The 48,027-nt window shown below is 46.0% G+C and carries 39 protein-coding genes, 4 tRNA genes and 1 pseudogene; 9 read left to right on the top strand and 35 right to left on the bottom strand.

Annotation, left to right across the window (positions count from 1 at the left end):
* Positions 1-177: 177 nt before the first annotated feature.
* The 13 genes from A3GK_RS0104565 to A3GK_RS0104505 form a co-directional block, all read right to left on the bottom strand.
* Positions 178-945: a sulfide-dependent adenosine diphosphate thiazole synthase gene (locus tag A3GK_RS0104565; protein WP_018028297.1), complete on the bottom strand. Its 768-nt coding sequence runs from the start codon at positions 943-945 to the stop codon at positions 178-180.
* Positions 946-954: 9 nt separating this feature from the next.
* Positions 955-2,526 (bottom strand): phosphomethylpyrimidine synthase ThiC, encoded by a 1,572-nt coding sequence (gene thiC / locus A3GK_RS0104560; protein WP_018028296.1) that lies wholly within the window; start codon positions 2,524-2,526, stop codon positions 955-957.
* Entirely contained in the window at positions 2,523-3,149 is a 627-nt protein-coding gene (locus A3GK_RS0104555; RefSeq protein ID WP_018028295.1) for a thiamine phosphate synthase, read from the bottom strand. The genes thiC and A3GK_RS0104555 overlap by 4 nt, the downstream gene beginning before the upstream one ends.
* A complete protein-coding gene (gene thiD, locus A3GK_RS0104550) occupies positions 3,146-3,964 on the bottom strand; it encodes a bifunctional hydroxymethylpyrimidine kinase/phosphomethylpyrimidine kinase (protein ID WP_018028294.1) in 819 nt (272 codons plus the stop codon). Before thiD ends, A3GK_RS0104555 begins: the two co-directional genes overlap by 4 nt.
* A 237-nt stretch (positions 3,965-4,201) precedes the next feature.
* Complete coding sequence (locus A3GK_RS0104545) at positions 4,202-7,591, bottom strand: glycoside hydrolase family 2 TIM barrel-domain containing protein (protein ID WP_018028293.1); 3,390 nt, start codon at positions 7,589-7,591, stop codon at positions 4,202-4,204.
* A 244-nt stretch (positions 7,592-7,835) separates the two neighbouring features.
* Positions 7,836-9,035: a glycine C-acetyltransferase gene (gene kbl / locus A3GK_RS0104540; RefSeq protein WP_018028292.1), complete on the bottom strand. Its 1,200-nt coding sequence runs from the start codon at positions 9,033-9,035 to the stop codon at positions 7,836-7,838.
* Between the two features lie 264 nt (positions 9,036-9,299).
* Positions 9,300-10,199, bottom strand: a complete 900-nt coding sequence (locus A3GK_RS0104535) for a DUF4249 family protein (RefSeq protein WP_018028291.1) — start codon at positions 10,197-10,199, stop codon at positions 9,300-9,302.
* 2 nt (positions 10,200-10,201) lie between these two features.
* Positions 10,202-12,412 carry a TonB-dependent receptor gene (locus A3GK_RS0104530; protein WP_018028290.1) on the bottom strand — a complete coding sequence of 737 codons (2,211 nt, stop codon included), beginning with the start codon at positions 12,410-12,412 and terminating at the stop codon, positions 10,202-10,204.
* A gap of 11 nt (positions 12,413-12,423) precedes the next feature.
* The gene (locus tag A3GK_RS0104525; RefSeq protein ID WP_018028289.1) at positions 12,424-13,554 is read right to left on the bottom strand and encodes a porin family protein; all 1,131 of its coding nucleotides are present in this window, start codon (positions 13,552-13,554) and stop codon (positions 12,424-12,426) included.
* A complete protein-coding gene (locus A3GK_RS0104520) occupies positions 13,503-14,105 on the bottom strand; it encodes an RNA polymerase sigma factor (protein ID WP_018028288.1) in 603 nt (200 codons plus the stop codon). The genes A3GK_RS0104525 and A3GK_RS0104520 overlap by 52 nt, the downstream gene beginning before the upstream one ends.
* A gap of 180 nt (positions 14,106-14,285) precedes the next feature.
* Positions 14,286-14,870: a hypothetical protein gene (locus A3GK_RS0104515; protein WP_018028287.1), complete on the bottom strand. Its 585-nt coding sequence runs from the start codon at positions 14,868-14,870 to the stop codon at positions 14,286-14,288.
* Between the two features lie 3 nt (positions 14,871-14,873).
* Complete coding sequence (locus A3GK_RS0104510) at positions 14,874-16,268, bottom strand: C10 family peptidase (protein WP_162138135.1); 1,395 nt, start codon at positions 16,266-16,268, stop codon at positions 14,874-14,876.
* A gap of 350 nt (positions 16,269-16,618) precedes the next feature.
* Complete coding sequence (locus tag A3GK_RS0104505; protein ID WP_018028285.1) at positions 16,619-18,061, bottom strand: ATP-dependent DNA helicase; 1,443 nt, start codon at positions 18,059-18,061, stop codon at positions 16,619-16,621.
* Between the two features lie 151 nt (positions 18,062-18,212).
* Between A3GK_RS0104505 and A3GK_RS0104500 the strand changes: the two genes are divergently transcribed.
* Positions 18,213-18,920 (top strand): hypothetical protein, encoded by a 708-nt coding sequence (locus A3GK_RS0104500; protein WP_018028284.1) that lies wholly within the window; start codon positions 18,213-18,215, stop codon positions 18,918-18,920.
* Between the two features lie 18 nt (positions 18,921-18,938).
* Here the strand turns inward: A3GK_RS0104500 and A3GK_RS11510 are convergent, their stop codons facing one another.
* Positions 18,939-19,118 carry a hypothetical protein gene (locus A3GK_RS11510; protein ID WP_162138133.1) on the bottom strand — a complete coding sequence of 60 codons (180 nt, stop codon included), beginning with the start codon at positions 19,116-19,118 and terminating at the stop codon, positions 18,939-18,941.
* Between the two features lie 59 nt (positions 19,119-19,177).
* On the opposite strand from A3GK_RS11510, the gene A3GK_RS10445 reads away from it, so the two are divergent.
* The 6 genes from A3GK_RS10445 (at position 19,178) to A3GK_RS0104470 (ending at position 25,241) form a co-directional block, all read left to right on the top strand.
* Positions 19,178-20,020 (top strand): DUF3822 family protein, encoded by an 843-nt coding sequence (locus A3GK_RS10445; RefSeq protein ID WP_162138134.1) that lies wholly within the window; start codon positions 19,178-19,180, stop codon positions 20,018-20,020.
* Entirely contained in the window at positions 20,008-20,562 is a 555-nt protein-coding gene (rsmD, locus tag A3GK_RS0104490) for a 16S rRNA (guanine(966)-N(2))-methyltransferase RsmD (RefSeq protein ID WP_018028282.1), read from the top strand. Before A3GK_RS10445 ends, rsmD begins: the two co-directional genes overlap by 13 nt.
* Positions 20,563-20,575: 13 nt before the next feature.
* Entirely contained in the window at positions 20,576-20,824 is a 249-nt protein-coding gene (locus A3GK_RS0104485; protein WP_018028281.1) for a GlsB/YeaQ/YmgE family stress response membrane protein, read from the top strand.
* Positions 20,825-20,906: 82 nt separating this feature from the next.
* Positions 20,907-22,136, top strand: a complete 1,230-nt coding sequence (cobA, locus tag A3GK_RS10440; protein ID WP_018028280.1) for a uroporphyrinogen-III C-methyltransferase — start codon at positions 20,907-20,909, stop codon at positions 22,134-22,136.
* Positions 22,137-22,914: 778 nt separating this feature from the next.
* A complete protein-coding gene (locus A3GK_RS0104475; RefSeq protein WP_018028279.1) occupies positions 22,915-23,289 on the top strand; it encodes a BlaI/MecI/CopY family transcriptional regulator in 375 nt (124 codons plus the stop codon).
* Positions 23,290-23,294: 5 nt separating this feature from the next.
* Positions 23,295-25,241: a M56 family metallopeptidase gene (locus A3GK_RS0104470; protein ID WP_018028278.1), complete on the top strand. Its 1,947-nt coding sequence runs from the start codon at positions 23,295-23,297 to the stop codon at positions 25,239-25,241.
* A gap of 56 nt (positions 25,242-25,297) precedes the next feature.
* Here the strand turns inward: A3GK_RS0104470 and A3GK_RS0104465 are convergent, their stop codons facing one another.
* From A3GK_RS0104465 to A3GK_RS0104410, 12 genes are all read right to left on the bottom strand, one after another.
* On the bottom strand, positions 25,298-27,904 hold the full coding sequence (locus A3GK_RS0104465) for a hypothetical protein (protein WP_018028277.1): 2,607 nt from the start codon (positions 27,902-27,904) through the stop codon (positions 25,298-25,300).
* A gap of 24 nt (positions 27,905-27,928) precedes the next feature.
* On the bottom strand, positions 27,929-28,744 hold the full coding sequence (locus A3GK_RS0104460) for a GLPGLI family protein (RefSeq protein ID WP_026161720.1): 816 nt from the start codon (positions 28,742-28,744) through the stop codon (positions 27,929-27,931).
* 285 nt (positions 28,745-29,029) lie between these two features.
* Positions 29,030-29,845, bottom strand: a complete 816-nt coding sequence (locus A3GK_RS0104455; protein WP_018028275.1) for a GLPGLI family protein — start codon at positions 29,843-29,845, stop codon at positions 29,030-29,032.
* A 351-nt stretch (positions 29,846-30,196) separates the two neighbouring features.
* Positions 30,197-31,477 (bottom strand): phosphopyruvate hydratase, encoded by a 1,281-nt coding sequence (eno, locus tag A3GK_RS0104450; protein ID WP_018028274.1) that lies wholly within the window; start codon positions 31,475-31,477, stop codon positions 30,197-30,199.
* A 413-nt stretch (positions 31,478-31,890) separates the two neighbouring features.
* Positions 31,891-31,962: transfer RNA gene (locus tag A3GK_RS0104445), tRNA-Met, on the bottom strand.
* 332 nt (positions 31,963-32,294) lie between these two features.
* Positions 32,295-32,380: transfer RNA gene (locus A3GK_RS0104440), tRNA-Leu, on the bottom strand.
* Between the two features lie 26 nt (positions 32,381-32,406).
* Positions 32,407-32,490, bottom strand: a tRNA-Leu gene (locus A3GK_RS0104435).
* A 71-nt stretch (positions 32,491-32,561) separates the two neighbouring features.
* Positions 32,562-32,876, bottom strand: coding sequence for a hypothetical protein (locus A3GK_RS0104430; protein ID WP_018028273.1), 315 nt, complete (start codon positions 32,874-32,876; stop codon positions 32,562-32,564).
* A gap of 370 nt (positions 32,877-33,246) precedes the next feature.
* A complete protein-coding gene (locus tag A3GK_RS0104425) occupies positions 33,247-34,182 on the bottom strand; it encodes a restriction endonuclease (protein WP_018028272.1) in 936 nt (311 codons plus the stop codon).
* Positions 34,183-34,274: 92 nt separating this feature from the next.
* Positions 34,275-35,387, bottom strand: coding sequence for a TIGR04133 family radical SAM/SPASM protein (locus A3GK_RS0104420; protein WP_018028271.1), 1,113 nt, complete (start codon positions 35,385-35,387; stop codon positions 34,275-34,277).
* Complete coding sequence (locus tag A3GK_RS0104415; protein WP_018028270.1) at positions 35,387-35,644, bottom strand: hypothetical protein; 258 nt, start codon at positions 35,642-35,644, stop codon at positions 35,387-35,389. The genes A3GK_RS0104420 and A3GK_RS0104415 overlap by 1 nt, the downstream gene beginning before the upstream one ends.
* On the bottom strand, positions 35,644-36,087 hold the full coding sequence (locus tag A3GK_RS0104410) for a radical SAM-associated putative lipoprotein (protein ID WP_018028269.1): 444 nt from the start codon (positions 36,085-36,087) through the stop codon (positions 35,644-35,646). Before A3GK_RS0104410 ends, A3GK_RS0104415 begins: the two co-directional genes overlap by 1 nt.
* Before the next feature lie 118 nt (positions 36,088-36,205).
* Between A3GK_RS0104410 and A3GK_RS0104405 the strand changes: the two genes are divergently transcribed.
* Positions 36,206-37,285 (top strand): DUF4253 domain-containing protein, encoded by a 1,080-nt coding sequence (locus A3GK_RS0104405; protein WP_026161718.1) that lies wholly within the window; start codon positions 36,206-36,208, stop codon positions 37,283-37,285.
* A 97-nt stretch (positions 37,286-37,382) separates the two neighbouring features.
* Positions 37,383-37,456: transfer RNA gene (locus A3GK_RS0104400), tRNA-Asp, on the top strand.
* Positions 37,457-38,030: 574 nt separating this feature from the next.
* Here A3GK_RS0104400 and A3GK_RS0104395 read toward each other — a convergent pair.
* The 9 genes and pseudogenes from A3GK_RS0104395 to A3GK_RS11860 form a co-directional block, all read right to left on the bottom strand.
* Positions 38,031-38,237 carry a winged helix-turn-helix domain-containing protein gene (locus A3GK_RS0104395; protein ID WP_018028268.1) on the bottom strand — a complete coding sequence of 69 codons (207 nt, stop codon included), beginning with the start codon at positions 38,235-38,237 and terminating at the stop codon, positions 38,031-38,033.
* 88 nt (positions 38,238-38,325) lie between these two features.
* Positions 38,326-39,672, bottom strand: a complete 1,347-nt coding sequence (gene murD, locus A3GK_RS0104390; RefSeq protein ID WP_018028267.1) for a UDP-N-acetylmuramoyl-L-alanine--D-glutamate ligase — start codon at positions 39,670-39,672, stop codon at positions 38,326-38,328.
* Between the two features lie 12 nt (positions 39,673-39,684).
* Positions 39,685-40,947, bottom strand: coding sequence for a phospho-N-acetylmuramoyl-pentapeptide-transferase (gene mraY / locus A3GK_RS0104385; RefSeq protein ID WP_018028266.1), 1,263 nt, complete (start codon positions 40,945-40,947; stop codon positions 39,685-39,687).
* Positions 40,947-42,422, bottom strand: coding sequence for a UDP-N-acetylmuramoyl-L-alanyl-D-glutamate--2,6-diaminopimelate ligase (locus A3GK_RS0104380; RefSeq protein WP_018028265.1), 1,476 nt, complete (start codon positions 42,420-42,422; stop codon positions 40,947-40,949). The genes mraY and A3GK_RS0104380 overlap by 1 nt, the downstream gene beginning before the upstream one ends.
* 3 nt (positions 42,423-42,425) lie before the next feature.
* Positions 42,426-44,609 (bottom strand): penicillin-binding protein, encoded by a 2,184-nt coding sequence (locus A3GK_RS0104375; RefSeq protein ID WP_018028264.1) that lies wholly within the window; start codon positions 44,607-44,609, stop codon positions 42,426-42,428.
* A complete protein-coding gene (locus tag A3GK_RS11425) occupies positions 44,609-44,980 on the bottom strand; it encodes an FtsL-like putative cell division protein (RefSeq protein WP_155799431.1) in 372 nt (123 codons plus the stop codon). The genes A3GK_RS0104375 and A3GK_RS11425 overlap by 1 nt, the downstream gene beginning before the upstream one ends.
* 276 nt (positions 44,981-45,256) lie before the next feature.
* Complete coding sequence (locus tag A3GK_RS0104365) at positions 45,257-46,186, bottom strand: hypothetical protein (protein WP_155799430.1); 930 nt, start codon at positions 46,184-46,186, stop codon at positions 45,257-45,259.
* Positions 46,173-47,858 carry a RagB/SusD family nutrient uptake outer membrane protein gene (locus A3GK_RS0104360; RefSeq protein WP_018028261.1) on the bottom strand — a complete coding sequence of 562 codons (1,686 nt, stop codon included), beginning with the start codon at positions 47,856-47,858 and terminating at the stop codon, positions 46,173-46,175. The genes A3GK_RS0104365 and A3GK_RS0104360 overlap by 14 nt, the downstream gene beginning before the upstream one ends.
* Before the next feature lie 19 nt (positions 47,859-47,877).
* Positions 47,878-48,027: pseudogene (locus A3GK_RS11860) on the bottom strand (IS256 family transposase); the annotation flags it as partial.

Here is a 48,027-nt window from a genome sequence, read left to right as displayed (position 1 = left end):
CGTTGCTTTCGGGATTCGGGCTCGGTCACGTACGTGAGTACGCTCCCAGCACCCTCACCCTCAGCGCCTTGCATCTCATCCTTCGTGCAAAGTCTCAGCACATTTGAATCAAATGTGCGAGAATGGCACTTCGTGCAACATTCTCAAATGGCTAGCACACCTCATAGAATAGAGTGATTACTTCAATTGGTCAATGATTAGATTGGCTACTTTCTTACCGCTCATCAGCATACCTCCAAAGATAGGGCCCATACGTGGGGTACCATAAACAGCAGAAGAGGCCATACCGCAGACATAGAGGCCTGGGTAGATCTCTTTAGTCCCTTCGACTACCATCTTCTCGCCAGTTATCACGTCAAGTGATTGCTCACCTACCACACCACCAGTGCTAGTATTGAGAGTAGCTCCATTCTTCTTAGCCACTACCCGACAGATCTCGCTATCATGGCCAGTGCCATCGATCACATACTTGGCCATAATATTGAGGGGGTCTACGTGCATCCCTTCACGAAGTACGGGGGTCCAATTAACCACAACGCCACTGATCCTATTCTCCTTATACACCACATCCTCCACACTGTAGCAATTGAATATGCGTGCACCGGCATGTACTGCATTGTACAGAAGTGCCGCAGTGCTCTCTACAGAGTCCATGGTATAGAGTTTATCTTGGTATGGCTCATAATTGATGCCCATCTCCTTAATGATCTCAAGGGCTTCCTCTTGGATCACAATTTCATTGAACATCATTGCCCCACCCCACATACCACCACCGGGGGAGAGCTTGCGGTCGAATTGTGCTACCTTAAGCCCGGCCTTTGCCAGATAGTAAGCAGCGACAATGCCAGATGGACCTCCGCCAACAATGGCAACATCAAGGTCCAAACAATCATTTAACTTCTCGAAATAACGGGTGATAATCCCTTGAGATACTAGTTTCTCCATTTTTGTTTGTTATTTATTTTGGTTACACGCTTCATCAAGTGTTTGACTGATCCTCATAGCACAGAAATTTGGGCCGCACATAGTGCAGAAGTTCTTGTCCGTAGGATTGCTCTTTCTATAATACTCCTCGGCACGCTCTGGGTCTAGCGAAAGGTTGAATTGATCCTTCCATCTAAACTCATAGCGAGCAAGGCTCAGTGCATTATCACGTATGGGAGCTGCAGGATGCCTCTTGGCTAGGTCGGCCGCATGGGCAGCAATCTTATAGGTGACCACACCTGTGCGAACATCATCCTTATCGGGCAGACCGAGGTGCTCCATCGGTGTAACGTAGCAGAGCATAGCGGTGCCATACCAACCTATCATCGCTGCTCCAATAGCACTGGTAATATGGTCGTAAGCAGGTGCAATGTCGGTGACTAATGGGCCGAGTGTATAGAATGGTGCTCCATGGCACTTTTCAATCTGCCGAGTCATATTCTCCTCAATCTTGTGCATAGGCACGTGACCAGGGCCTTCAATAAACACCTGCACATCCTTTGCCCAAGCTCTCTCTACCAGTTCGCCCATGGTATCCAATTCTGCAAATTGTGCTGCATCATTGGCATCGTAGGTAGAACCAGGTCGCAACCCGTCACCGAGGGAAAGCGCCACATCGTATTGGCGGCAGATATCACAAATATCATCAAAGTGACTGTAAAGGAAGCTCTCCTCTTGATGCACTTTGCACCACTTAGAGATGATACTACCACCACGACTAACGATGCCTGTAAGTCGAGTATCCGCAAGATTGATATTCTTTAGTCGGATACCGCAGTGAATGGTGAAGTAATCAACCCCTTGCTCACACTGCTCTATCAAAGTCTCCTTGAACACCTCCCAAGAGAGGTCTTCCGCCTTTCCATTCACCTTTTCAAAAGCCTGGTACATAGGTACCGTGCCGACAGGAACTGGGCTATTCCTTAGAATCCATTCACGTGTCTCTGTGATATTCTTACCGGTAGACAAGTCCATAATGGTATCGGCACCCCACTTACAAGCCCATATTGCCTTCTCCACCTCCTTCTCCATATCAGAAGCCATAGGAGAGTTACCGATATTGGCATTGATCTTAACAAGGAAGTTGGTACCAATAATCATTGGCTCCGTCTCGGGGTGCTTGTGATTAGCTGGAATCACCGCCCGTCCACTTGCTACCTCAGAGCGAACAAATTCGGGCGTGATATGGCTCTCAATGCCTACCTCTTGGCACTTCATATTCTCCCGAATCGCCACATACTCCATCTCGGGAGTGATGATATTATTCTTGGCGTAATAGAGCTGCGTCTTATCTCGCTTCATACTCCACTGCTCTCGAAGCCGTGGCAGACCCTTCTCTAGATCAATAGCTATTTCGGGATCACTGTACGCCCCACTGGTATCATAGAGCACGACCGCTGGATTTTCACGCTTCGTACCATCCTTCGCCACTGTGGGCAACTGCTTTACCTCTCTCATCCCCACTTGTATCTCTGGGAATAGCTCACCAGGGACATATATTTTACTAGAGTTGGGATAGGTAATCTTTAGATTCTGTTTCATTGAGCTTGTATTATATTGATTAATTCCTCTGTCATCTCTTCAGGGTTATCGGCTTTTAATATGGTGCCACTAATGGCAATACCCGAGGCACCCGCCCGTATTAGGGCAGGGATATCCTCTTTCTCTATGCCACCGATAGCGACGACGGGTAGATGGATATCTGCCTCTCTCATCTGTTCAAAAAGCTTTTGATATCCCTCTAGTCCCAGTGTGGGGGCAAGGTTTTTCTTCGTTGTGGTAAAGCGATAAGGGCCACAGCCGATATAATTAGCACCACTCTCATAATGGAGTAAAACGTCCTCAAAAGTATTAGCGGTACCCCCAATAATCGCCTTCGGACCTAGTATCCTACGTGCCTCTACGATAGGCATATCTTTGAGGCCAAGGTGCACCCCATCTGCCCCTAACTCCTTCACCAGGTCTACATGGTCATCTATAATAAAAGTAGCAGAATACCTAGTACATAGACCTCTTACCACCCTTCCTACGGCAAGCAGCTCCTCACGGCTAGCCTCCTTCATTCGCAACTGAATCCAGCGACACCCTCCTTGGAGTGCCAAATACGCTCCCTCCACATAAGAGTAGTGCTCCGTTTCAGCCGTAATAAATTGCAGACCTTTCATCTCTTGATACTACTTTGAGGTTGGAAAAAGTGATCCACTGGGCCATGGCCTTTGCCAATAGCAACCATCCTACCAGAATTAAGTGCCTCGGAAAGATACTCCTTGCCCTGTTCAATGGCCTTTTCTAGCGAAAGTCCACGAGCAATATAGGCAGTAATAGCGGCAGAAAGTGTGCAACCTGTACCATGCGTATTCATCGTGTCCACTCTCGACTTACTAAAGGTGGTCACCCCCTTATCGGTAAACAAGTAGTCCGTAGCTTCGGTATCGGCCGTATGTCCCCCCTTGATTAAGACGGCTTTAGTGCCCAGTGCCAAGAGATATTGACCCGCCTCATAAAGAGCCGATTGAGAATCTATCTTCACTCCAGACAGCACCTCCGCCTCCATCAGATTGGGAGTAATGAGCGTTGACAAAGGGAGCAACCTTTGCTTTAGCACCTCCTCCGCCTCCTTACTTAGGAGACGATCACCACTTGTAGCAACCATTACAGGATCCACCACCAGCGGGATTTCCATATGCTTAAGAGCAGTAGCGACCGTCTCAATAATAGCGGCATCAAATAGCATCCCCGTCTTAATGGCTAGGGGTGGAATATCTTCCAAAACTGCTTGAAGCTGCAGAGCCACAATCTCCTCCGATATCGGTTGTACCCCCAATACCCCTTGCGTATTCTGGGCAGTCACCGCGGTAAGTACCGACATAGCATAGCACCCGAGTGCCGACATCGTCTTGAGGTCAGCCTGAATGCCTGCCCCTCCAGAGCTATCGGAGCCAGCAATCGTAAGCGTTGGTATATACTTCACATTCATCATACAAAATAAAGTAACAGCCATAGAGTTGTCTCCTCGAAATGAGGTACACAACTCTATGGCTGTTACTCGTTAACTACAAGAGCCCCAACAGGCCTCTTTCTCCCTACGGTAGCATTATCTACATCAGGTTCTACGGGTATAATCTCAGCTCACAAAGTAGTTGTGGCACCCCTTCGCTGGTCCTCTCTCCAGCTAATTCACTATTTCCACTTACAAACCTAGTCTATTTATTTGTAACTACCAAATATCATCCCCAAAAGGATGAATCACTGGTATTGATACGCGCTTCTCAGTGCCGGCTGGACGGATTAGCAGAGAGAAGCGACTACCGTCGCCTAGTATTCTATCCTCGGGCAATGGTGCCCCTTGACCACAAGAATTACCGCCTAGTCCTGTAACTCCTAGATCCAAATGGATATGAGTGCCAGAGCTCTTAGGAAGTTGATGAGGGTGCGGTGCCAACATCAGCTCAAGCGCTGTCCAAGGGAGCACACTTGCCGACATCGCTTCCTCAGCGATAAAGGCGAGGCCATGGCCATTGGCATCAGTCACCTCCGTCCATCTTACCCCCTCACGATTGCCCATACTCTGAGGCTTAGGGAAGGGAACAAACTGCTCCGCTACACTGCTCTTGTATAGCCCTACGTGAGCACCTGCATCTCGGTCGTTATAATTATTAAGCGGACCACGACCATAATAAGTGAGCTGGTCAAACTGTGGTGCCATTGCCAATTCATAGCCCAATCGAGCAAGATTCACCCCCTTCTTATTAGAAGTGATATTGGCAGTGAGTGCTATAGAACCATCGGGATAGACCGTCCAAACCTGAGCGGTGGCGAACTTAAAGTCCTGCTCCCCCTCGACTGTATCAAGCTCAAAATGTCCAGTATACCCGCCCTTCAGCTGATAATGATTCGGTGCCTGACTCTCCACCACATAGAGGATAGAGATAGAGCCATCCTGATTGCGATGAACCTCCTTACTCATCGCCTTATGCGATAAGTTGTGCAGACCATTTTCAATCCAGCCATCCCTAGCCCAGTTATCATTATCCACCGGTGCTCTAAAGGCCGAAAGGCGAGGTCCATTGCCAGCAGTAATCAGTGCCACACCATCATAAGTGTATTGCTCTATCGAACCCGTAGCGTCATCAAAAGAGAGCTCAAACTTATCCCCCTTGAGGGTACTTCCCTTGAGCTGTAGAGGCGATGCCCCAGCAGATAGGTCTGATAGCTGTAGATAGTGGTCTCGCTCCTTCAGAAGGAGTTGCTCCTCCATCTGTACAAAACCCGCTTTCGCCCACGGACGATCTTGCTTCAGACGAAGCTCGAAATTAAGGAAGAACTCCTCCGGCTGCTCCATCACTTGTGGACGGTTAAAAGGCAATTCAATCGTTGCCTTGCTCCGTGGCTGGATGGTAGGCATCGGCACCACCTTTTCGGCTACAGCCTCACCCTCACACATCAACTTCACCACCAGCTCCAAATCATCTAGCGTCGTGAAGTACCGCTTATTAAAGATAGAGATCAGCCCCTTCCCCAAGTCCACCTCCTCGATAGCCACATTCTGGTACACCTTCTTCACCTCCTGATACTCAGGCTTCGGGGTAAGATCGGGGAGCATCACCCCATTCATACAAAACATACCATCATTTGGCGTGTCTCCGAAGTCCCCACCATACGCCATATACCGCTCACCAGTAAGGGCATCGTAGGTGTAGATAGATTGATCCACCCAATCCCAAATGGCTGCTCCGCAGAAGAAGTTGGTACTCTCCATCGCCTCCCAATAGTCGGCCAAGTTACCCCCAGCATTACCCATACTGTGGGCATACTCACTGATATGAAAAGGGTATTTGATATCGTAGGTACCTTTTACCGCCTCCCTCGTCCATGCGATAGAGGGGTATTGATTAGAGCCCATATCCACGATGCTATTATTCCGCTCGTACTGAACAGGGCGGCTAGGATCAAACTGATGCAACGCCTCGTAGGCCGCCTTGAAGTTATCGCCAGGACCACCCTCATTACCCAGTGACCAGATTACGATGGAAGGCGAATTGACCGTAGCAGCCGCCATCTCCATCACCCTTGCCACATGCGCATCTCTAAATTCAGGCACATGCGAGAGCGACGCATCGCCATAGTAGTAGCCATGGCTCTCCACATTGGCTTCATTCTCTAGGTAAAGCCCATAGAGATCGCAGAGGTAATACCAAATAGGCGTATTGGGATAGTGTGACAGCCGCACATGATTGATATTGCCCCTCTGCATCAAAGCAATCTCCTGTAGCATCCGCTCCTTAGAAATCGTCTGACCCGTCTCGGGATCCGTCTCATGTCGGTTCACCCCCTTCAGCTTCACCGTCTTACCATTCACATAAAAATACCTTCCGGCAAGACCAAATTCGTCCTCCTCGGCGGGTGTCTCCTTGATCACCACCTCTCTAAATCCAGTGACGATAGAGGCGGTCTGCGTCACCCTTCCACGGCGATCCAAAAGTTCCACAATAAGCGTATAGAGATGAGGCGCCTCAGCACTCCAAAGGGCTGGCTCCTTGAGCTCCAACTTCCCCGTCACCACCTTGTATTCATTGGTTTTTACAATAGGCACATCAATAGCTAGCATAGCACCAGTGGGGTGATTGCTCTGTGCATAAAGATCATTCCGATAGAGTGTGTAGCGGAGTTGATACCCCTTCAAGCTCCTCTTGCTCTGATTGCGAAGCTCCGCCGTCAATTGCAGTGCTCCCTCCTTGTAATCATGGCTCAATGAAGGGATGGCGATCAAATCCCTAATATGCGCCTCGGGCTGAGCTGTGAGGTAAACCGAACGGAAAATGCCAGGAAGGCGGAACATATCTTGTGCCTCGAGAAACGATCCATCACTGCTACGATATACCTCCACCGCCACCTTATTCTCCCCCTTCACTAGATAGGGAGTAATATCAAAGGCAGCACGATTGCGTGAGTTTTTGCTAAAGCCTACATACTGTCCATTAATCCATAGGTAAAAGAAACTATTTACCCCATCAAAATTGAGCATCACCCGCTCCCCCTGCCAATCGCTAGGCAGCGTGAAGCTTCTCACGTACGAGCCCACCTCGTTACGATGCTTATAGGTGGTCCAAGTAGGGTCCGGCTCCCGCATCACCCCACCCTTCCAATCGCCTACCTTTACGGTATGATGAAAGATAAAAGGCTGATTGACATAGATCGGTGTACCATACTTCAGGGAGCCATCCTTTTGGATCCCCTCCACATTCCACGCACTCGGCACCTCGATATCATCCCATGTAGAAGTATCAAAGGTCGTTTTGTAAAACTCCATGGGCCGCTCCGAAGGGTTGCCCACCCAGTGAAACTTCCAGATCCCATCAAGGCTCTTGTAGTAGGCACTCTCCTCTGAAGGGAGGTAGGCACGAGCCCCCTCGTGGCTCTTAAAGTTAAAAAAGTAAGCCCTCGGCTGCTCCTTATTATAGCTCAGCTGAGTAGGCGACTCCCACTCACGCCCTGTAGGGCTTTTCATATTCCCATATTCAAAGCCCGCAATCTTGTGGAGCTGCTGGGCACCCACTTCTTCTCCCCACATAGAAAGAGCAAGTAGTAGTAGGGCAAGCCTAGTCATTCGAATAGTCCGCATCATTCCTTTTTAATCCTTACACCAAACCGTTCCGTTTCACGTATCAAACAGTTTCGTTTCACGTATCAAATAGTTCCGTTTCACGTATCAAATAGTTCCGTTTCACGTATCAAATAGTTCCGTTTCATATATAAAAAGAAGTGGCAGGCATGCATCCACTGCACGCCCACCACTTCTCCTAATGATCACATTATAGGCCAATATTATGGTCTATCCTTTCAAATGATGCTTACTTAATAACGCCAAGTTCGCGACCCACCTTCTCAAAGGCAGCCACCGCTCTATCAATATGCTCAGGCTCGTGGGCAGCAGAGAGCTGTACACGGATACGTGCCTCGCCCTTTGGTACCACTGGATAGTAGAAACCTGTCACATAGATACCCTCCTCTAGCATACGTGCTGCAAACTTCTGGCTCAGTGGGGCATCGTAAAGCATCACAGCACAGATAGCACTCTGAGTAGGCTTGATATCAAAGCCCAGCTCTAGCATCTTGGTGCGGAAGTGCTCTACATTACTCATCAGCTTAGTGTGGAGGTCATCACTCTCCTCTAGCATCTTGAAGAGCTCGATACCAGCACCCACAACTGCAGGAGGTAGAGAGTTACTAAATAGATATGGACGGCTTCTCTGGCGAAGGAGCTCAATAATCTCCTTACGACCAGTGGTGAAACCACCTACCGCACCACCAAACGCCTTACCAAGGGTACCAGTGATGATATCAATGTGGCCGTAAAGGTCAAACTTCTCCGAAACACCTCTACCGGTCTTACCAACCACACCAGCGGAGTGGCACTCGTCGACCATCACAAGGGCATCGTACTTCTCAGCCAAAGCACAGATCTTATCCATAGGAGCCACATTACCGTCCATGGAGAAGACACCATCAGTCACGATGATACGGAAACGCTGTGCTTGAGCCTCTTTCAGACGCTCCTCTAGCTCCTTCATATCGCCATTGGCATAGCGGTAGCGCTTTGCTTTACATAGCCTTACACCATCAATAATAGAGGCGTGATTAAGACTATCACTAATTATGGCATCCTCATCCGTAAGAAGTGGCTCAAATACACCACCATTGGCATCAAAGCAAGCAGCATAAAGGATGGTATCCTCAGTGTGGAAGTAGCGACTGATCGCAGCCTCAAGCTCTTTGTGAATATCCATAGTACCGCAGATAAAGCGAACTGATGATAGTCCAAATCCACGTCTGTCCATTGTCTCCTTAGCGGCCTTAAGAAGTCGCTTGTTGTTGGAGAGCCCTAGGTAGTTATTGGCACAAAAGTTGAGTACTTTCTTATGCTCCCCATTTTGATCCACAGTAATTTCTGCAAACTGCTCACTTGTAATGATGCGCTCCTCCTTGTAGAGACCAGCTTCTCTTGTCTCTTTTAGCTCTTTCTGAAGGTGAGCTTTGATAGATCCGTACATAATATTAATACTAATTTTATAGTTAGATGTGTGGTAATGAATACCTATTATTTTTCGTTCCCTCAAAGATACCTATTATTCTACAATTCACCTCAGCAACCACCCATATTTTTATTCAATCACAGCAATGCTGTTATTGAACGGAAACATTATGCTTCGTTGATTAAGATATAGAATTGAACCAATATGACTTTGGCTCTTTCGCACAAAGCCTCAGCACATTTACCAGAATAAGTAGAGGAATGTTACCACCTTCAGAACGATCTACTTCATTAGTATGGGAGTTGTCAGAGGTGTGTATATTTCAAAAATACCAAACCCTCCAATAATATTCGAATGAATCTTTATAGGGTTTTCAAAGGCATTGTTATTTTCACTATCCATACAAGTGAGTAAGTATAGGTAATAATCTTTTGAAATCCGCTGTAGCTCAACTTCTGCCGAATACTCCCAATCCATTTTCACTGGTGCATCTGGTGAGTTTTCAAGCTTTACGTCATAATAGCTAAAAGTCACGTCCGACTCATTTTTCAAAGATAAGAGTGCAAAAGGAGCATTGTTAACTTCATTAAAGAGTTGATCTTTTTGCTGAGGAAATAGAGGATTACCTAATGTAACTATTTTTCGTTCTAATAAAGTTCCTGGTGACACTCCTAAGCTTTCTGAATACCATTTGCTACGTACAATAAGTCGATAATATGCAACCTCCTTTGTTGGCTCAATGCTAAGCTTTACTTGCACTCTACTGCTACCTTCATCAAAATGAACCCATTCTCCTTTAGCTCTGAGCAGTTTAGGAGCATCAAGTACCCTAGCAACAGTTGAAATGGAGGGGATTCCCTCTGATGTAGCGATTAAGGATATCTCATCATTTGCATTTAGTTCTCTATCAAGCTTTATAATAAAGCTTGCTCCATCCTTCTTTACCACAATAGGGGTGCTATTGTGGTGAGCACTCAACTCTATATCATTTTCACTATTACCATTTGCTCCTATTAGAGGTATAGTAATTCCTGCTTTAACTCTGAGTTCAGTGGAAGATGCTGAAGAGATTGAATTGATGTAAATATGCTTGCTTTTAGGCACTTCCAATTCTCTACTTCCATTGAAGCAGCTAGTAAAAAAAAGCACGAGGAGTCCCAATAGTATTGTTATTTTATTCATAATCAAAATGAGTACTTGATGTTAAGTCCAGGTATAATCGGCAAAAGTGTCATTCCCTTGATTCTCTTTAAATCATTTTCGTCGGTATCAATTACTGCTCTATACACATTTTGTCTATTGTATGCGTTGTAGACAGAAAGAGCAAAAGACCAACCTCCGTGTTTATAGTTTACTGCTATATCCAATCTGTGATAGCTAGGTAATCGATAATTGTTTTTCTCAGATACTTGCTCTATTCGATGTGTCAACTCATTAGGATAGGACAGTGCAATGGGCAGAACCTCCAATGGAACCGTTTGGATACTCCCTGAGCTATAATTCCATGCTGCAGATAAAAGCCACTTATCATTTATTTGATAGCTTGTAGAGAGTATTAATCTGTGAGGACGGTCGTAGTATGGCCTATACCATTCACCACCATTGATTTCACTAAAAAGATGCCTCACCTTCGTGTAGCTGTATGAAATGTTCGTTGCTATACCCTGCCACTTAGCTTCTAACAATATCTCTAGTCCATACGAATAACCCTTTCCTGCTGATAATCTATCGTGTATCTGTTTGTAGTTATCTAATCTTACAAATCCCTCCTTATACTCTACCAGTCGGTTCATATTGATGTAGTAACCTCCTAATGAACAGCGAAGCCATCTGAGTGGATTACTATATACTGTGACCCCAATTTGGTCTGAAATAGAAGGTGGGAATTGACTACTTGGAGCAAACCAAATATCTGACTGTAGAATGCTATTATTAGTTGTTGCTGTCAGCATACGCTGTGATGTTCTGCTATATGTCACCTCTGCATTGGTTTTTGGGTTTATATCTGCGGAGATAGCTACTCTTGGAGAAAGGACAGAATATGGATATTCTAATCTTAATCCTCCTTGAGCTCTCAACCAAGCAGTGATATTCCAATACAGATCAAACGAGACGCTCCCCTCCCAAAAGCTTACTTGGTCAGCCTGAGCTATTGACGCTAGTCGATATATTGCACCTATGCCAGTATGTAGTGTAAGCTGATTATATAAGTAAAACTTATTGCTCCAATTTGCATTAAATTCAGACACCTTATTTTTGTGCTTTTGTTCTAGAGGCATTTTATCATTTTTCCCTTGTACAGAAATCTGTTCTTGTCTCCAGAATTCTGAAGCTGACACGGTTAATTGACTACTCCATTTTGGTGAAATAATATAATTGGCATTGAGGCTACCACCGTAGGTACCCCATCTCCAATTCTGATTATTAGACTTATTGGCGTATTTATCCATAGACTGAGACCACAATTTATCCCCACTTAATAATCCGCTAAGTGCGATTGAAAGTCTGCTATTAGGTTTATAGGAGACTTTCATATTTGAATCATAAAAGAGAAAGTTCGTTTTGTCCTCCTGATCTTTAGTGGCTAAAGGGATAAATAAGTCTATGAGTGAGCGTCGCCCTGCCAGACTAAGGCTCAATTTATCTTTAATAATCGGCACCTCTATATTAGCTCTTGCAGAGATGACTCCGACCGATATGTTGCCTCTCAGATTTTGCAAGTCTCCATCCTTTGTTTGAATTTTGATGACACCACCCATCCTTCCTCCTAGCGATGCTGGCTGATATCCATTGTAAAAAGTCATATCTTTCACGGCTTCGGCATTGACCGTAGAGAGTAAGCCCATAGCATGATTGCTATTGTAAATATTAATCCCATCTATAATAAGCAGTGTTGCTTCTGGCGCTTGACCTCTAATAACACTATTACTTTGTCCCTCATTAGCTGGCTGTATGCTTGGTAGATACTGAAACACCTTTATCGGGTCAGCTTCAGCAAGTAAGGCAGGAGTAGTGTTAATTGTAGATGTGGGTATATGGATTCTACCAATTTCTCTTTTTGAAGTAGTCTTCTTTACAACCACTTCAGGTAACACAACTAAGCCTTCCTCCAGCTCTACATTCATCAACTTATCCTCTAATAGTTGCAAAGAGTAAGTCTTTGTTTCATACCCTAAAAAAGCATATTCAACCACAACAACGTCAGCTGTATTTAGGTGCAAGCTATAGAAGCCATATTGGTCTGTTGCAACACTTATATCACCGCAACTAACCACAGCACCAATAAGAGGCTCTTTGCTGTTACTATCAACCACCTTTCCATACAGCACTCCTTGAGCTAATGCTACAGAAATACTTGTAAAGCTCAATACTACAAGTATCAGTATCCTTTTCATACTTGTTTTACCTATCTATTTATATTAAATCTGATACCAGCTTCAACCATTCCATGCCATCTAGATATTTCAGCACTAGGCAAATTACTTTGCAGTTGAAGCAAATCGTATGTGACACCCAAAGAGGTATATAGCCCAATCTGATGAGTTATATTATACTCCATTCCAAAAGCGAGTGATGTATCAAGCGAAACAGTAGCACCTCCTTCGCTTACCGCTGAACCAGTAATAGTGGATTTGAATGGAATATTTATCCCAACACCATATTGACCATACATTCTCCATGTTTTTGCATTGTAAATTGTGTATTGTATATCCAAAGGAATTCCTAGAGAGTGGACATCTAAAATATAGTCGTCCTTAGAGCCAAAACTGTTATCCTTGATCTCAATACGGTACCACGAATAATTAAGACCAGTTTGAAGTGACCATCGTCGAGTGATGGGGAATAATACAGAGCTTCCTACTTCAAACATCGGAGTCTCGCGAACAGAATAACTATCTTGTTGTCCTTTAAATATCCCATCACCCACTCTTGGCATAGTGACTGTATTAGTATTCAAAGACAAACCAGATGTAAATAGAGATAGCCTAATAGGCCTTTTTGATTGAGAGGAAAACCTAAGGTTATTGCCCAATAGTTTCTCTGATGACCTATCGAGTAAACCACCAGCACTGCTATCATCTTTTGTATCAATATCATCGTTCTGTACAACAATTTCTTTCGCCTCCTCAGTCCATATATTGTTATGGTCAGTTTTTTCAGAGACAACGGTTGTCATCTCACGATTACTCTCCGATCTTGGTCTATAGCTTCCAATAGGAATATCAGGATATTGTCTACTAGAAGAAGCCACAATCTTTCTTTCCTCATTATTCATAGCAACCACGCGAGAAGTAGGTAAGGTGTCATGTAGAATATGTGGCTCTTGAGTGTTTTCTCTTATCAAGAACAAAAAGAAAATAATAGCAGCTACTACTGATGTAGCTGTCGCCACCCATCTCCACTTAAAAAGAGAATACTTTTTTGGGGGAAAAGATAATGGAGGTAATTCAGAAATAGGTGGCTCAAAGTTTTGGAATCGACGACTTAGGGCTTTTTCCCAATCACCCCTTTTGTCTGTTCTCTCTCTTTTTTCCATCTCTCAACTCTTCTAATTAATTCTTGTTTAGCACGGTGATACCTAGATGAGGCTGACCCCTCTTTAATTCCCAATATAGCTGCTATTTCCCTATGGCTATAACCTTCAATGGCATACATGTTTAGCACTACCCTATAACCCTCAGGAAGTTCAGCAATTAATCCAGATAGTACATTTATATCTATTTTATTAATAAAAGCAACATCATCACTACTATCCTCGTCACTTATCGAGTTGATCGTCTCTTCTTCGTAAGAGCTCATCATCCTCACATTAAAGCTATTTAGGTAGTTAAGGGATTCATTTATTACAATTCTTTTAAGCCAAGCAAGCAATCCTCCTTTTTTCACATGGTGATAAGAATCAATCTTATAGAATGCTTTCATCATAGATTCCTGCAGTATGTCTTGAGAAATGTCAAGGTCAGCGACATAGCGATAAGCTACCCCTAAGAGTAACTTACCATACAAACTATAGAGTTGTACAAAAGCCGCCTCTAAATCATACTCTAATAGCTCTACTATCTGACTCTCACGATCATCTCTTCTCATACTAGCTTGTAAGTAGCTTTGCCGTTGAGACCATAACAAAGCTATGAAACAACATACACATAGATATTAAAAGACTATATGTAGTTTGTGTTACGTGCGATTTTATTTTAAGGAAACGAGAGGATTGGAGGCGCATGAGCATATTTTTGAAGTAATACAGTTCATACACCTCCAATACTATTACTTAGGTAATTTACAAACGATACTCTTGCCACCGACCGATTCAATTACTGCTACAAGATTTGAATACTCCGTCTTCTTCCTTTCCGTTATAAAAAATCTACAATCAATAAGCCACATCAAATCATCTTTGGAAACCAAACTTAACTGGGTTTTAAAACTGGTAGGACGAGGTTCTTCCTCTTTAATAACAGTTCTCACAGTCTCAAAAGAAATGTCGAAATTCTCAGAAACATCATTACCGTCACTCATAACAGAAATCCTTATTACATTGTAAGGGACGGCATAGGTCCTTGCTGTTCTAAACTTTTTTCTTCCATCTTCTCCATGCTCCATCGCTAAGGACTTATAAAGTTCTGGAAAACTTTTGAGAGTGACTCTTTTTTGTGGATATAATTCTACACCCCACATTGTCGCATCTGAGTTAGCTCTAGCTGAAGCATCTGCAATAGTGTAATATTCAGATATGAAGTAATTAACTCTCGCAAGTGGATCAAACTCTTCTTTCTCATTACATGAGACTAGTATAATCCCAAAATATACGACTAAAAGACCTAGTACCGATAAGAATGACAACTTTTTCATAAATTACTTATATACATTAACTATGTTCTTAATCATATACTTGAAATATCCTGGCGTACTTTCATTAACACCTGTACTCCTAAGGTTAACAGAATTATATGATTCAAACACGCCAGGATAGAAGTAACCATCTCTATAACCTCCCCAACCCCAGTTGCAGTGAACTAACAATCTTGTTTCCCTATTTTCTGAAATCGTCTCATTAGTCTCCCTATTAATTACCTTTCTAGTCCTTTCTTGGGTTATATAACCATCAACTAACCATGCATGCCCTTCTCTATACCCTGTATGAGTCTTTTTGAAAATCCACCACCCCTTCTTATAAGTATACTTTTCGCTATAACCCTCCATAATAGCTGGGCGCAAATGTGCTAGACTATTTATCAAAGCACCTTCCTCGTAGTCTGTCAAGGATGAAGGATTCGAATATCCCATTGATTTTAACATCAACACAATATCTTTTGTCCACGCACCAGTAGCACTAACTCCCCAAGAATTCTGAAGAGTATTGCCAATTTCTCGTAAATATTTCGAGACTTGCTCTTCAAATTTACTTCGATCCGTTCCCTGATACTGCCAATAGCTCGGGTACCTAGTTAGTAAGTTCCAATCGAGTGATATGCCATTATAATACGAAGGATAATTGTGATATGCTGTAAGCTGTGCAGCAGCAATAGAAACGCAACCTGCTAATGCCCTCTGACCGTCAATGAGTGGTGCCTCATTGTTAAATGGCAAACTTTGCTCCCATTGGACGGGGACCAAAGGACCGATTGAATTTACTGTTTTCCATTCACTGTACTCAATCTTTCGCTCAGGAACATTGGGGGCGGGGGCGTCTGGCTCAAATTCTTTTTCATGTTCAAAGTCCTCACGTCTTCTGTTGGGATCTTTCTCAAATCTCTCTAATTCTGAAACATAGAATGAAGGGAGTCGTGACAAAAAGACGGCAAATCCACTGTTGTCATCTATCTCCTCATTTTTAAAAAGATTACCTGAGCTGGAAGTAATTAGTATATCGGGAAGTCGTTTATCTCCTGCAATCACAGAAAACCCCTTTTCCCCTTGTATATTTACAATATAAAGTACAGTATCAACTGCCTCTACACCTTGTTCGCCAAGTGTTGTTCTTAATGACCCCGTATTGAGAACATAATCAACTATAGCATCAGTAGCGACCAACGAGCTTCTTAACCCACTTTCCTTAACGAAGTCTTGAACGATCTTAATAGCTTCAGAAGAACTCCTCTGAAAAGTCTTTGAAGTGACTACTTCAGTAGTCTTATCTAGGTTATACTCATTGGGTCGTTCTTGAACCCTTTGATTGCAAGAAGTTGTTGTTAGCATTAAAATTGCTAGTAATAGAAGCACTGCTTGCTTCAGCATCGTCTTTTTCATACTCTTCATACTTTGTTTTTGTTAGATGATTAGATGAACTTTAAGTGCTCAATAATTTCCACTACAAACACTAGTTTAATATTGCTCTATATAACTATAACAAGGCAAAACACAAAATCCTGCACTTTTATTTATTAATAACAAAATTCCAACACCTTGACCCTTCTTTATTTCACACTCATATGATACTTTTTTTTGCTTTCCCGTAGAGAGAAAAACTGAGTTGCAACTAAGCAATCGGCGAGATGCAACAAAGCGATCGGCGAGTTGCAACTAAGCAAATGCTTAGTTGCAACTCAGTTTTCGGGTTGATAGCTAGGTGAAAATCAAATAGTTATGAAGGGGCTATTTCAGAGTTCTAAATTGCCGAAAATAAAGGCCGGTGGTTGGATAATGTAGAGCTTTTCGGTAGCACGTGTCATGGCGGTATAGAGCCAACGACAAAAGGAGAGGTCGATCATCTCGGGGGTGAGATAACCAAAGCTTAGGTAGACCTCCCGCCACTGCCCGCCTTGTGCCTTGTGGCAAGTCATCGCGTAAGAGTACTTTATTTGTAGGGCATTGAGATAAGGGTCTTGCCGTAGCTTTTGATAGAGCATCCTCCGCGTGGTGCAATCGGGATAGTCTTGGCACACCCCTTGATACAATCGCTCCCTCTGCTCTGGGGTAAGACTTGGGGCCTGCGTGAATAAGCTATCAAGCAGCACCTTGGCGGAGACAAAGCCACCATGGGTATCACGCAGCTCGGCATCTCTAAAGGTAAAGCCATAGAGCTCCTGCTCCCTTCGGCTATTGAGCACCTTTAGGATCTCCCCATTGGCAATGAAGGTACTTGTTGCCTGCCCCTTTTCATCTACGGGAAAGTGAAGATAGTTATTGCGCACCACCATGAGGTTTTCTCCTGGCACCACCTCTTCATCGTAGTAAAGGGTGTGATACCTAATCGATTTATTGTATTCCTCGGCATCTCTATTGGAGCGGGTGATGAGCAAGGTCTCCTCCTGCCCCACCCTCCGATAAGAGTCCTCCATCATTTCAGGTAGGTCGTAGCCCGAGATGATCTCTACCTCGCCCTTCACCTCGGGAAGTGGGAGCAGGGGCTCGTGCCAATCCTCGCCACTCTGTAGGTCGAGAATGCGACCACGCAGGAGGTAACTGAGGTAGACGATCTCCCCGCCCTCCTCCTGACGGACAATATCCTTGAGGACACCTTGGTATAGTGTGGAGCAAAAGCCTACAAGATACTCCGGCATTAGTGCAGGACTCATCTCGGTACCGACGGGTGGAAGCTGGGCATCGTCGCCGATCAGTAGCAGCTTGCTCCCTTCGATGCTAAAGCAGAAGTCCACTAAGTCGTCGAGCAAACGATTACTTCCAAAGGAGCCGTACCCATCATTGGCATTATTGATCATTGAGGCCTCATCTACTATGTATATGGTACCAGGTTGGTGCTGATTGTACCCCACCTCGTACGAGACGCCATCGCCGGATATCCTCTGCCAGTAGATGGTTCGGTGAATCGTATAGGCGGGCAAACCACAATACCCTTCTAGCACTTTAGCAGCACGCCCAGTAGGGGCAAGTAACATCTGCGGGTAGAGGAAGCTTTGGAGCATGTGAGAGAAAGCCCCTACAAGACTACTTTTACCCGTTCCCGCGTACCCACGCAATAAAAAGATGGAGTGCTCGGGAGCTTGGGAAAAGAAGTTTTGTAGCTCCATTATCACTTCATTTTGACTAGAAGTGGGGGTAAAACCAAAAAAATCTAATATCTCAGGGCGATTATTACTCATATTGTCCGAAAATAGCTATATTTGAACGCCGATTCGTATGGCAGTCTGAATAAAAGTTGCTACTTTTGTAGAGACTACATACAAGTAACCTATATTCAAGAAGCTTGGTACGTTTAATGTTGAATGCAAAATAACAAATATATTTGAAGGTATGAAAATTTTATCGAGAGTTTTATTGGTCCTAGCTATTATTGGACTTGGTTGGGCGGTATACAACAGCATCCGTGTACCTGTTAACTTTGAGAATACAAAGACCCAAAGGGAGAAGGAGGTCATCAAGGAATTGATAGATATCCGTACAGCACAGGTGGCATACAAGCAGGAGAATAACGTCCATGCTGCCAACTTTGAGGAGCTTCGCAATTGGCTAGAGAACGGCAATGTAAGGTCGGTACGTAAGGTGATGGAGCTCTCAGAGAAGCAGCTTCAAGATGGTATGACTGAGCAAAAGGCGTGGGACATCGTTAAGAAAGCAAGAGCCACTGGCAATTGGAAGGAAGCTGAAGAGGCTGGTCTATCCTCTATCGTTAATGGTGAGCGTGTATCCTTTACTCGTGACACCACATTCGTAAATGCTAAGGAGGCAATTTTCGGTGCCGACTATGATACCAGCAAGTTGGGTATTGTCCCATTCTCCAATGGTGCTACCTTTGAGATGGATACCGCTAGTGTAAAGACTAGCTCCGACATCTTTATTAGGATCTTCGAGGCCAAAGTAGATTACGACACCTATCTTGGCGACCTCAATCAGACTGAGCTCATCAACCTTAAGGATCGTGTGAATCAGATCGGTAAGTATCCTGGGCTAAAGGTTGGCTCACTCACAGAGATCAATAACAACGCAGGTAACTGGGAGTAAGCTATATACCCCACTCATTCATAAAGCACACTCCTCTCTATCTACATAGCTGAGGAAGTGTGCTTTTATGAGACTGTTGCACGAAGGCGATCTGCGGCGTTGCTTTCGGGATTCGGGCTCGGTCACGTACGCCAGTACGTTCCCAGCGCCCTCACCCTCAGCTCCTTGCATCTCATCCTTCGTCCAAAGTCTCAGCACATTTATTCAAATGTGCGAGAATGGCACTTCGTGCAACACTCTCTTTTTTTGCAACCCTTATGAGAGAGATAAAGGAGATCCACGCAAGTGAAGGAGATAAGAGCTTATCAGCAGATGAAGCTCTTGGCATTGATGCACGCATTACTCTAGGGAGCGAGATGATATTTGTCTTGGCTACGACCCAAGAAAACGACAAGCCCATCTTGGCCACGAGTATTTCCTTAACCAGCTCCGAAGAGGGTGGTATGCAAAAGCTATTTTGGGATCATCCACTTTTATCTCTTCCCTTCAGGAGCTCTACTATTCTGGTGGAGGATGGGTCGCCTTTTGCCATTGTCCCTGAGGATCTAATGGATAGTGCCTCACCAGAGAATTGGCTATCTCTGACCACTGAGCTAGAGGGGCGAAAAGTATTGACGAAGGCGATTGAGGAGGAGCACCTTTACATTATTTATTCGGTCAATAGAGAGCTATTTGACTTTTGCCAAAGGTCCTTTTCCCTCCCCACTTTTGAGCACCATATCTCCACACAAATCACCTATACCCTACGCAAATCTCGCCGAGAGCACCCTCAGGTCGTTACCGCTTACATCAGCAAAGGATTCATCCAAGTGGCGGTAGCAAAGTCGGGGGAGCTGCTACTGGCAAATCTCTATAAGATGGTCTCCGATGCAGACTGTCTATACTACATTACGGCATTGTACCGACAATTTAAGCTTGATCCTCACGCAGTGCCCCTATACTTATTCACCTACAATCCCGAGCCAAGTATCAAGCAGCTACTTGAGGAAAGTCTTGGAAACATTGTCCTCAACGACTACTCCACCGACGGTAGTAAGGAAGTAAATAAGAATGTGGCAGTACACCCCTTGGAGCGATTACACATACTATGCGGATTATAAGCGGGAAATATGGGAAGCGTCGCTTTGAACTTCCCAAAAACTTTAGAGGTCGACCCACGACAGAAGTGGCAAAGGAGGCTCTATTCAATATCCTTCAGAATCGAATTGATTGGGAGGAGACTCGCTTTCTCGATCTCTTTGCAGGTAGTGGAAGTATCGGTCTGGAGGCACTCTCAAGGGGGGCTAAGGAGGTGCTGGCCATTGAAAAGAATCCTCGGCATACCTCGTTTATCAACTCTGTTGTGGAGCAACTTTCGGATGACCACTACAGTGTCCAGACAAGAGATGTCTTCGCTTTTATTGAAAAGAGCGAATCTTTTGGTACCTTTGAATTGATATTTGCTGACCCTCCCTATGATCTACCACTACTAGCAGAGCTACCTAGGCGGATAATGAGTAGCCAGCTACTTTCGCCAGAGGGTTGCTTGGTAGTGGAGCATCCAAAGGAGTACGACTTCAGCAAAGAGCAATATTTTGTGGAGATGCGCAGATATGGGACGGTACACTTCTCATTCTTTGCACATAATATTAATAACATATAAAAGTAATTGAATTATGCTAGTAACACTTCTTACAGGTTTTATAGCTGGTAGTATAGCCGCATGGCTTATGCCAGGTGGAGGCAACTCTTGGATCGTAGACATCATTCTTGGACTACTCGGTGGCGTAGTAGGTGGTTGGGTACTTAGCTTGCTCGACCTCTCTGCAGGCGATAGCTGGTGGGCAGGGCTAGTGGTAGCGGTTATCGGTGCCTGCATCCTCATCTTTATTGGTCGCCTATTCACCAAGAAAGGTGGCAAATAAATAACTATTGACTAAGGAACTAGGGTGGGTGCTTTTTGTATCCACCCTATTATATATTTGTGCAATCAATCATTGATACCTTATGAAAAAGACATTATTAATAACCCTTGCACTCTTGCTTGCTATCCCGAATCTCTTAGCCCAAAGTGGGAAAGTATATCTGGTGGGTGCTGGCCCTGGCGATCCTGACCTCGTGACCGTGAAGGGGGCGAAAGTGCTTGGCAAAGCCGATGTAGTGCTGTATGACGCACTCGCCAATCCTTCTATTCTACTCCACTGCAAGGGAGATGTGAGGTTGATTCCCGTGGGGAAACGAGCTGGCAAACCTTCGCCAAAACAAGAGGAGATCAATCAACTACTCATTGATGAGGCACTGAAGGGAAATACTGTGGTAAGGCTGAAGGGTGGTGACCCTTTTGTATTCGGACGTGGTGGTGAAGAGCTACTCGCCCTGCTTGATAAGGGCATTGATACCGAGGTGATCCCTGGCGTGACAGCAGCGATCGCAGCACCAGCTTATGCTGGGATACCTGTGACGCACCGTGCACTAGCAAGGTCCTTCACCCTAGTTACCGCAAGCACCAAAGATAGCAACCTTGCTGAGTCGGTGAAGTGGAAGTCTCTTGTGGAGCAAGGGGGTACCATCGCATTTTATATGGGGGTACGAGTAATCCCCGAGATCTGCCAGCAACTGATCAAGACGGGAATGTCGCCCGATACCCCTGCAGCTATCATTAGTAAGGGGACTCTACCCGAGCAGAAGGCTTTTCGCGGGACACTCAAAGACTTCACCCCAAATTACACCGACTACACGAAGCTCACACCTGGTCTGCTTCTCGTGGGAGAGGTGGTCAATGTGACGGAGAATTACCAACCCTCTAAGGACGATAATGGTATGAAGGTGCTCTCTATCACCCTCAATAGAAAGGTGAGCGAGCTCACGCCAAGGATAGAGGATGGCGTAGCTGTGGCGACGACCATTGCTAGCAAAGACCCCGACAAGTATAGCAACGACTACCTAGAGATGCTCAAGGAGCTAGAGTTTACCCACATTGTCTTTTCAAACACCAAGAGTGTGGAGGCCTACTTTAAGCTCTGCGAGGTAAAAGGCATCAATGTGATTACCCCCAAGGCAACTATCATCACTCTTGGGAAGAAGATCACCGACCTCCTCAGCACCAAGGGCTACAACGCCATTACCCTTGGCTCCTATAACGAAGTGGCTAGCTACCTACTGGGCGATAAAGCGAAAGCGATGTCCAGCAGTGTTGACGCCGTGACCGGCGCCTCCAAAAAGCCCAAAGCCCACTAACTGCCTATCTACCACAAGGATTACGTATTAGGAGTATATGCTTAAGTTAATGACCTATTTATTTAGCACGTGTTAGACAAGCGGGTAAGGACCTCGGAGAGGTCCCTATTAAATAGGCACAGCTCGGAGGGGCAAAAGCCCCGAACGACCTGTGTAAAAGAGCATATTCACTACCTCCATGACCCCGGTTGAGGGGTCAGACTTAGATATAATTGTCCGACCCCTCAACCGGGGTCGTATGGATCTTTTGTACATCGTTATACACAGGTCTTCGGCACTACGTGCCTCGACCTGTGCCTATTTAGCACGGACCTCTGCCGAGGTCCTTTTCCATAAACACTCCAATGAATGCCACATGGCAAGACCTTCCTAATCCATAACTCCTGCGCCACTCGTGGTTATCCCCTGTCATCAGCACAATTATTTATCTATTTGTCTACACTTTCAGGAATAACAGATGAGCAGTGTATACAATAACAGGAATACATGAACCCGTGTGTACTATTTTCAGGAATACCACAATACCACACAACCTCATATTCCGTATGCGTGCGGAACGGATTCCGCCTGTATACGGAATAGATTCCGCACGCATACGGAATGCATTCCGCAGAGCTATGGAATATTGCCGGAATATCAAAATCAAGAAGCTTGTCTGCAAGCCACTTCTAGCGATGTGGGATAAAAATGTTGGGCGAAAGTTTGTTTATCTACGAAATTGTCGTAACTTTGCTACGAATAAATCGTAATAAGGATATTGATCGTAGATAACAACAATATGAGTGAGCCTAACTTTCTAAACGGACTATCCCCTCTCGAGGAGGACTTTATGCGTGCACTATGGCATATCGGAGAGGGTGAGATAAGCGATGCCATCCCCTTGATGGAGCATTCGGACACCCCCTACACTACTGTGGCTTCGGTGGTCAATAAGCTGGAGAGCAAGGGGTATGTTACTCGCACGGGGAAGCGACGTGGTCACCTCTATGCCCCTTTGGTAAGCCAAGAGGAGTACACCGATAAAACCATTAAGTATATTGTTGCCAACTTTTTCAAAGGTTCATACAAAAGTCTGGTGCAACACTTTGCGCAGGAGGAGAAGGTGAGCAAGGAGGAGATCTCGGAGATTCTGAAACTAATTGAAGAGGAATAAGTGGTATGATGATTTGGTTGAAATATCTAGGGCTGTCGGGAATAGGGATTGCTCTCTTTTACCTCCTCGGAGTGGTATTGCTTCGCAAAAGCACCCTACTCCGTGCCAAGCGATGGTATTACCTCATCGCCATCGCCTCTAGCCTTTTGCTCCCCCTGATCTCTTTAGCAGTACCAGAAAGGGATATAGATGAGGCACAAGATAGGTTGCTCCCCAGCTTCACTATTGTGATAGAGGAGGAGCCAACCATCACTGCACCTGCTACAAAGAGAAACTCAATAGACTGGTCCAGAGTACTGATGGCAACTTGGGCTATTGGTGCAGCGAGTACACTCATCTGGCTCACCTCGGGCGGGTACAAACTCTATAGATTATGCCGCACCTCCACGAAGCGCGAGCTCAGTAATAATGCCACACTTTATGAGGTGGATGAAGAGCTAGCCCCCTTCACGATTGGCAGGGCAATCTTTATCCCCAAGTCCTTATCGAATAGCGATATCACACCCACTATTCTGTCGCATGAGCTGGAGCACATTAGGCAGAAGCACTATTGGGATATCATCATCAGTACGGTGCTGCAGCCCTTACAGTGGTGGAATCCATGTGCGTGGGGATTGCTCCAACAACTGCGCACCAACCTTGAGTACCTAGCAGACCAAGGGGTGTTGCGAGAGGGAAGAGACCGAAAGACCTACCAGTACCAGTTACTGGAGTGTACACTAGGCCGAAAGGTAGAGCTACCCTCGCTCTCATTTTCTATGCAAAACCTAAAGAAACGAATCGTAATGATGAACAGCAAGAACAAAACCAACAAGAAACTAGCCATAGTTTACGCACTTTCGGCACTTCCAGTACTTGCCTTCTTGGCACTCGGTACTCAGATGGTTACGATCAAGCAGGCCGAAGCAAGCACCATCACAGAAGTGGCTCCGCCACCAACCAAAGACAAGGTCTTCGAAAAGCTAGATGAAATGCCAGAATTCCCTGGTGGAGGAAAAGCAATGATGCAGTGGCTCAGCAACAACATACAGTACCCTAAGGATGCGATAGATGCCAAGATAGAGGGGCGTGTAGTGGTATCATTTATTGTCGAGAAGGATGGCTCCATCTCCAATGCGGAAGTAAAGAAAGGGGTGTACGAATCACTAGATAAGGAGGCTCTAAGAATAGTCAATGCTATGCCTAAGTGGAAACCCGGCATGCAAGCTGGACAACCTGCAAGAACTCGTTTTTTCGTGCCAATCAACTTCAAGTTTGCACAGCCTGCAGTGCAAGGGGAAAAGGTCTTTGACTACCTAGATGATATGCCTGAATTCCCAGGAGGGCAAGCAGCAATGATGCAGTGGCTCAGCCAAAATATACAATACCCAAAGGAAGCTGTTGACGGCAATATTGAGGGACGTGTGATCGTCTCATTCATCATTGAGAAGGATGGCTCTATCTCCAATGCCAAAGTAACAAAGGGCGTGCACGAGTCACTAGATAAGGAGGCTCTAAGAGTAGTCAGTGCGATGCCCAACTGGAAACCAGGTAAGCAAGATGGTCAAGCAGTAAGAGCCCGCTTTACCCTTCCAGTCAGCTTTAAGTTTGCCCAGCCTACAGTGCAAGAGGAAAAGGTCTTTGAGTACCTAGATGATATGCCTGAATTCCCAGGAGGAGGAAAGGCAATGATGGAGTGGCTTGGCCAAAATATCCAATACCCCAAGGAGGCAGTTGATGCCAAGGTTGAGGGGCGTGTGATGGTCTCATTCGTCATAGAGAAGGATGGATCCGTCTCCAATGCCAAAGTCATTAGGAGCATAGATCCGTTACTAGACAACGAAGCGCTAAGAGTGGTCAATGCCATGCCTAACTGGAAGCCAGGTATGCAGGATGGCCAGCCAGTAAGAGTCCGCTTTACCATCCCTGTCAGCTTCAAGCTTCCAAAGCCTGCCACAGCACCCACCAAATAACCTTTAGTCAGTAAACCAAAGGGGGCAAGTCTCATTTGACTTGCCCCCCTTTTTCATTACAATGAGAATTTGACCCTTAATAGCACCTCAAAAGGCCTCAGTGGCGTTACCGCCCGGAAGGTGTGTGGTTCCTTGATAGTGATCACCTCGTACGCTTTCTGATTGGTAATATTGGAGAGGGTGAGCTCCGCACCAAACCTCTTGGTATCATACTTTAGCCCAAAGTCCAAAAAGGTCGCCTCGGCATAAGATTTACTATTCCGCTCCGACGTATGGTGATACTCAACAGAGAGCGTAGTAGACCAGTTCTCTGCCAACCAAAATAGAAGGCTCCCTTTGTGTCGTTGCTGAAGCAACTTTGGCAGATGCTCCAATCGACCACTATGCTCCTTTGCCAAACTACCAATCAGCGACCCTTCGTAATCAATCGTAAGATCGGGAATCGGACGGTAATGCATCTCCAAACGCCCCACATAATTATCAGAGAGGAGTGCCAACATCTGCTGTTGCAGATAGAGTTCCGACCAAGTACGGTCATACGACCCCTGCAATGCCACATCCAAATTGGCCTTCCAAAAGGTTTGAGAGAGTCGTAAGTTACCACCCACCCGACTTGAGGAAGATGGCTTCTCAATTTGCTTGTAAATGATATAGCCCTCTTTCAGCCCCGTTGATAATGTGTAGCGTCGTTGGTTTTCCGAGAAGTGCACGCCTCCGATAATAGAAGTGCCCGTCATAGGTACTGTGTAGGAGAGCCCCAACCTAGCAAAGTGGCCATAACCCTGATAAGGGCGGGGCAACTGCTCAGAGAGCTGACGCGAATCCCTCAGCTTAAGCCCTGAAAACTGCTTGGCGGCACCCACTATATTATGAATAAGCTGGTAGGAGCCATTGATCTTGAAGTTATTATCCCAAAACTTACTCACAGAGATCAAGGGGTCCGACTTCACAAAGCCTTCCCGACTCTCGGGGTAGCGAAAATAGAAGTAACTAATTGGCAATTGTAGCTTAATGTGCCACCCGTGGTCTTTCCAATTGTATTCAGGTTGCCAAGTAAGGCTACTTGAGAGGTAGTCAGAGGGAGAGGTATCTCGATTGGGTAGCCAACTACTCTCCACACCAATACGATGGTGCTGTATATCCCATTGGAAATTATTATTGAGTTGGTGAGCACCCCACCGCCAGTTAATCCCCAGCATCAAACTATTATCAAAGAGTTGACTGGCAACCGATTGCGAGAGTGGCAGAGATATCTCCATAGAGTGATGGCGAGAGAGATACTTAGCCACATTATCTAGCTTCACCAGAGCACCCCCTACCCTGAAGAGCCACTCCGTACTATTCTCCACCCTGAGATAGGGGAGCGATAGCTCTTGGCTATAATCCTTCATATCTTGCCGAAGGAGGTCGTTACTCCTCTTAGACTGGTGCTCTATTTTACTCTTATTCAAGAAGAAAGAGCGATCACCATTATGCTCGTACTCCCCACTTAGCACCATACTGCGTTCGTGCAACTGATACTGCTGATCGCTCGAAAGGTGCTTCACCTCGCCATTGGGCATTGTATACTCAATCGTCTCACCCCGAGAGGAAGCAAGTTGCTCATCAAGATAGGTAGCACTCAGCCGAAGGAATTGATGCTGACCAAGCTTGACCAATTGATTGCCGGACAACGCATAGGAGTGATTGACCCTAGCCCGCTTCCCCACAGGTGAATCTTTAATCACCTCGCCCATACTCTGATAGAAGTCGAGCGATGCAAACTGACTAAGCGAAAAGGAAAGCTTGCGGCTCATAGAGAGCTCCTGCTCCCTGAGCTCTGCCGACATATCCTTACCCGTGTCATTGGCTTTGGCAAGATAGATTCCCTGCGTCGTGGCATTAAACCTCATCGCACGAGCATTCAAGTCGTAGAGCAAAGGAGCCGCCCCAACGCCCGCCGAAAGCCACGCAAGCCAACGCCCCTTTGCACGCTCCGTTAGTCGGATATTGAGTGCCGCCCTATCCGACAAAGAGTGCTCAGAGAGCATACGGATAGGCTCGTGCTGGCGATACACCTCCACCGCTGCAACATCATCGGGGCGAAGGCTATTACTAGCAATGCTATAGCGACGCCCAAGGAGATCCATTTGCTCAATATAAAACTTATTGATCGCCTTGCCCTCAAAGCGAATCTGCCCTCCCCCTACCACCTCGAGCCCAGGCATACGCTCAATCACTTGCGAGAGCGTCATATCCTGCTTTTGGGCAAAGGCAGAGGTGCGATAGATAATGGTATCCCCCTCCTCCCTAATGGCCGGCGCATGGATTTTCACCTCCTTAAGTTGATATGAAGTGGCCTCCATCACAATCTTCAGCTCCTGCCCCTTATGAAAATAATGTGCCTCCTTATAAGCCTTATATCCGAGGAGTGACCCTCTCACGATAAGCGACTGCCCCTCCTTTAGCGAAGTACGACAATTAAAAAGGAACTTTCCATCATCATCGCTCTGTGAAGTAGCTAGCGACCGCTTGGTCTCAGCATCGATAAGAAACAGCATAGCACCACTTACTCTCGAGCCATCGTCACTTTGCACCACAATGCCCCTTAGCTCCGTCTGTGCCCAGAGAGCTGTACCAGAGAGCGTCAGTAGCACTAATACAAGTATAAAGAGCCGTCTCATCTTGCTAACCCTCTAACACCTCACCTATTTCTCAATGTGTTGATAACGCCTTGATAGATTGCGGAAACGCCTAGCTACTTTATCGTGGTACACTCCACTATCATTATAGCCTTTGCTATACTTCCTAGAAACAGGACCACTGTCACCGCATTCAATTTGCTTACGTATCCACAAAAGCTCATCCTTACTAACCTCCACTACAGGGTTACTGAGCAATACTTGAGGGACCGCTACCTCCAAAGGGTGCTCACTTTTCTCAAAACCAATAAGCTTGAAAGAGTAAGCACCATCAAGGCTGCGAGCCTGAGTAACCAACCCTGGCAACCCAATAAGCTTCCACGGTCCATAAGGAATAGGTACCTCATTGGTATAATAGACTTCCCACTCTCGGCCATAAAGTGTAGCGGTAGCCACCTCGGAGGGATACCCACAAATCACTTGAGTGTCATCACCAAATTGATAACTGATATTTGGTGCCTTCTCCACCGTCTTAAAGAAAGTGACCCCATATACTAGCTCCGTATACTCCTGTAGCTTAGAATTGTAATAGAGTTGATCTTTAACGCCACGAGGAAACACCCTCATCTTTTTGACTAGGTCATAACCTCTTAAACCCTCTGCCAGCCCAGCATACATTACTGAATCCCTCTTAACCTGATAATAACTCCTAAAGGAACTATCACCATTTGGGGCAATTTGCAAGACAAAGAGATCCTCCGACACCTCTCCATCATATAGATTAACCTCCTTCCCTTCGTATAAAGCAAAATAGGACTGAGCTGAGAGTGGTAGTGCGGTGGCACACAAGAACAGAGCGAAATATAATATCCATACTTTCATTTGTCATCAGGCCTTTACCAACATGAAAATCATAGTATCATTTAACTTCTTCAAATATACATCAAAAAAGCATCGCCACCAACCCAATCCAATATCCTCAATTCCGCAGGCTTAGGTTTTATTGCTTTGGTCGGGTGCTTATTGATTGTTTTTTGGTTTCCCGACTTTTGGCAGACTAAAGACTCAATAAGGAAGTCTACTTATTCTCTACTTGTCTCTTAATGATGTGTCCTTACGTCTTTTTTATTGCCACTTCAAGACACCATTATTGTCTCAGCATAGAAGTTATTGCTCTATATATTGGTATCGCTTGGATAATTCGCGATACCTTTGATCAATCTTATCGTGATACATTCCACTCATATCAAAGTTCTTTGAATACTTCTTTATGATTGGCCTTAAGTCCATACAAGCCGCTTGCTTTCGAATCCACGCAAGTTCTTTACTACTAACTTCTATAACAGCTTGGTTGAGCATCATTGTTGGGATGGTGATATCTATATCTTTTTCAGACACCTCAAATCCCTTTAATTGAAATCTATACGCGCCATCAGTTGAGCAGGCTTCAGTAACCACACCAGGCAAACCATTTATTTTCCATGGTCCATAAGGCAACGAGATCTCTGTCGTATAGAAAATAACCCAATCTCTTCCATAATAGTGAGCTTTTGCCATTTCAGAATGAAAGCCTAAAACCACCTTTGTAAAATCTTCAAATACGACATCCAACTTGCTGGCAAATTCTGTTGACTTAAAGTAATAGAGACCATAATCCATTTCGGTATACTTATTTTCTCTAGAATTGTAATAAAGCCTACACTTTGTCCCTGGTGGTATCGACCGCATTCTCGCCACCGTCTCTTGGGTACTTATCCCCTGCTGTACACAAGCATCTCTGATGGAGTCTCGCTGTAGGGTGAAATAACTTTGAAAGGAGCTTAATCCCTCACGTGAAATCTGTAGAATGAAGAGGTCGCGCGTGACCTCTCCATCATACAAGTTCACCTCTTCTCCTTCGTACATAGCTCGAAATGATTGCCCACTAATTGGTTGAGCAACAAATAAAAGCAACATCAGAATGAAAAATGTGTTTAGCTTCATAGAATTACAACTTAGTCGTAACATTGATCAAAAGCCTCCATATACTCAACGAGGAACTATTGGTCAGCAAGTGTATCATCGCAATAGGTGCCGGCACAAGAGGTCCATACACAATGCATTTGAACATCATCTGCAAATGCAAATAATGAAAAGCAGAAAACTGTCACAGAAGTTAGAACTACCACCAGACCTTTACCAACATGAAAATCATAGTATCATTTAACTCTCCAAATATACATTAAAAGAACATCATCACCAAACTAATCCGATAGATATCAAAGACATAGTAAATGAAATGGGCTAGACCATCCGATGATGATCTAGCCCATTTACTTATATGTATATATCAGCTTACTTAATACGCTGGTAACCGAACTGTGCGATCTCACCAAGCTCCTCCTCAATACGGATCAGCTGGTTGTACTTAGCCATACGATCAGAGCGGCTCATTGAGCCAGTCTTGATCTGACCAGAGTTAGTTGCCACAGCGATATCAGCAATAGTGGCATCCTCAGTCTCACCAGAGCGGTGGCTCGTAACGCTAGTATAGCCATGGCGGTGTGCCATATCAATAGCATCAAGTGTCTCAGTAAGGGTACCGATCTGATTCACCTTGATGAGGATAGAATTGCCACACCTCTCAGCGATACCACGGCGGAGGAAGTCCACATTGGTCACGAAGAGGTCGTCACCCACCAACTGGCACTTGTCGCCAATAGCCTCGGTAAGTAGCTTCCAGCCCTCCCAATCATTCTCGCTCATACCATCCTCAATAGAATCGATTGGGAACTTATTGATTAGCTCTACAAGATAAGCAACCTGCTCCTCACGATTACGCTTAGCACCATTTGATCCCTCAAACTTAGCGTAGTTGTAGATACCATCCTCATAGAACTCGCTCGAAGCACAGTCAAGAGCAATGGTTACCTGCTCACCAGCCTTGTACCCTGCAAGATCAATAGCCTTAAGGATACAACCCAAAGCATCCTCAGTACCATCCAAAGCAGGGGCAAAACCACCCTCATCTCCTACTGCAGAGCTAAGTCCACGATCGTGAAGTACCGTCTTAAGCTCATGGAAAATCTCCGCACCCATACGAACTGCCTCCTTCATGTTGGTAGCTCCGATAGGGCGAATCATAAACTCCTGGAATGCGATAGGGGCATCAGAGTGGCTACCACCATTGATGATATTCATCATTGGGACTGGCAAAATATGTGCATTGGTACCACCGATATAGCGATAAAGTGGCATACAAAGTGCATCAGCAGCAGCCTTAGCCACAGCTAGTGACACGCCTAGGATTGCATTAGCACCCAGCTTGCTCTTAGTAGGAGTACCATCAAGATCAATCATCATCTTATCGATCAAACGTTGATTGCTTGCATCGGCACCAATCAAAGCAGGTGCAATAATATTATTGATATTCTCCACAGCCTTTGTCACCCCCTTACCAAGGTAGCGTGACTTATCACCATCACGAAGCTCCAATGCCTCGTGCTCGCCTGTAGAAGCTCCACTTGGCACAGCTGCCCTACCAAAGGCACCACATGCAAGTGCTACGTCTACTTCAACCGTGGGATTTCCGCGAGAGTCAAGAATCTCTCGTCCATGAATACTGATAATCTCCATAATCTCTTTTTACCTAATAAGTTTATAAACCTTCTTACTTACTTTTCACCCACAAAGATACATAAATAATTCCCTATTCGCTGATTAAGGAAGTGAAAAATATAGAATTAATCCCTCACATAGAATGTTGCACGAAGTGCCTTTCTCGCACATTGGCTTCAAATGTGCTGAGACTTTGCACGAAGGATGAAATGCAAGGCCTGAGGATGAGGGCAAGGTGCACGTAGGGCACCAAGACCCTAACGGGCCGAAGGGAGCGTACTCACGTACGTGACCAAGGCCGAATTCCGAAAGCAACTTTATGTACCTTGGCATCCTTACGGAAGCCTAGGCGTAGCAGATCGTCTTCGTGCAACAGTCTCATAAAAGTAAAAGAGGCTAACTTCTTATGAAGCTAGCCTCTTTTCAATTAGTTGCGGGGATAGGGATCGAACCTATGACCTTTGGGTTATGAGCCCAACGAGCTACCACTGCTCCACCCCGCGATTTCTAAATGCAAAGGTAGTATTAATTTTCGACACTAACAAATCCTTGCCCCTTTTCCCTCTAAAAAGAGAATGTTGCACGAAGTGCCATTCTCGCACATTTGAATCAAATGTGCTGAGACTTTGAACGAAGGATGAGATGCAAGGCGCTGAGGGTGAGGGCGCTGGGAGCGTACTAGCGTACGTGACCGAGCCCGAATCCCGAAAGCAACGAAGCAGATCGCCTTCGTGCAACAGTCTCAAAAAAGCAACAGAGATAGCATGAGTATGGCAAAAAAATGGCTTTGGAATTACTCCCAAAGCCACAAAAATTATAGCAAAAACAAAAATCGTGCGCAGAATGAGACTCGAACTCACACATCGTTAAACCGATACTACCCCCTCAAAGTAGCGCGTCTACCAATTCCGCCACCTGCGCCTGTATGTCGTTGCAATCATCACTAGTGCCCAAGACAGGACTCGAACCTGCACGTCATTGCTGACACTAGTACCTGAAACTAGCGCGTCTACCAATTCCGCCACTTGGGCATTTGTAGAGAGCATTGCTTGGATTGCGTTGGCAAAGATACACAAATAATGGAAATAGACAAATAGTTTCGCTAGAAAATCCGCCTCACTCTCTGGTAAAGGCCTCCATCTCTATCATAGCCACTTGAATACTTAGATAGTCTCAATGCAGAAATCGCTACAACAATAGGCTCGCAAGTGCGAAGTAAATCAATAATGCACAGGTATCTACTACTGTGGTGAGGAAGAAGACTAAAAACCAGCAGCACCTCTTTCGGCTCCATCTCCAGTATACAATCGGCGATATCGGCACTCCTCAAAGGCTCCAACTCCTTTCGCACTTTCGCAAAATCTCCTTCTCTCAGCCACTCCTTAAGTTGTTGGATCATACTTTCTTCCTCTCTCATAAATAATTAATTGCACTCCTCCCCACAGGGTAAATATCTGCTCGGCACCTACGCTAAGCAGTTGTAGCAATATATTCAAAATAATCCGAATCTCAAAAGATCTACTCACAAGGATCTGGCATTGGAATATCTGTACCATGCTCCTCCTTTTAGAAACTATTGCACTGAAAGCAGGCATAATGCGTCAATCCATAGCTGAGACCAACTAATGCACCCCAACCTATCAACTTACTAAGCGATACTATAAAAAAAACAAGATGCAAGACCCACTGAGGCGAAAGTAGCATACTGACGTAAGTAACAGAGACCAAATACCAAAAGTAACGAAGTCGATTGTCTTTGTGCAACCTTCTCTTATTTATATAAAAAGTTAAAGTGCGTTATCCATTGCATCCCAGTAGTCCATATCCATCTTCATGACTTTAAGGACCCTTTCCGTCTGTAATCCCAAACCATAATCGTAGATGTATTCTGACAATTGTTGCCCATTGATCAGAATAATAGTTGGAGAACCATTGAGACTTTCTACATAGCCAATTGCTCCTTTTGTATAATCAGAGGTTGTAATAAAGACTCCTTTTTTTGATGGAGTTCCAGCAACTGCACCTACAAAACTCTGAATCTCATTACGACAAACATTATTATCTAATGCATATCGCTTTGCTTGTATAGAAATGTGGTTAAAACCTAAGATATCCTCTTTAATTATACCATCAATACCACCATCGTTGGAGAGCTTAGTAACGACTCCAGAGTTTTTAACCTCACCGCCATAACCCATTGCTTGAAGTAACTCCACGACTAATCTTTCAAATTCTTGTGGTCGTTTACTTAGAATTGTAGTCAGAATTTGAGATTGAACATTCTGCTTTATCCTATTATAGGAGTCTGCCAATTCTTCTTCTGGAGTATGCTCATCAATATTATCTATTCGGGAAGATGCGTTAATTGCTTTCTTATTTTTAGTGCTCTTCTTAGAAGTATTCGCATTCACAGTCTCCTTGATATACGAATTAATCTTATCATCAGCACATGAAGAAAGCATTGACAAGCCATTTTTACTGATTTTATAATCACCTCTTTGAGGCTTTTCCACAAGTCCTGCGATAAAAAGATACGATAAAGCCCAAGAAATGCGATCCGAAAATATTTCTCCATTTCCAGACGGATACATAGTATTTATTTCCTCTTCCGTTAATTGGAAAAAATTTGCCAAGGGAGTTCGTAGATCCTTAGCTCTCACTACAGCCCCTGAGGATAGCTCTTTCAGTGCCGGTATCCAAATCTCTTCAAATCTTGGTATCATGAATAATGAATAAAAAACTTACAGTATTAATAGATATAAATGATTGTGGTGCAGCTGCCCAAGACCCACACAATAACTATTGTACATCTTTGCTAGCGGTGGGCACCAGCCTTGAGGCGGTCGAGGTGGCAAACCAAGAGGTCGCCATTATCATCACGGAGGTGCATCCCATTACCGAGGCAGTTCTTCCAGCTTTTACAGGTGGCACACGGACCTCGTTTTGCCCAACTACGGTCGCGGTATTGTTCGAACCGATTTTGCCACACCTCCCAAAGGTCGTCGTGACGGATGTTGCCTTGCTTGTGATCGAAACGGATACTGGGGCAGGCACTGATAGAGCCATCGCAGAGGATCGAGGCAATGTTCACCCCAGCACGACACATATAGAACTGCTCCCGCACTCGCCCCTCAAAGCGACCAAGGTACCCTTCGCAACCATATTGTGCAAGCAGTTTGCCCTGCTCATTGGTCTCGCAGATAAAGTTCATCAGGTCAAAATACTGTCGGTCGGAGAGCTGTAGTTGAGAGTTTTCAGCGGCACGCCCCACTGGGAATATGGAGAATAGCCGCCACCGCTTTACCCCTTGATCAATCAATTGTTGGCGTAGGGCAGGGAGTGAATCATAATTCAAAGGATGAACACAAGTAACCACGTCCCACACAATCTCCTCTGCCTCGGAAAGTAATTGGATAGCACGCCAAGCTCGTGCATAGCTCTGGGGGTGCCCCCGCATCTTATTGTGCACCTCTTCAAAGCCATCCAGACTCACCGTAGCGGTATGAATGCCCGCTCGTTGAAGGCTCTCAAGTCGCTTCTCGTCCAGGAGCATACCATTCGTCACAATCCCCCACGGATAACCACGATGGTAGAGTGCCAGCCCCGCCTCCTCTATATCTCTACGCACCAGTGCTTCGCCACCGGTGAATATCACCAAGAGTTTATGCGGATCAATGTGCGGGGTAAGTCGGTCAATCACCCCGAGAAACTCCTCCACACTCAGCTCCTCCACCCCACTCTCTACTCTACAATCGCTACCACAATGGGCACAATGGAGGTTGCACCGCAGAGTACACTCCCAAAAGAGAGTGGTCATCTGATGCTCTCTGATCGCCTCGTCTCGAAGTACCCGATGGGCATTGAGAGCAAGTCTTTGCTTCAGAGTCGGCTCCAGCGAGGGTTGTTTTTGTGGAAAGAGAAGCGACATCACTTATCCTTCTTTTTCTTTGGTTGAGTAGGTACTTGTTTTTGCTCTTGAAACTCTCGGTAGGGAGTGCCATACATCGCCACAGCTTCGGGATAACGGTCGGGAATAGAGTCGAGCCGCAACGCCTCCCTCGCCCGCTCTCTAGGGGTGGGCTCTACTTTTTGGCTAGTCTTACAACCTGCCACACCTAGTCCACCGAGCAGTATCAATGTGCCTGCGGCCAGCTTTACCCTCACTTGGCGATACTTTCTTTTCATTATCGCTCCACTTTTAGATTGATCTCCTTCTCCACAGTGCCATTCAGCCACCCTTTAGGTTGATGACTGGTAAAGTCGCTCTTGGATATGGCGATATGCTTCACCTCATCCTTCACAACACCATTGGCATCGCCATCGATATCTTTCACCTCTACCACTATTTCGTGGTCTTTGTAAAATCCTGTATCCCGCCCCTCTATCAATGCTTTTCCTTCCGCATCACTTGTCTTGCTCTGGCCAATAGCTTTAAGTGAAAGTCCCGGGATAGGCTGATCTGCTTGGTCGGTCACCTTTAGCTTGAGCTTATACTGTACGGTAGGCGTGCCATACTCTGCCATGCCATTATTGATATTCTCGGCACAGCTCGAAAAGCCTAAAGCCCCCAGCAATGCGGTGGCTCCAGCAGAGAGTAAAGCCCGTAATGATACAACCACTTTCTTCATAACTTAATATCCACTTTAAGTAGCTCTTGATTTTTCAGCAAGATAGAAATATTTCGTCGCTTCACCAAATATCGTAACCTCTTATTACCTTTGTGAATACATAATAGATTTATTTGAAATGGATCAGACTCAACTTTTCCTGTTTGTTGCGATAGCAGCAGTGGTTATATTCGTCGTCTCCTTTCTCCACCAACGCAAAAAGAAGGCCTCTAATCAACTGGGGCAAAAGCTTCAGGAGAGCATCAAAGCCAATGATTGGGAAACGGCAAGCCGTATTCTGCTTAGACAGATGATCGTTTGGGGCATAATCACGATATTAGTTATGTTGCTCATCATCTTACGGCTAATGAATCACCAGCAGATCTACTCCACGCTAGTTTTCTTTGCTCTAGCAGGATGGAATTACTATACCTCTGCGAAAGGTTTAAAGATCGCACGAAAAAATCAAACGGACTATGCTGTTGAACAGGAATCGCAAGAGAAGTTTTTTGAGAGGATCAAGACACTTCTTAAGGATTGCAAGGTATCTCAGCTGGACCTTAATTTAACTGAAGAGGAGGTTAAGAACCTTTGGCTGGAGAAATACAAAAATTGGAAAGTGAGTGGCTACTACCCAGTGCTACTGGAGTCGATATATGGTGACTTCTTTGACTACCTGGATGAGCTCTCTGAGTGGTACGACGAGGTGAAGCTCCAGCAGTGGCGGGCGAAACTACTCAACTCCACTGAAAATAATGGGCAACAGATACTCCAGCGCAGGTTTGAGGAGCTCAAAAAGAGCTACCTGACGAATGGGGAGGAGGGCGCTAATGCGTGGAAAGAACTGGTAAATGGCGAGGTATTTGAATCTGATTGCCCAAAAGAATTCACTTTTCTCAGCACACCAATCTTAGTAGAGATGCCGATAAAAGAGCCTTGGCAGGTATTTACTTATCTTTCTTATGGCGGTTGGAACGAATGCCCCACGGCAGAGGAACATGCTCAGATTGCCCGATATTGGTACGAATCGTATGGAGCAGTGGTAATTAAGATCGCTAGTGACTCCGTTCTGTACTACACCCCCTACCCCCCTATGGGAGACACTACCTCCCTAGCCAAGAATGTATTTGCCTACGCCCAAGACACTGTAGAGACCAATCTACCCTCCCTAGCATCGCACCTACACAAGTCGCATATCTGGTACTGCTGGTGGGATTAGGCGACAAAATAAAAACTTTTTCGTGGCAATATTTGGTGGATTGAAAAATCCTTGCTATCTTTGCCGAGCAAAGCCATAACAACAACGGCTAAAGCACGGTGTGGTAGTTCAGCTGGTTAGAATACCTGCCTGTCACGCAGGGGGTCGCGGGTTCGAGTCCCGTCCATACCGCAGATTAGGTGTTAAAGTGTTGATCTCAACGCTTTAGCACCTTTTTCTTTTTGTCTTATTATAGGGGCAAAAACTGAGTTGCAACTAAGCAAATGACGAGTTGCAACTAAGCAAATGACGAGTTGCAACTAAGCAAACGCTTAGTTGCAACTCAACTTTCATCAAGCTGCGATCGCAGTTTCACTCCCATTTCTCATTGCACAAAGACTAGCTGACTCCGATACTTTCGCAATTCGAGAATGTTGCACGAAGGCGATCTGCTACGTTGCTTTCGGAATTCGGCTTCGGTCACGTACGTTAGTACGCTCCCTTCAGCCCGTTAGGGCCTTGGTGCCCTGCGTGCACCTTGCCCTCATCCTCAGGCCTTGCATATCATCCTCCGTTCAAAGTCTCAGCACATTTGCGTCAAATGTGCGAGAATGGCACTTCGTGCAACAGTCTCAATTCACTCTCGGGTCTCTTGCACGTGAGTGTTTTTTGCCCCTTTGAGTAAAAACAGAGAGCCGATACTAGGTACCCTAATGAAGAGGGTGCCTAGTATCGGCTCTCACTATATCCAGTAAACTTCTAAAGCCTAGCGGAGAGAGATTTTGCAATCTTTATCGCAACCATCAAAGGTTACCTTATCCTCCTTGGCTAGCCACCCGAGTGCAAAGCGCACTTCATCTTGGGTACGTATACCAGCTTTCTTTTGGATCTCCTTTACGGTCAATGGCTTCTTACTATCACTCAGGGCATGCCATACGAGCCCTGCATTGGTTCCAATCTGTTCAATCATCATCTTTCCTCCTATAAGTTAGCATTAATTACCTACCTCTTTCGTTGCAAATGTACCTATTATCAGCAAAATAGCAAAATAAAGGGTGCCATTATGATAAAGCTTCAAAGGCATCAATAAATTGATCGCCTCGATCTTCATAGTTCTTGAACAGGTCAAAACTGGCACATGCAGGAGAGAGCAAGACCACATCGCCCTCAGATAAATCCAGTGTTGTTATCTGCTCAAAAGCCTCTGCCATACTATGTGCCACGGTGGTGGGAAGTCCGAGGCAATCAAAACTACGATGCAGTTTATCGGTATCTAGGGTAAGGAAAATAAGTGCCTTCGCCTTTGACTTTACCAGGTCGAAAATAAGCGAATAGTCGTTACCCTTATCGGTACCTCCGAGCAGCAGCACCGTCTTGGCATCGGGCATCGCACCAAGAGCGTGGGCTGTAGCATCGAGGTTGGTACCTTTGGAGTCATTGATAAAGGTAACTCCATGCCACGTACCGACCAGCTGAGTGCGGTGGCGAACACCTCCGAAAGTGGATAGGCATTTCCTCACCTCTTGCCGATCAATATCCACGCCATATGCCTGAAGTGCTAGCCCCACCGCCATAATATTCTCGGCATTGTGCTGGCCCTTGAGGAGGAACTGGGTGTAGTCGTAAGTGACACCCCCCTCGAAGCGAATCAATTGGCCATCAAAGTAGGCAGAGGCCTTGGGATTGCGAGTAGAAAAGGTCTTGACAAACTCTGCCTGCAAAGGCGCCTCTTGTTGAAGCTCTGCAATATGCGGGTCATCTGCATTGATGATGGCATAGTCACCTGCTCCTTGATTTTGAAACACTCTCCACTTGGCACGAGCATAATTGATCAATTGGTGGTCGTACCTATCGAGGTGGTCGGGTGTGATATTAAGTAAAAGGGCAATATGGCTATGGGTGCGGTACATATGATCTAGCTGAAAGCTACTCAGCTCCATAGTATAAACGTCGGCACCCCCCTCCATCACCTCCCGAGCCAAGGAATCTCCGATATTGCCACACGCTACACTCTGCACTCCTGCAGCACGTAGGGCAAGGTCAATCAGCGTAGTAGTGGTGGTTTTGCCATTACTACCAGTGATAGAGATTAACTGCTTGGGCGTAGTGTAACGAGCAGCAAACTCAATCTCCGAGAGGATCGGTAACCCAAGTGCCTCACAACGGCGAACCACCTCAGCACTATCGGGAATACCAGGGCTCTTAATCACATCTTCTGTATCCTGCAGATAGGGGAGTTGATGCCCGCCCTCCTCATAGGGCACTGCCGCCTTTGTCAGCACTGCTTTCATCTCTGGGCGAATGGTACCTGAGTCCGACACAAAGGGTCGATACCCCTTTTCTTGTGCCAAAAGGGCAGCACTCACGCCACTCTCTCCAGCACCCAAAACAAGTAAATTGCACTTCATAATAATGATGACTTATCTAAGTTTGAGCGTCACAATGGTGAGCACTGCAAGGAGAATCCCAATCAACCAAAAACGAACCGTAATCTTTGCCTCAGCAATAGGTCGAGTAGGCTTTTGGATCACTGCGTCGATCACTCCAGCTGGTTTCTGGAAATGGTGGTGCAGTGGGCTCATCTTGAATACCCTTCGGCCGGTACCAGTCTTTCGCTTTGTGTACTTAAAGTAGGCGGTTTGGATAATCACCGAAAGCGCCTCTACCATAAATACTCCACAAAGGATAGGAAGGAGCAACTCCTTACGAATGATGATCGCATATACTGCTATAATTCCGCCGAGGGTAAGGCTACCAGTATCGCCCATAAAGACCTGTGCGGGGTAGGAATTGTACCAAAGGAAGCCAACGGTGGCACCGATAAATGAAGCGGCATAGACCACCAGCTCCTCCGCTCCAGGGATAAACATAATATTGAGGTAGCTCGCCATCTCTATGTGCGAACTGACGTAGGCAAATATCCCGAGCGCTACTCCGATAATCGCCGAGGAGCCAGCAGCTAAGCCATCTAGTCCATCGGTGAGGTTGGCTGCATTGGAGACGCCCATCACGATGAATACAAAGATGAGCGTCACGAGTATCAGGGTAAAGAGTTTGGCATTCTGCTTCAGTCCAAGATTCTTGGCTAGGTCGCTATAGTCTAGATTGTTATTCTTCACAAAGGGAATCGTGGTCTTGGTGCTTTTTGTCTCCACTTCGGAGTGCTTCACCACTAGCTCCTTATTGACCGTCTCGGTGGCTACGTTTTCCTTAATCACCACCGCTGGACTAGTCATCAGTACCAGAGCCACCAACACCCCTAGCCCTAGTTGAGCTATGAGCTTGTAACGGCCGTGGATACCCTCTTTATTCTTCTTAAACACCTTCACATAGTCATCGGCAAAGCCAAGGGCTCCCAGCCATACTGTGGTGACTAGCATCAAGATAATGTAGAGATTATTGAGCTTATTGAAAAGCAGTGTGGGGATAATAATGGCAATGATGATGATGATACCACCCATAGTGGGGGTCCCAACCTTTGCCATCTGCCCCTCAATATCAAGGGGACGAATGGCATCCGACATCTGCTTACTCCGTAACCAATCGATGATCTTACTTCCGATCAATGTGCTGATCAGTAGACTAACGATAAGGGCAAGGGCCGCGCGAGTAGAGATATAAGTAAAGGCACCCATTCCTGGGACACCTTGTGCATTGAGCGACTCAAATAGGTAGTAAAGCATCAGTGAGTAGCTCCTCCTTTCTCCCCTTCGATGATCTTCTCTACCTCCTCGATATCACTAAAGTGGTGGCGAACGCCATTCACCTCCTGATAGGTCTCATGCCCCTTACCGGCAATGAGGATCACATCGCTAGGCATCGCCATCGTACAGGCGGTGCGGATCGCATCTCTTCTGCTAGTGATCCGGAGCGTACGCCGCTTCATCTCCTCATCGAGCCCCTCCATCATCTGGTCGATGATCTGCTCGGGATCTTCGCGACGAGGGTTATCCGAAGTGAGGATTACGATATCTGAGAGTTTGGCTGTGGTAGCGGCCATAATGGGCCGCTTGCCAGCATCTCTATTACCTCCCGCACCAACCACTGAGATGATACGACCGCCGTGGTGCTTTTGTAGCTCCTGAATCGTCCCCAGCACATTGGCGAGAGCATCGGGCGTATGGGCATAATCAACCACAGCCACATACCCCTTGGGTGCTGTGACGGTCTGAAAGCGACCATCCACTGGGGTGAGCCGACTCATCTCTCTCAGCACCTCCTCCTCAGGCTGTCCGAGCAAAATAGCCGCCCCAAATATCGCCAACATATTGTAGGCATTGAAGCTCCCCACTAGGCGTGTATAGACCTCGTGGCTATTAAAAAGCATATCGGTACCATCTAGGTGTTGCTCGAGTATCTTTCCCTTAAAGTCGGCATCACGCTTGATAGCGTAGGTATGCACTTCTGCCACGCTATTTTGCACCATCACCATACCATTGGTTTCATCGAAGTTGGTGAGGGCAAAAGCCTCTTTGGGCAGTCCATCGAAGAAGCCTTGCTTTGCGTGGAGGTAATTGAGGAAGGTACCGTGATAATCAAGGTGGTCTCTAGTGAGGTTGGTAAAGATACCTCCCCTGAAATAGGTGCCTCCGATACGGTGCTGATGCACGGCGTGCGAAGAGACCTCCATAAAGGCATACTCGCAGCCTGCCTCTACCATCTGCCAGAGGTACCTCTGAAGGGTGAGAGCATCAGGAGTGGTGAGCTTACTTGGGATCTCCTCCCCATCCACAATCACACAGACTGTTGATACCAAACCACTCTTATGACCCAAGTGGGAGAATAGGCGGTAAAGGAGTGTCGCAATAGTTGTCTTACCATTGGTCCCTGTCACCCCTACCAACTTGAGTTTACGGGAAGGGTGGTCGTAAAAGTTGGCAGCCACTTCACCGATCACCACATCGGTATGCTCCACACGGAGGTAAGTGATCCCTTCCTTTCGCTCTTGAGGCACCTCCTCACATAGGATAGCGGAAGCTCCCTTCTCGATAGCCATATCAATAAAGTCGTGACCATCCGTGACCGTTCCACGGAGTGCCACAAAGAGCATGCCTTCCTCCACCACTCTTGAGTCGGCCGTAATCTGCCGAATCTCCTTATCTAGTTCGCCCGACACTACATCGTGGGCGATTCCTTTCATCAATCTATCTAGTTTCATACTCTACTCGTTGCGTAGCGTCAATATTAATAACTGTCCTTGCTTTGTCCTTCCTCCCTTATGGATTGATTGCTGTTTTACCACTCCTCCTTGTCCATTGAGCCGAACATCTAGCCCCATTTTTTCGGCAAGGTAGAGGGCATCCATCACACTCATCCCCATAAGGTCGGGCATCGTGCCCACCTCTGGTTTGAGTGCACTTAGTATCTGTAGGCTATCCCCCCCTTGGTGCGATAGCCACTCCGTCCCACTGCTATGTAATTGATCTACCTTTGCTCCTGTATACTTAATCGCATGCTTCACCCCCTCAGTGGTACCGCCCAGCACCCTCTGGCCAAAGGTGGCTAAAGAATCGGGAAGCACCTCACCAAGCGACTGGGTGTAGGAAGTGGCGATGGTCTTCTCCGCAATTTCACGAAGCACTGCCCCTGGGATAGAACCCGAAGGGTAAACGCCTCTCGGACGGCTCACTACTACAATACAGCTATAGAGTGGTCGCTCACTTGGAAAGTAGCCACAGAAGGTTACGTTGTGCCCTGCTCCTTTAAAGGTACCTCCACCAAGTCGTTGAGCCGTACCTGTCTTACCCGAAATAGAGACATAGGGAGAGTTCATAGCTGTTCCCGTACCCTCCGTCACCACACCACGGAGCATCAGTTGAAGCTCCTCAATCGCCTTAGACGATGCGATCTGCTTATTCACCACCCTGGGCTCTCGCTTGTAACCAATCTTATCACCGCTACTTACCTCGCGAACTAGGTAGGGCTCCATCATCTTACCCCCATTTGCCACGGCATTGTAGAAGCGAAGCGTGTAGATTGGTGGCATTAATATCTCATAGCCATAAGAGCTCCACGGCATCGTACTATTGGACCACTTCTCTACATCTTGCTGGAAGCGTGGGCGGGCAGTGCCTGGGATCTCAAAGTCTATCTGGTCAAAGATCGTCATCTTATTCAATTCATCCAAATAGCCCTGACGGTCGTCGCCGTAGGTCTTCAGGACCGCCTTTGCCACTCCTACATTGGAGGAGAAGTAGATCGCCTCATTGTAGGTAATCTTGCCATATCCCCCTTTATGAGCATTGTGGTCACGGATTGTAAGCCCTCGGCCGATGGTGTAGAGACCATTCCCCACATCCACGGTATCCTGTGGGTTCACACCCTTCCGATCCAGTACCCCCAGCATGGAGATCGCTTTGAAAGTAGAGCCGGGCTCAATCAGGTCGGCTAGAGCATGATTGGTTCGCTCCATATAGTTTCCCTCGCCCATACGATCCAGATTGGCTAGAGCTTTCACCGCTCCAGTAGCCACTTCCATCACCACCACACAGCCCCAATCGGCATCCACCTCCACCAGTTTACGACGGAGTGCCTTCTCGGCGATATCCTGAATATCCACATTGAGCGTGGTATAGACGTCCATTCCATTGGTGGCAGGCACCTCCTCCACTGGCTCCCACCGTGGGGGCACCCGCACCCAGCGATTCACTCCTGCTTTGCCACAGAGGAGGGAGTCAAACCTCATCTCCAACCCGCTATTGCCGTGCGTCATACCCAAGGAGTCGGGCTCATTCATGATTCGCCCAATGGTACGGAAGGCAAGATTGCCATAGGGGTGCTCCCTGCGGATATACTTCGTGGTGATCAAGCCCGAGCGATACCTGGAACGACCCTTGAAGAAGGGGAGCTCCAACAGTGCCTGAAGCTCGGTATAGGAGAGCTCACGCGAACCAAATAGGCGATAGTACTTCGAGCACTTCTGGCGAGCTCGCAAAAGCCCCTGCTTGTAGCTAGCAGCCGACTGCCCCCCAACTACCTCTGCAAGCCCCTCGCAGAGTTCTTGCACTCCAGCTTCAAAAAACTCTCCATCAAAGGAGTCACTTCCCATGTCAAGAGCTACCTCGTACCTTGGCACCGTAATCGCCACCGGCACATCTTGGTCACTGTAGATATTGCCCCGAAGGGGGTCAATGGCACTCCGCGACTTCCCAGCATAGCGAACCAGTGCCTCCCACTGCTTCGCCTGCACGGTAGAGGTAATGACTACTTTTACTAGTACCACCACCCCTAGCAAAAGGAGGACGAGTCCAAACTTCATGTAGAGCTCCCACCCCTTGTGGATTCGCTTTGTCCGCTGTAAGCTATTGCGTTGCCGCGACTTCTCTCGTAGATCCTCGCCCGTCATTACTTCTCAATCTCTATAGGTGCTGTGGTGGGCGTGCAGATCGATAGCCCTGCCGCCTCCACCCTCTCTTCAATACTAGTGATACGGCTATCATTCATCAGCTCAGTAGAGAGGGTGATATGCTCCATCCGGAGGTCCTGTAGCGTGGTATTATTCGTGGAGATCATACGGATCTTACGCATCGCAGAGTAGTTGTACGCCACCTGGACCACCGCATAGAGGGCAATCGCCACAATCCATGCGATCATACGACCATTGAAGGCACGCTCCAAGATATGCCCCTCCACAAAGTCCCAAAACTTATTGACAAAAGCTTTGCGATCCTCTACCCCACCTTGCTGAGGTGTGTACTCCTCTTTATCTACTTCCATTCCCAAAAAACTGCTCTCCGTGATAGCCACTCTATTCAACCACAAACTTACCAATTTTTTGATAACCCACCCCCACAAAAACAAATAGATACAGAGCCGAAAAACCAAAAAGGAGAGCCGGTCACTAAGCCCTCTGAGCACTACCTTCTGGCAAAGGAGACCATAGCACTCGACGGACAACCCCTCCAGCAACGTAGCTACTGGGACGCCCTCCGTCGTGCCTACACCCATTGGAGAAACTGTTATACGACGGTGATTAGCTTTGTGCGATAGTCATTACATATTCAAGTATGCTAGGCTTATTCCTCTCTTTTCTATGATCTGATTGAGGAGCTCAAACTTTTGAATGACTAAAGGAAACTCCTTGTTTTTACTTCGCCATTCAGCTTCTGGCGTGTCTAGTAATACTTTAAGGAAGGTTTTTAAGTCTCTCTCAGCTGGATAAAAAGACATGTAATCAGGTTTGAAGCGATAGCACTTGATAAATCCTAATTCACGCATATCTTTGACGTTTGGTAGATTGCCCTCTTCTTTCGAAAATGATTTGTCGTAATAAGGTGCACTGATGGCATAGAAAGAGGCTAAGTCTTTTTCAGGCGTGTGACTCATTATTTCATTAACCATATTATTTAGAATGGTTCGTGCTAATTTCTTTTGCTCTTCTTGGTTTTTTGTGCCAATGTCGCTTAAATGTGCTATAGCTAGCGTCTGCATACCAAAGACTGTGATTTTCTTATTGTTGGGCTTCTCCATATTGTAAGTATTTAATACTCTATCATAAGGGTAGGCTATAATCGTATCCACTAATAATACTGAGTAAGGCATCGCCTTTTTGCTGACATACTTTGCTACATTGTTTTGGATGAAGTTTGTAGCCTCAGTTCGCTGACCTATTGTAGTCAAATACTTTAGACGATAGAGTTGTGCCTCGTAGTAGTCACTTCCTGTTATCGTGACGTTGTAAGGGATGCTGAGCACTCGACTGCGATCTTCACGTTTGAGCGTGTCGTTGAAGAGCAAGTAGGCTCCGGTTTGCTCGTAAAATGAACGTCGAAGTGTCGCTTCTGGCGAGTGGTCAGTATCATCAGGAGCAAAGAGATTTATCTCAGGGGCAATCTCAACCATCATGTGTTCTTTGTTGCAGCAAGCTACTGATAACGCAAGTAACAGGAAAATGGCGATGTGTGAATAACTATTTGGTCTCATGTTGAATTATTTTAGTTGGTTTGCGCTCAATGCGTGGATTATCTTGAATAATATCATTGAAAGTACGTTCTTCGCGAGGTAGGGGTAATACATATCCCTCATCTTCGTTAGCCGGAAGTGTATAGAAGTAAGTGATATCAGGGAAGCTATTTCTGCCCTCTTTTTTGTATATAGTGTAGGTGTGGGTCAGCTCTATCTTCTCTGGGGATTGAGATTGAACGCGGTAACGACGAATATCAAACCATCGTTGACTCTCAAAGCAGAGTTCCATTCGTCTTTCTTTGCGGATTTCGTTTATTAATCCTTTTGGGGAGGTGTCAATATCGGGTAATGCTGCTCCAACCTTGTAGCGATTTTGGTGTAGTTGTTTAAGAAGTTGCACGGCTTCTGCACTTTTGCCTTGCATTGCCAAAGCTTCTGCTAGATTGAGATATATCTCTGCACTACGAAGCACAAATACATCGGACACCTCGCTCTTTCCCATAAGTTTTGGCGTTGTCTTACATGCCCTTAGTTGGTAGCCATTTGGCTGTGCTCCTTTGACTTTGATACGTTCGATAAAGCGGGTGCCACGTAAGTCGTCCTTATTGTATAGTTGATATAATTCTTTTGAGACAGAGAAGCCTCCAATGGGTGAGCTACTACCCATCTCTGCGCATACTAACCCTCCCCCCATGCTAAAAATTAGCTCGGGGTTATCAACCGAAAAGAAGTAGCTATCCACTCCCAAAGCATTGAGGTTGTAAAGAGTGGGATGTAGGCTCAATGCTTTTGAGGCATACTCTTCAGCTCTCTGCCAATCTTGCATATAAAGTGCCACTCTTGAAGCAAAGAGTATTACTCCTGCCTCTGATATTCGATATAGCGAGCGTGTCGGTTGCCCTTCAATCTCCTTTATAGCCAAGCTTAGATCGTTGGATATTAGGGCATATACTTCAGAAATGGTGGCACGTGTAAACTTCTTTTTTTCGATGAAGTGTGATTCCTTGAGGGGCACACCTGGCTTATCTAGATTTTCTGGAGCATAGGGCAGAGCATAGAGGTTGACCAATTGAAAATAATAGGCAGCACGCAGAAAGTGTGCTTCAGCTTTTATTCGCTTGATACGGTTTTGATCTGCCACTGTGGGAGTGTCAATTCGTTCGGCTTCATCTAATACAATATTAAGGGTGAGGATATGATTGTATACTCTTAGCCAATCGATGCTCTCCTTGTAGCTTTTAAGACCATCAAAAGCATCACCCACATGCTGTTGCCACGTGTAATATCCAAATACACGAGGACGAATATTCGCTTCTGGATTATAGCGGGTATTGCCAATCAACTCCTCCGTCTCATCGGCCATATATTGAAGGTATGAGAAGTAATAGCTCTCATATTTTCGTGGTGTGGTGGGTGCTACGGATAGGTAGCAAGAGCCGATAAGTAACTCGTCTAGATCATCTGCTGTGTGAATGTAGGCTAAGTCATTTGAACGGGTAGTATCCCAAAAAGTGTGTAAGGCAGAATGCCTCTTTGAACTGCAAATGTACTTATTTTTTTCGCTTTGCTTCCCATAAACAACAAAGATAGAGCAAGAAAGAATTAAGGCAAGGCTGTCGTAGCGCAGCGGAGACACCGCCTTGCCGTATTCTTTTTGGTTGATAGCTTTGTGTTGGGAAGTAAAGCACATCTCGTTCTCTTTATGGATGTTATAGCTTCTTCAGACCACCTATCAGATCACCTATTCGCCTCCCTAAATAGGAGGAATTAAGGGCGATGCTCCCTACCAGATGAAGTGCAGAATCAACACTTGGAAAGGCGCATTTATATGTCGCTCCTTTCTTTATTTGCCGATTAAA

The organism is Porphyromonas somerae DSM 23386 (assembly GCF_000372405.1).
GTDB classification, from domain to species: domain Bacteria; phylum Bacteroidota; class Bacteroidia; order Bacteroidales; family Porphyromonadaceae; genus Porphyromonas_A; species Porphyromonas_A somerae.
The sequence above is the reverse complement of the archived record's forward strand: the minus strand, read 5'-3'. Positions and strand labels throughout refer to the sequence as shown.

What these genes read in the sequence shown, in the direction of transcription:
- A3GK_RS0104380 (WP_018028265.1), bottom strand. Translation starts at nt 42,422, where the DNA reads ATGAAACTAGATAGATTGATGAAAGGAATCGCCCACGATGTAGTGTCG.
- A3GK_RS0104515 (WP_018028287.1), bottom strand. Translation starts at nt 14,870, where the DNA reads ATGAAAAAGTTGTCATTCTTATCGGTACTAGGTCTTTTAGTCGTATAT.
- thiD (WP_018028294.1), bottom strand. Translation starts at nt 3,964, where the DNA reads ATGATGAATGTGAAGTATATACCAACGCTTACGATTGCTGGCTCCGAT.
- A3GK_RS0104510 (WP_162138135.1), bottom strand. Translation starts at nt 16,268, where the DNA reads ATGAAAAAGACGATGCTGAAGCAAGCAGTGCTTCTATTACTAGCAATT.
- A3GK_RS0104430 (WP_018028273.1), bottom strand. Translation starts at nt 32,876, where the DNA reads ATGAGAGAGGAAGAAAGTATGATCCAACAACTTAAGGAGTGGCTGAGA.
- A3GK_RS0104455 (WP_018028275.1), bottom strand. Translation starts at nt 29,845, where the DNA reads ATGAAGCTAAACACATTTTTCATTCTGATGTTGCTTTTATTTGTTGCT.
- A3GK_RS0104460 (WP_026161720.1), bottom strand. Translation starts at nt 28,744, where the DNA reads ATGAAAGTATGGATATTATATTTCGCTCTGTTCTTGTGTGCCACCGCA.
- A3GK_RS0104520 (WP_018028288.1), bottom strand. Translation starts at nt 14,105, where the DNA reads ATGAGAAGAGATGATCGTGAGAGTCAGATAGTAGAGCTATTAGAGTAT.
- A3GK_RS0104470 (WP_018028278.1), top strand. Translation starts at nt 23,295, where the DNA reads ATGATGATTTGGTTGAAATATCTAGGGCTGTCGGGAATAGGGATTGCT.
- A3GK_RS10445 (WP_162138134.1), top strand. Translation starts at nt 19,178, where the DNA reads ATGAGAGAGATAAAGGAGATCCACGCAAGTGAAGGAGATAAGAGCTTA.
- A3GK_RS11425 (WP_155799431.1), bottom strand. Translation starts at nt 44,980, where the DNA reads ATGGAAGTAGATAAAGAGGAGTACACACCTCAGCAAGGTGGGGTAGAG.
- A3GK_RS0104420 (WP_018028271.1), bottom strand. Translation starts at nt 35,387, where the DNA reads ATGTCGCTTCTCTTTCCACAAAAACAACCCTCGCTGGAGCCGACTCTG.
- A3GK_RS0104410 (WP_018028269.1), bottom strand. Translation starts at nt 36,087, where the DNA reads ATGAAGAAAGTGGTTGTATCATTACGGGCTTTACTCTCTGCTGGAGCC.
- murD (WP_018028267.1), bottom strand. Translation starts at nt 39,672, where the DNA reads ATGAAGTGCAATTTACTTGTTTTGGGTGCTGGAGAGAGTGGCGTGAGT.
- A3GK_RS0104500 (WP_018028284.1), top strand. Translation starts at nt 18,213, where the DNA reads ATGAAAATTTTATCGAGAGTTTTATTGGTCCTAGCTATTATTGGACTT.
- eno (WP_018028274.1), bottom strand. Translation starts at nt 31,477, where the DNA reads ATGGAGATTATCAGTATTCATGGACGAGAGATTCTTGACTCTCGCGGA.
- cobA (WP_018028280.1), top strand. Translation starts at nt 20,907, where the DNA reads ATGAAAAAGACATTATTAATAACCCTTGCACTCTTGCTTGCTATCCCG.
- A3GK_RS0104425 (WP_018028272.1), bottom strand. Translation starts at nt 34,182, where the DNA reads ATGATACCAAGATTTGAAGAGATTTGGATACCGGCACTGAAAGAGCTA.
- rsmD (WP_018028282.1), top strand. Translation starts at nt 20,008, where the DNA reads ATGCGGATTATAAGCGGGAAATATGGGAAGCGTCGCTTTGAACTTCCC.
- A3GK_RS0104360 (WP_018028261.1), bottom strand. Translation starts at nt 47,858, where the DNA reads ATGTGCTTTACTTCCCAACACAAAGCTATCAACCAAAAAGAATACGGC.
- A3GK_RS0104505 (WP_018028285.1), bottom strand. Translation starts at nt 18,061, where the DNA reads ATGAGTAATAATCGCCCTGAGATATTAGATTTTTTTGGTTTTACCCCC.
- A3GK_RS0104405 (WP_026161718.1), top strand. Translation starts at nt 36,206, where the DNA reads ATGGATCAGACTCAACTTTTCCTGTTTGTTGCGATAGCAGCAGTGGTT.
- A3GK_RS0104545 (WP_018028293.1), bottom strand. Translation starts at nt 7,591, where the DNA reads ATGACTAGGCTTGCCCTACTACTACTTGCTCTTTCTATGTGGGGAGAA.
- A3GK_RS0104525 (WP_018028289.1), bottom strand. Translation starts at nt 13,554, where the DNA reads ATGGAAAAAAGAGAGAGAACAGACAAAAGGGGTGATTGGGAAAAAGCC.
- A3GK_RS0104555 (WP_018028295.1), bottom strand. Translation starts at nt 3,149, where the DNA reads ATGAAAGGTCTGCAATTTATTACGGCTGAAACGGAGCACTACTCTTAT.
- A3GK_RS0104475 (WP_018028279.1), top strand. Translation starts at nt 22,915, where the DNA reads ATGAGTGAGCCTAACTTTCTAAACGGACTATCCCCTCTCGAGGAGGAC.
- A3GK_RS0104395 (WP_018028268.1), bottom strand. Translation starts at nt 38,237, where the DNA reads ATGATGATTGAACAGATTGGAACCAATGCAGGGCTCGTATGGCATGCC.
- A3GK_RS0104565 (WP_018028297.1), bottom strand. Translation starts at nt 945, where the DNA reads ATGGAGAAACTAGTATCTCAAGGGATTATCACCCGTTATTTCGAGAAG.
- A3GK_RS0104465 (WP_018028277.1), bottom strand. Translation starts at nt 27,904, where the DNA reads ATGAGACGGCTCTTTATACTTGTATTAGTGCTACTGACGCTCTCTGGT.
- A3GK_RS0104535 (WP_018028291.1), bottom strand. Translation starts at nt 10,199, where the DNA reads ATGAATAAAATAACAATACTATTGGGACTCCTCGTGCTTTTTTTTACT.
- kbl (WP_018028292.1), bottom strand. Translation starts at nt 9,035, where the DNA reads ATGTACGGATCTATCAAAGCTCACCTTCAGAAAGAGCTAAAAGAGACA.
- A3GK_RS0104530 (WP_018028290.1), bottom strand. Translation starts at nt 12,412, where the DNA reads ATGAAAAGGATACTGATACTTGTAGTATTGAGCTTTACAAGTATTTCT.
- A3GK_RS0104415 (WP_018028270.1), bottom strand. Translation starts at nt 35,644, where the DNA reads ATGAAAAGAAAGTATCGCCAAGTGAGGGTAAAGCTGGCCGCAGGCACA.
- thiC (WP_018028296.1), bottom strand. Translation starts at nt 2,526, where the DNA reads ATGAAACAGAATCTAAAGATTACCTATCCCAACTCTAGTAAAATATAT.
- A3GK_RS0104375 (WP_018028264.1), bottom strand. Translation starts at nt 44,609, where the DNA reads ATGACGGGCGAGGATCTACGAGAGAAGTCGCGGCAACGCAATAGCTTA.
- A3GK_RS0104365 (WP_155799430.1), bottom strand. Translation starts at nt 46,186, where the DNA reads ATGAGACCAAATAGTTATTCACACATCGCCATTTTCCTGTTACTTGCG.
- A3GK_RS0104485 (WP_018028281.1), top strand. Translation starts at nt 20,576, where the DNA reads ATGCTAGTAACACTTCTTACAGGTTTTATAGCTGGTAGTATAGCCGCA.
- mraY (WP_018028266.1), bottom strand. Translation starts at nt 40,947, where the DNA reads ATGCTTTACTACCTATTTGAGTCGCTCAATGCACAAGGTGTCCCAGGA.